This is a genomic window from Myxococcales bacterium, assembly GCA_022563535.1.
Taxonomy (GTDB): Bacteria; Myxococcota_A; UBA9160; order UBA9160; family UBA4427; genus DUBZ01.
Map to the genome: position 1 here is coordinate 57,672 of JADFNE010000004.1, position 57,671 is coordinate 115,342.

The 57,671-nt window shown below is 60.4% G+C and carries 45 protein-coding genes (2 of these 45 cut by a window edge); 19 read left to right on the forward strand and 26 right to left on the reverse strand.

The window, feature by feature from the left end:
* Nucleotides 1–185: the 5' end (the start) of an SDR family NAD(P)-dependent oxidoreductase gene (locus IH881_02430; GenBank protein ID MCH7866524.1), read on the reverse strand. It extends 5,932 nt beyond the left edge of the window; only the first 185 of its 6,117 coding nucleotides appear in the window; its start codon is at nt 183–185; its stop codon lies off the left edge, out of view.
* A gap of 67 nt (nt 186–252) precedes the next feature.
* A complete protein-coding gene (locus IH881_02435) occupies nt 253–1,887 on the reverse strand; it encodes a PfaD family polyunsaturated fatty acid/polyketide biosynthesis protein (protein MCH7866525.1) in 1,635 nt (544 codons plus the stop codon).
* A 343-nt stretch (nt 1,888–2,230) separates the two neighbouring features.
* Here IH881_02435 and fabR point away from each other — a divergent pair, with 343 nt between their 5' ends.
* Entirely contained in the window at nt 2,231–2,857 is a 627-nt protein-coding gene (gene fabR / locus IH881_02440) for an HTH-type transcriptional repressor FabR (protein MCH7866526.1), read from the forward strand.
* A gap of 3 nt (nt 2,858–2,860) precedes the next feature.
* Here fabR and IH881_02445 read toward each other — a convergent pair whose 3' ends face one another.
* The 3 genes from IH881_02445 to IH881_02455 all read right to left on the reverse strand — a co-directional run bounded on the left by IH881_02445 (nt 2,861) and on the right by IH881_02455 (nt 7,189).
* The gene (locus IH881_02445; GenBank protein ID MCH7866527.1) at nt 2,861–3,661 is read right to left on the reverse strand and encodes a class I SAM-dependent methyltransferase; all 801 of its coding nucleotides are present in this window, start codon (nt 3,659–3,661) and stop codon (nt 2,861–2,863) included.
* Nucleotides 3,662–3,839: 178 nt separating this feature from the next.
* Nucleotides 3,840–5,594 carry a hypothetical protein gene (locus IH881_02450; protein ID MCH7866528.1) on the reverse strand — a complete coding sequence of 585 codons (1,755 nt, stop codon included), beginning with the start codon at nt 5,592–5,594 and terminating at the stop codon, nt 3,840–3,842.
* A 266-nt stretch (nt 5,595–5,860) separates the two neighbouring features.
* Nucleotides 5,861–7,189: a DEAD/DEAH box helicase gene (locus tag IH881_02455; GenBank protein MCH7866529.1), complete on the reverse strand. Its 1,329-nt coding sequence runs from the start codon at nt 7,187–7,189 to the stop codon at nt 5,861–5,863.
* A gap of 419 nt (nt 7,190–7,608) precedes the next feature.
* On the opposite strand from IH881_02455, the gene IH881_02460 reads away from it, so the two are divergent.
* Both IH881_02460 and IH881_02465 read left to right on the forward strand, forming a co-directional pair.
* Entirely contained in the window at nt 7,609–8,328 is a 720-nt protein-coding gene (locus IH881_02460; protein MCH7866530.1) for a glycosyltransferase, read from the forward strand.
* A gap of 18 nt (nt 8,329–8,346) precedes the next feature.
* The gene (locus IH881_02465) at nt 8,347–9,078 is read left to right on the forward strand and encodes an SIMPL domain-containing protein (protein MCH7866531.1); all 732 of its coding nucleotides are present in this window, start codon (nt 8,347–8,349) and stop codon (nt 9,076–9,078) included.
* Here the strand turns inward: IH881_02465 and IH881_02470 are convergent.
* Nucleotides 9,031–9,489: a hypothetical protein gene (locus IH881_02470; protein MCH7866532.1), complete on the reverse strand. Its 459-nt coding sequence runs from the start codon at nt 9,487–9,489 to the stop codon at nt 9,031–9,033. The two genes, IH881_02465 and IH881_02470, sit on opposite strands and share 48 nt — an antisense overlap.
* A 337-nt stretch (nt 9,490–9,826) precedes the next feature.
* Here IH881_02470 and IH881_02475 point away from each other — a divergent pair, with 337 nt between their 5' ends.
* Together IH881_02475 and IH881_02480 are read left to right on the forward strand one after the other, a co-directional pair.
* Complete coding sequence (locus IH881_02475; GenBank protein MCH7866533.1) at nt 9,827–10,624, forward strand: methyltransferase domain-containing protein; 798 nt, start codon at nt 9,827–9,829, stop codon at nt 10,622–10,624.
* Nucleotides 10,621–10,785, forward strand: a complete 165-nt coding sequence (locus IH881_02480) for a hypothetical protein (protein MCH7866534.1) — start codon at nt 10,621–10,623, stop codon at nt 10,783–10,785. The genes IH881_02475 and IH881_02480 overlap by 4 nt, the downstream gene beginning before the upstream one ends.
* A gap of 29 nt (nt 10,786–10,814) precedes the next feature.
* On the opposite strand, the gene IH881_02485 is transcribed toward IH881_02480, so the two are convergent.
* Entirely contained in the window at nt 10,815–11,693 is an 879-nt protein-coding gene (locus tag IH881_02485; protein MCH7866535.1) for a methyltransferase domain-containing protein, read from the reverse strand.
* Between the two features lie 261 nt (nt 11,694–11,954).
* Here IH881_02485 and IH881_02490 point away from each other — a divergent pair, with 261 nt between their 5' ends.
* A complete protein-coding gene (locus IH881_02490; GenBank protein MCH7866536.1) occupies nt 11,955–13,745 on the forward strand; it encodes a hypothetical protein in 1,791 nt (596 codons plus the stop codon).
* Between the two features lie 9 nt (nt 13,746–13,754).
* Here the strand turns inward: IH881_02490 and IH881_02495 are convergent, their stop codons facing one another.
* Nucleotides 13,755–14,978, reverse strand: coding sequence for a hypothetical protein (locus tag IH881_02495; GenBank protein ID MCH7866537.1), 1,224 nt, complete (start codon nt 14,976–14,978; stop codon nt 13,755–13,757).
* A gap of 72 nt (nt 14,979–15,050) precedes the next feature.
* Nucleotides 15,051–15,650 (reverse strand): TetR/AcrR family transcriptional regulator, encoded by a 600-nt coding sequence (locus IH881_02500; protein MCH7866538.1) that lies wholly within the window; start codon nt 15,648–15,650, stop codon nt 15,051–15,053.
* A 222-nt stretch (nt 15,651–15,872) separates the two neighbouring features.
* On the opposite strand from IH881_02500, the gene IH881_02505 reads away from it, so the two are divergent.
* Nucleotides 15,873–17,132: a sulfotransferase gene (locus IH881_02505; protein ID MCH7866539.1), complete on the forward strand. Its 1,260-nt coding sequence runs from the start codon at nt 15,873–15,875 to the stop codon at nt 17,130–17,132.
* A gap of 39 nt (nt 17,133–17,171) precedes the next feature.
* Here the strand turns inward: IH881_02505 and IH881_02510 are convergent, their stop codons facing one another.
* Nucleotides 17,172–18,047, reverse strand: a complete 876-nt coding sequence (locus IH881_02510) for an SDR family oxidoreductase (GenBank protein MCH7866540.1) — start codon at nt 18,045–18,047, stop codon at nt 17,172–17,174.
* A 334-nt stretch (nt 18,048–18,381) separates the two neighbouring features.
* Here IH881_02510 and IH881_02515 point away from each other — a divergent pair, with 334 nt between their 5' ends.
* Genes IH881_02515 through IH881_02525 form a run of 3 tightly spaced genes read left to right on the forward strand, consistent with a single transcriptional unit; the run spans nt 18,382 to nt 26,074 of the window.
* A complete protein-coding gene (locus IH881_02515) occupies nt 18,382–18,819 on the forward strand; it encodes a lipocalin-like domain-containing protein (GenBank protein ID MCH7866541.1) in 438 nt (145 codons plus the stop codon).
* On the forward strand, nt 18,816–25,232 hold the full coding sequence (locus IH881_02520; protein MCH7866542.1) for an acyltransferase domain-containing protein: 6,417 nt from the start codon (nt 18,816–18,818) through the stop codon (nt 25,230–25,232). The genes IH881_02515 and IH881_02520 overlap by 4 nt, the downstream gene beginning before the upstream one ends.
* Before the next feature lie 8 nt (nt 25,233–25,240).
* Nucleotides 25,241–26,074, forward strand: a complete 834-nt coding sequence (locus tag IH881_02525) for an alpha/beta hydrolase (GenBank protein ID MCH7866543.1) — start codon at nt 25,241–25,243, stop codon at nt 26,072–26,074.
* A gap of 32 nt (nt 26,075–26,106) precedes the next feature.
* Here the strand turns inward: IH881_02525 and IH881_02530 are convergent, their stop codons facing one another.
* Nucleotides 26,107–27,363 carry a dipeptidase gene (locus tag IH881_02530; protein ID MCH7866544.1) on the reverse strand — a complete coding sequence of 419 codons (1,257 nt, stop codon included), beginning with the start codon at nt 27,361–27,363 and terminating at the stop codon, nt 26,107–26,109.
* A 183-nt stretch (nt 27,364–27,546) separates the two neighbouring features.
* On the opposite strand from IH881_02530, the gene IH881_02535 reads away from it, so the two are divergent.
* The 3 genes from IH881_02535 (at nt 27,547) to IH881_02545 (ending at nt 32,204) form a co-directional block, all read left to right on the forward strand.
* Entirely contained in the window at nt 27,547–28,749 is a 1,203-nt protein-coding gene (locus IH881_02535) for an inorganic phosphate transporter (GenBank protein ID MCH7866545.1), read from the forward strand.
* 12 nt (nt 28,750–28,761) lie between these two features.
* Nucleotides 28,762–29,430: a TIGR00153 family protein gene (locus IH881_02540; GenBank protein ID MCH7866546.1), complete on the forward strand. Its 669-nt coding sequence runs from the start codon at nt 28,762–28,764 to the stop codon at nt 29,428–29,430.
* A 239-nt stretch (nt 29,431–29,669) separates the two neighbouring features.
* Complete coding sequence (locus IH881_02545) at nt 29,670–32,204, forward strand: response regulator (protein ID MCH7866547.1); 2,535 nt, start codon at nt 29,670–29,672, stop codon at nt 32,202–32,204.
* 26 nt (nt 32,205–32,230) lie between these two features.
* Here the strand turns inward: IH881_02545 and IH881_02550 are convergent, their stop codons facing one another.
* Together IH881_02550 and IH881_02555 are read right to left on the reverse strand one after the other, a co-directional pair.
* The gene (locus IH881_02550) at nt 32,231–32,605 is read right to left on the reverse strand and encodes a response regulator (protein ID MCH7866548.1); all 375 of its coding nucleotides are present in this window, start codon (nt 32,603–32,605) and stop codon (nt 32,231–32,233) included.
* A 133-nt stretch (nt 32,606–32,738) separates the two neighbouring features.
* Nucleotides 32,739–34,364, reverse strand: a complete 1,626-nt coding sequence (locus tag IH881_02555; GenBank protein MCH7866549.1) for an AMP-binding protein — start codon at nt 34,362–34,364, stop codon at nt 32,739–32,741.
* 142 nt (nt 34,365–34,506) lie between these two features.
* Here IH881_02555 and IH881_02560 point away from each other — a divergent pair, with 142 nt between their 5' ends.
* On the forward strand, nt 34,507–35,358 hold the full coding sequence (locus IH881_02560) for an SDR family NAD(P)-dependent oxidoreductase (protein ID MCH7866550.1): 852 nt from the start codon (nt 34,507–34,509) through the stop codon (nt 35,356–35,358).
* On the opposite strand, the gene IH881_02565 is transcribed toward IH881_02560, so the two are convergent.
* The 4 genes from IH881_02565 to IH881_02580 all read right to left on the reverse strand — a co-directional run bounded on the left by IH881_02565 (nt 35,359) and on the right by IH881_02580 (nt 38,587).
* On the reverse strand, nt 35,359–35,775 hold the full coding sequence (locus IH881_02565) for a hypothetical protein (GenBank protein MCH7866551.1): 417 nt from the start codon (nt 35,773–35,775) through the stop codon (nt 35,359–35,361).
* Between the two features lie 60 nt (nt 35,776–35,835).
* Nucleotides 35,836–36,327 carry a MaoC family dehydratase N-terminal domain-containing protein gene (locus tag IH881_02570; GenBank protein ID MCH7866552.1) on the reverse strand — a complete coding sequence of 164 codons (492 nt, stop codon included), beginning with the start codon at nt 36,325–36,327 and terminating at the stop codon, nt 35,836–35,838.
* A gap of 77 nt (nt 36,328–36,404) precedes the next feature.
* Nucleotides 36,405–38,336 carry a ferrous iron transporter B gene (locus tag IH881_02575; protein MCH7866553.1) on the reverse strand — a complete coding sequence of 644 codons (1,932 nt, stop codon included), beginning with the start codon at nt 38,334–38,336 and terminating at the stop codon, nt 36,405–36,407.
* Complete coding sequence (locus tag IH881_02580) at nt 38,336–38,587, reverse strand: ferrous iron transport protein A (protein MCH7866554.1); 252 nt, start codon at nt 38,585–38,587, stop codon at nt 38,336–38,338. The genes IH881_02575 and IH881_02580 overlap by 1 nt, the downstream gene beginning before the upstream one ends.
* 227 nt (nt 38,588–38,814) lie before the next feature.
* Here IH881_02580 and IH881_02585 point away from each other — a divergent pair, with 227 nt between their 5' ends.
* Both IH881_02585 and IH881_02590 read left to right on the forward strand, forming a co-directional pair.
* The gene (locus tag IH881_02585) at nt 38,815–39,675 is read left to right on the forward strand and encodes an SDR family oxidoreductase (protein ID MCH7866555.1); all 861 of its coding nucleotides are present in this window, start codon (nt 38,815–38,817) and stop codon (nt 39,673–39,675) included.
* 46 nt (nt 39,676–39,721) lie between these two features.
* Nucleotides 39,722–40,795 (forward strand): zinc-binding dehydrogenase, encoded by a 1,074-nt coding sequence (locus IH881_02590; GenBank protein ID MCH7866556.1) that lies wholly within the window; start codon nt 39,722–39,724, stop codon nt 40,793–40,795.
* Here IH881_02590 and IH881_02595 read toward each other — a convergent pair whose 3' ends face one another.
* The 4 genes from IH881_02595 to IH881_02610 all read right to left on the reverse strand — a co-directional run bounded on the left by IH881_02595 (nt 40,796) and on the right by IH881_02610 (nt 46,442).
* Nucleotides 40,796–42,223, reverse strand: coding sequence for an NAD(P)/FAD-dependent oxidoreductase (locus tag IH881_02595; protein ID MCH7866557.1), 1,428 nt, complete (start codon nt 42,221–42,223; stop codon nt 40,796–40,798).
* 135 nt (nt 42,224–42,358) lie between these two features.
* On the reverse strand, nt 42,359–43,981 hold the full coding sequence (locus IH881_02600) for an NAD(P)/FAD-dependent oxidoreductase (protein MCH7866558.1): 1,623 nt from the start codon (nt 43,979–43,981) through the stop codon (nt 42,359–42,361).
* Nucleotides 43,982–44,068: 87 nt separating this feature from the next.
* The gene (locus IH881_02605) at nt 44,069–44,746 is read right to left on the reverse strand and encodes a hypothetical protein (protein MCH7866559.1); all 678 of its coding nucleotides are present in this window, start codon (nt 44,744–44,746) and stop codon (nt 44,069–44,071) included.
* Between the two features lie 244 nt (nt 44,747–44,990).
* Entirely contained in the window at nt 44,991–46,442 is a 1,452-nt protein-coding gene (locus IH881_02610; GenBank protein MCH7866560.1) for an amidase, read from the reverse strand.
* Between the two features lie 232 nt (nt 46,443–46,674).
* On the opposite strand from IH881_02610, the gene IH881_02615 reads away from it, so the two are divergent.
* A complete protein-coding gene (locus tag IH881_02615; GenBank protein ID MCH7866561.1) occupies nt 46,675–47,376 on the forward strand; it encodes a crotonase/enoyl-CoA hydratase family protein in 702 nt (233 codons plus the stop codon).
* Nucleotides 47,377–47,419: 43 nt separating this feature from the next.
* On the opposite strand, the gene IH881_02620 is transcribed toward IH881_02615, so the two are convergent.
* From IH881_02620 to IH881_02630, 3 genes are all read right to left on the reverse strand, one after another.
* Nucleotides 47,420–49,204, reverse strand: coding sequence for a rhomboid family intramembrane serine protease (locus IH881_02620; GenBank protein MCH7866562.1), 1,785 nt, complete (start codon nt 49,202–49,204; stop codon nt 47,420–47,422).
* Nucleotides 49,205–49,219: 15 nt separating this feature from the next.
* On the reverse strand, nt 49,220–52,900 hold the full coding sequence (locus tag IH881_02625) for a hypothetical protein (GenBank protein ID MCH7866563.1): 3,681 nt from the start codon (nt 52,898–52,900) through the stop codon (nt 49,220–49,222).
* 299 nt (nt 52,901–53,199) lie between these two features.
* Nucleotides 53,200–54,318 carry a hypothetical protein gene (locus IH881_02630; GenBank protein ID MCH7866564.1) on the reverse strand — a complete coding sequence of 373 codons (1,119 nt, stop codon included), beginning with the start codon at nt 54,316–54,318 and terminating at the stop codon, nt 53,200–53,202.
* 197 nt (nt 54,319–54,515) lie between these two features.
* Between IH881_02630 and IH881_02635 the strand changes: the two genes are divergently transcribed.
* Nucleotides 54,516–55,406, forward strand: coding sequence for a PaaX family transcriptional regulator (locus IH881_02635; GenBank protein MCH7866565.1), 891 nt, complete (start codon nt 54,516–54,518; stop codon nt 55,404–55,406).
* Between the two features lie 29 nt (nt 55,407–55,435).
* The gene (locus IH881_02640; protein ID MCH7866566.1) at nt 55,436–56,392 is read left to right on the forward strand and encodes a fatty acid desaturase family protein; all 957 of its coding nucleotides are present in this window, start codon (nt 55,436–55,438) and stop codon (nt 56,390–56,392) included.
* A gap of 9 nt (nt 56,393–56,401) precedes the next feature.
* Here IH881_02640 and IH881_02645 read toward each other — a convergent pair whose 3' ends face one another.
* Nucleotides 56,402–57,076, reverse strand: coding sequence for a DUF4336 domain-containing protein (locus IH881_02645; GenBank protein MCH7866567.1), 675 nt, complete (start codon nt 57,074–57,076; stop codon nt 56,402–56,404).
* Between the two features lie 89 nt (nt 57,077–57,165).
* Nucleotides 57,166–57,671: the 3' portion of an LLM class flavin-dependent oxidoreductase gene (locus tag IH881_02650; protein MCH7866568.1), read on the reverse strand. The gene runs 364 nt beyond the window's last position; 506 of the gene's 870 nt are visible here — the last part of the coding sequence; its start codon lies off the right edge, out of view — the gene reads right to left on this strand; its stop codon occupies nt 57,166–57,168.

Here is a 57,671-nt window from a genome sequence, read left to right on the forward strand (position 1 = left end):
GGCACCGAGGGGTCGGGGTCGTAGTAGTCGTCGATCAACCAATGGGATGGCGGGACATCGGTGATCAGATCGCTTCCCTCGAGAATATCCTTCCAGAAGCCGGTGGCGTCGAGCGAACCCGGAAACAGGGCACTGACGCCAACCACGGCGATGGGCAGACGGGACGATTGATTCGATTTGGACATCTCTTGTTTTACCCCTTGGTTCGAACGATTCGAAAATCGAATTGGATCCAGCTTCGATGATTTCAATTCAACTGAGCGGACGAGGCCTGAAGTCAAACGCCGCCGGTGGGACGGGAACGCCAAAGCTGCGCAGCTGTTGAGCACGCGTCAGTACTGCCGCGCCTTCGAGCAGGTTGCGCGCAACCTGAACGACGTTGCGGTTCTCCGGCTCGGCGAGAAAGCTCCCGGCGCTCCACGCATTGAACGCGCCCATCGCCGGGCCGCACCAGATCTGATAGTCCGGGCGGCGATCGCGAATTCCTGCGATGGCCCAGCGGCTCGACTGGCCGAGATAAGAGCGAAACACGAGGGCCATTTTGTGTTTTGGGTCGGCTTCCGCTTTGTCGATTTCGCGGGGATCTCGCTCTTGCCAAAATTTCCGGGTATCGCGCCACGCGTCCGCGAGAGAAGTGCGCAGAATGTCCTTTTCGAGCTTCGCCGTCTCATCCGCCGGTAGCGCATCGAGGGATTCGAAACCGCGATACAACTCCAAGAGCTTCCTGGCGCGCACGCCGAAGAACGTGCCCCGCTTGAGCACCTGAACTTCAACGCCCAACTCGAACATGTCCGCAGCCGGGGCCATCATGATGTCGGCGAGGCCCGCCTGGGCGAGCATCTGCTTGCCGTCCGCATCGAGTCCACTCTCGACGCAGGCCTGGTTGACCGAGCCGGTCAAGACGTACGATGCACCCAGGGCAAACGCCGCCGCGACGGCACCCGGCGTCCCGATCCCGCCGGCAGCACCCACCCGAATTGGACGCCGATAACCCCGCGCGCTGGCGATTTCGTTGCGCAGACCGAGAATCGTCGGAAGCAGTGCACTCAGCGGTCGGTTGTCGGTGTGACCTCCCGAGTCAGACTCCACAGTGAAGTCCTCCGCAACCGGAAGCTGGCGCGCAAGCTGGCCTTCCTCAGCCGTGAGCTTGCCAGCTGCAACGAGCGCATCGACCATCTCTGCAGGCGCGGTCTCGAGGAAGTGGCGCGCGACCTCGGGTCGAGAAATCTTGGCAAACACATAGTTGCGACGCGTGATGCGACCGGCGGAATCTGTGCCCAGCCCCGTGTATGCGTAGCGAACGACGTGCGGAGTCAGTCCCATGTAGGCAGCGGCGGAAACCCGGCGCACACCGCGACGGATGTAGAGGTCTGCGATCCGCTCTTCGATCGCGGGTTCGTTGGGGGAATGGATGAGGTTTGCCCCCCAGCTGAGTCCACCGTTGTCCGTCGTGCCAAGCGCTTGTTCGAGTTCGTCGAGGGCCTGCTCGACCGTTGCGGGCCCGAGGCCGGCCGCGCCAAAGAAACCGAGAAACCCTGCCCGGGACATCGCGATGACCAGGCGCGTAGTCGCGATGCCATTGGCCATCGCCCCCGAGACATAGGGAAAGCGAACCCCGTGGATCTCGCAGAAAGATCGATCGCCCAACCATTCGGGGTATATAGAAGGAAGCATCCCCAGCACTGGCCAGCTGGGCGTCCCAGCCGGCAGTTGAGTGCCAGCGGGGGAGAACTGTCCGCCCTGGGCGATCCCCAGGGCGCCGGTCGTTGGATCCTGCACGACGTATGCCGCGCTGCGAACTTGGGCTGCAAGCGCCAGTAACTCTGCCTGTTTGAACGCCGGGGTCGCTCCATTGCCCCCACCCGTCCAGACCCCGATCGCTTCCATGTCACTCCCTTGCACAAATATCTGCGCAGCGTCTTGTGCTGTGTCTTCACGCAATTCAACCGTCGTGCTCAATCACGACAGCAAGTGTCAATTCGTACTGTGGGGAATGGGGGGGCGGCGATTCCCAGATCCATGCAGATTTTAAGCGTACAACTGTTACTCGAATGAACTCAAGCTGGACTATCGTTCGGTTGAGCTCTCGGGTCAACTCAGTCGCACCGAGTATCAGGGCGAGATTGGTTACGATTTTGTAAATTTTGAGCGAATCGATTTGAGCGCACATATGTTCGCTATATTTTTTCGGGAAATCCCCTAGAAAACGGGAAGCCCGGGTCCAACATTCATGCCCAGCCGCGCCGAACAGAAACAAGCCACCCGTCGCTCAATCATCGAAGCCTCGCTCGCGCTGAGCGCCGACCGCGGCTTTTCGAGCTTGAGCTTGCGCGGCGTCGCGAAAGAAGCGGGGATCGCGCCGACTTCCTTCTACCGACACTTCGCGAACATGGACGAACTCGGACTCGCCCTGGTTGACGAGGTGGGGATGTCGCTGCGTCAACTCGTCCGCGAGGCGCGCCGCAAAGTCGACCACAGTGGCAAGGGCAGCGTGATCCGGGCCTCGATTCAGACCTTTCTGAGCTTTGTCGAGAAGAACGAGAATCTGTTTCGGATGTTGCTCGGCGAAGGCTCGGGGTCTCCGCCGCACTTTCGTCGGGCGATCGCGAAAGAGATCGAACGCTTCACCCAGGACCTGGCGGAAGATTTGATTCGTGAAGCCGACGCGACCGGGCGGCCGATCGCCTACGTCCATCATGCGGCAGAAGCGATGGTCACCGTTGCGTTCAACCTCGGGGCCAGCTCGATCGATCTTCCCCGCGATCAACGGCTCGCTGTGATTGAACGGATCATTATCGAAGTGCGAATCATCATGCGGGGCGCCCAGGCAGAGGCAGGATCCCTCAATCGGAACTAGAGCCTAGGCGTCGTAGAAGGTCATGGGAGCGGGATCGGCGGAAAGGCGTCGGTGCATTGAGGTTCGCGTCTTGATGCCGTCATAGATGCCGCTGATCCAGCCGCGTTCGGTCATTGGCACGTCTCGAAACGAGCGCTGAGATGTCGATGCGTCGGTCCCGTCGGTTTTCTCCAGGACGATCACGAGATTTTGCACCGGATCGTGGGGGTCCTGTGAGCACTCGCGAATGAGATAGCCCTGATCTCGCAGGGCGGCGTCGAGTTTGTCGGCGGTAATTTTTGCGCCGAATTGTTCGCGGCCGATCGCTTCGCTGCGATTGGCTTCGAATTGAAACAGGAAGAGACCGCCTGGCACCAGCACACGCAAGGCCTCGCGCAGATAGCGCTCGATCACTTCGATGTGGGTGATATGTTGGAACACCCCAGCGCACAGGCAGTACTCGACAGACGCATCCGGCTGATCTGCCAAGGACGTGCCGTCATTGAGTTGGAAGCGAACGTTGTCGAGAGCGGCGCAGCGGGCAGTGGCTTGCGCGATCATCTCGGCTGAAATGTCAAATCCCAATACGTTTTTGAATCGACTCGCGAGGGGACGGCAGTAGCGCCCTACCCCGCAGCCAATCTCGAGAATGCTCGATTGCCCTGGCGGGAACACACCGTAGTCGTCGTATCGATCCATCATCCGCTCGACGAACCGCTCGCCCACGATGGCAAATTCTTCTTCGTTCCACTCGGTACCGGATTGGAGATGGGAGATGAAGCCGAGACGACTGTTCTTGCTCAGACCATTCCAGAGCTTCTTCATGTCTCTGACATGAGCGGACGCACTGTTGCGAAACAGGCGTCGTTTGAGGTCGGACAGGAGCTAGCGCGGTGTCTTCATCACCCGGGACGTATCGGATCGGACCAGACCTTACTTGCGCACAGATTGCCGGTTGGTCCGATTGGATGCGAAAAGAGGCGCGGGAGCTCGAGCGCCGCGCTCAAGGCGAGAGCTTGAATACGCGAACGCGCGAGTCCTCGTGCGATGGGGGACCGAGTTGAAGTTCGAATTGTTTCGAAATCCGGTCGAGGACCTCTCGGGGCATGCTGCTCATCGGTTCGTATTGACGGCGCTGATAGAAGTCCGCCGACGATGGAAGTTGCGCACGTGCGGCCGCCAGTGCCTGGCGGGTGCGATCCTTGTGCAACACCACATGGCTGAAGCCGAGGGTGCGAAGATGATTCACATCGATTTGGCCGGTTGCCCGCGGCGCGAACCCCGCCAATTCCCGGAGTACGGCGTCGTTTTCCAATGCAGCGATTCCTCGGGGTGGGACTGATATGTAGCCGCCTGCAATCGGTCGCCGGTGCCGGGTCTGGTACGCGAGATTGAGCGCGGCGGTATTGTGATCCGATAATGGGATATCGAGAATGGCACCTTGGGCCTCGTCGGCCAATTGATCGAGGATCGGCGAGAAAGCGACCTGTTGCACCGGGTAGGGCAACCAGAGAAATTCAAAACCGATCAACGTGAGGAAGACGGCGGCGGCATGACGCCGCTTGTGAATGCCCGCGGCGAAGCCGATCGAGGCCAGGACTGCCAATGCGAGCATGGAGATGACGACGAAACGATTTGCGACGCGCAAACTCTCGAGAACTGGAATGTGCTCGAAGAGCGCGTGGGGCAGCGTGATGCCGAGGGGCTGACCGCCGAAGCTTGGATGAGCGCCGAGCGCGAGAACCATCGAACTGAACAAGATGAGCGTCCAGGCAACCACGGAGCGATCCATTCGCGCCCGAACCAGTGCCAGACCTGCAAGGAAAAGCGCCGCGAAACCAAAGTACGCCTGGGACCCGAGTGTGCGGTATGTGCGAGAGCCGCTGTAGTACGCCTCGGTCAATGCCCCGAACAACGGGTGATGATCGCTCGGCACCAGGAAGAACGTGAGATCGATTCCCCTGTCGATGGGCGGCTTGGTGTAAAGCGCAACGTCCGACGCCTGCGACAACATCGACAAGACGACCGGGGCCACCGTGACACCGAACACGGCTGCTGAAATCAGGAGTTGGGGAGCTGCCCGCTGAACACTGCGGATGGGGTCTTCTGCGCGAATCCACTCGACGGCCCAGATCCAGGGCAAGATGAACAAGGTAAAGACCGCGTAGTGGAGACAACTCAACGCGTTCAGGGCGAATACCAGGCCGAACATGACGGCGTCGCGTCGCGATCCCTCGCGCACGATGCGAAGCCCATAAAGGGCTACCCAGGGAAGGAACTGAAGGCTCGACAAGTTCAGATGCTCGAGACTCTGCTCGAAGTGATGAGGGAAGAAGGCAAAGATCAGACCGGCCATGTACGCCCCAGCTCTATTTTTGCTGATCTCGAATGCAAGCTGGTGCGCGGCGATGCCTGAAAGAAAAAATCCGAGCAACGTTGCGAAGTTCAGGGCGGCGATCGGCCCCAGCAGCAAATTGATCGGGAACGCAACGATCTGGTTGAAGGTCGAGTGCGTGTGGAGCACGAGGGAAACGCCGTGGGGGTGGAACAAGTACTCGGTCGCGAAGGGATTGGTGCCGAGTTCGACCAGCGCCTCGCGCCACCACCAGAAGTTCCAGAGATTCTGCCAGATATCGTTCGAACCGTGGGGCAGGTGCGTAGTGAGATGGCGAACCAATGGCCAGGTAAAGAGGAGCGTGAGCGTCCCGTAGAAGCTCACGACACCCCACGTCGATTCGGAAAAAGAACGCCGAGTCATGGCTTGGTTCCAGGTCGACGGGGGGTGGCGGTGAAGACTGCTGCGATCAGCAAAATCGTGCTGCTCGCAATGGCATCGCCAAGTTAGACCGTTTCCGAACGCGAGACCAAGTCGACAAGCTCACGCTTGAAGATCCCCGTGCAATCGAGAACCCGACTAGGCGAAACATCAGAAGATTCGCATAGTTGAACTTGATCTTCCGTCCGAGGTCAAAGCTTTGCGCAACCTCGCGGCGCCGTCTAGCGACGGCCTCCGCGCGATCCCTGCTAACCCCGCGACCCCCGCGACCCACGCGACCCACGCGTAGACGAACCCGCCGGTCGGGCTTGCCTGCGGCGTCTCGAGGGCGCTTGATCTCCGGATCGCTTTTGCCCGCTGTAGCCACCACCGTTACCACCGCGCCGACCCGTTGGGCGTGCGGATTTTCCGCGTCTACCCATATCGAGGACTTCGCCTTCAAAGCCCGTCACCGTGCGGCGCGGAATCTTTTCTCCGAGTTTGCGCTCGGTGTCGCGAAGCCAGGAAACGTCGTCCCGGGTTACAAAAGTCACGGCCTGACCCTCGAGTTCGGCACGACCGGTGCGGCCAATGCGGTGGGTGTAGGCCTCGGGCGTATTGGGCACATCGTAGTTGATGACGTGGGACACACCCTTGACGTCGATTCCGCGCGCCGCAATGTCCGTCGCGACCAGAATGTCGAAACGACGCTTGCGAAAGCCTTCCATGGCCCGGTCGCGCTGGGATTGGGACATGTTGCCCTGCAAGGCCACGGCATTGTACTTGGCCCTGCCCAATTGTTCTGCCAGGCGCTTGGCCCGATGCTTGGTGCGCGTGAAGACGATGGCCGACGTGCAACCTTCCTGCTCGAGAATGTATTCGAGAAGATCGCGCTTACGCGTTTCGCCTACCGCCACCAGAACGTGTTCAATGGTCTCGGCCGGTCCAGTTCGATTCAGCTCGGCGACATGCGGATTTCGCAGCAGTGAGTCGGCAAACGTTCGAATCTCGCTGGGCATGGTTGCCGAAAAGAGCAGGTTCTGTCGATCCGACGGCAGCTCTTTGAGAATTCGTTTCAGATCGGGCAAGAACCCCATGTCAAACATGTGGTCCGCTTCGTCGAGCACGAGGGTCTCGATCCCATTCAGGCGAAGCACTCCGCGACCCATCAGGTCGAGAATACGTCCGGGACAACCAACGACAATTTCCGGATTGTGGCGCAGGGCCCGAATCTGCTTGCTAATCGGAACGCCGCCGTAGATGGTGGCGACTTTGATTTTGGTGAAACGCGCAAGCAGCCGGATCTCGGCATCAATCTGCGTTGCGAGTTCCCGCGTGGGTGCGAGCACCAGTGCCCGCGGTCCGCGCTTGCGCCCGCGGGCGAAGCGGTCCAGCAACGGAAGCGCAAATGCCGCCGTCTTGCCGGTTCCGGTCTGGGCCAGGCCGAGCACGTCGCGACCTTCGAGGGCCGCGGGAATCGTTTCGGCCTGAACGGGCCGAGGATTGGTGAAGCCAGCAGCGTTTACGCCGCGAGCGATAGAGGGATGGAAGCCGAACAGGTCAAAACCAGTCGGTGTTTCAGTTACAGGTGCAGCCATGGTATTTAGATGGATCTCCACCGCGCCGTCGGCGCACGAATAGAGTGCGCACTACGCGGTCGTAGCGTTCGAACCCGCACAACAGATAAGGGTAAGATCAAGTGATTGGCGGCGAGACCTCGGAGGGGAGTACTGCTGAGGTCCTGTTGTCGCCGCTATGGTACCGCTAAAGGTGGCGTCGTTTTGGACGCCGTATCGGGGTCCTGGACCCCGGATTGCGGCACTGATTAGCGCGTCGGCACCGGAAGCGCAAATCTGGACTTATTTTGGCTAGATTTGCCGAATCATGCTCTCTTGGGGGAATCAGGCTACGGAGTCTCCAGTGACACGGTAAGGGCGCCCGACGCCGACCCCGCCACGGTGTCAGCTGGGCCGCTGGCTTGGGGTAGGCTTGAGTCGCTTTCGTCATGAGGCTCGCCGTGAAACTGTCGATCGTCATTCCTTTCTACAACGAAGAGCCAAACGTCGGGCCCGTACTCGACGAGATCAAGCGCTTCTATCCCGAAGCCCAGCTGATCGCCGTGGACGACTGCAGCAGCGACGGCACCTACCGAGCCCTGGCCGTGCAACCGGGAGTGCAGGTGGATCGACTCCCGCAGCATCTGGGGCAAAGCGCGGCGATCTATCGCGGCTTGCTTCAAGTGACTGGCGATGTGTGCGTACTGATGGATGGCGACGGCCAGAGCGATCCTGCGGACATCAAGCAAATATTGGAACACTTTCCCCGGTACGATTTCGTGAATGGCTGTCGCGTCAACCGGAGCGACAAGTTCAATCGCATCGTGGCTTCGAAAATCGCCAACGGCGTGCGTAACTTCTTTACCGGCGACGGAATGCGCGATACGAGCGGTACACCGAAAGCCATGAAGCGCGAATGCATTCCGCACCTGGTTCCCTTCGACGGGTTTCACCGCTACATCCCCGCGTTGCTGCAGAGCGCCGGATTTCGCCTGCTCGAGGTTCCCGTATCTCACCGAAAGCGCATGCACGGTCGCACCAAGTACACCAACCTGGGACGCGCTCTTCGCGGGATCCGGGATCTGCTGGGCGTTTGTTGGTTGCTTCGCCGCCAGATCAACGTGCGTGAACTGGCAAGCGAAGTCCGGGGTCCGGATCGTATCCCGGCACCCAAAAAGTAAACGAAACGGAGGCAACCGATGGTTCGTCAATTCACTTGGATCGCAATCTTCACCCTGGCCGCGGCCTTGACCGCTGTAGCCCACAATGAAGCCCTGGCTCGCGATCTAGCCATCGACCACGGGGATGCAGACCCGCGCAATCGCGCATCGTTCTACGTCGAGGTGATGCGGGAGGTGAGCAATGATTGGGCGGTCGCGCGGCTTTCGATCGTCGAAGAAGGCAAGGACCCCGCACGCCTGGCCGACGCCGTCAATCGCCGGATGACGACAGCAGTCGCCGCGGCCAAAGCGGTAGCCGAGGTCGAGGTCCAGACCGGCGCTTACACGACACGTCCGATCCATCGCGACGGGCGGATCGTTCGCTGGCACGCTCAGCAGGAACTCCGCATCGAATCCCGAAACGTGGATCAGCTTTCCGAGTTGATCGGTGAACTCCAAAGCGATTCGGTGCTGCTATCGGGAATTTCCTTTTCGGTGAGCAGCAAAACCCGCAAATCGCTGGAAGACGAACTCATCGAAGAAGCGCTCGGCGCTTTTCGCTCCCGCGCTGCGCTGGTCGCCAAAGGTCTGGGGGCCGGGGATTGGTCGCTCGTCGGACTTTCGATCAACGGCGATGGTCATGCCCCGGAGAGATTTCCCAGGCGGGCCAGAGCCGAAATGGCCATGATGACAGCCGGCGCGCCTCCAGCCCTCGAAGCCGGTTCAAGTGAAATCCGAATCCGGATCGACGGCACCATCGAACTCGACTGATCCGGCGTTCGCGTTGCGCAGCATTCCAACCATGATCCACAACAGGACACCTGCCGGCAGATATACACCGGCAAGGTCGAGTCCCCAGTGGTTGCTGGGCAAGTTGCCAACGCTGGTGTCGTAGACGTGAAGCAGCGCATGGGATCCCAGAAAGACCGTCGACATTGCAACCAGGGGCAGGCGGTAGCGGTTGGATCGCGCCGCCCAGATGAGACCGGCGCCAGCGGTGAGAAACGCACAACCAATATCGCGAACGAAGTGTGGATTGAACGGTCCGGTATCGGGGACCCCGGCTGGCAGTTCGTTGTACCAGTGCATTGGCCCCACGAACATCCAGAGTGCGTTTGCGATCATTCCTGCGCCCAGGATCATGAAGATCCACCCGTGCAGATCGAGCTTGGTATTGCTCATCGCTTGTCCCCTCTAGCCCGCGAACTGGGCATGGGTCGGTTGCTGGCGGATGCGGCCCGGCTAAAAAGCGCCATCGAGCATGTGGTCACGGTATAGGAGCCCATCAGGTTTACAAGGAGCCGGCTCGAGCCCCGAGCGAGGACGATCTCAAGAAGCACGAGAAGGCGGTCGATACTCAGCAGAACGCAGGTCGTCGCCCCAGACCGCCGTGATCATTGAGATCGCGCGTCCGGCGCCATGCTGCAGGGAGCGCCAGACCCGACCGATGTCTATTTCAAAGTCGTCAGAGTCAAAGTCAGAGTCAAAGCGGAACTCCATTCGAGGTTGGGTCGACAGTTTGTTCTATTCAATGTTGTACCCCGTTCCATCGCATATTCGCGCTCGCTTCCTCGAGATTGACGACGCGGCGAAATCGCGAATCGAGCGGGCACTGCGACGCGACTTTTACAGCCCGGGATCCGACGCCTATCTCGCAGACGCAGAGGGCAGTCGCCACCTCGCAGGCCATGTGATGGGACGCCTCGAACAAGATCGTTCCCGGGTGATTCCCTGGCTCGACTCGGCCCGTTCGCTCGCCGGCGCCCGGGTTCTCGAGATCGGCTGCGGAACCGGTTCGTCGACCCTTGCCCTGGCGGAACAGGGGGCAGAAGTCGTCGCGCTCGACATGAACCGACGCCATATCGCGGTCGCCAAAGAGCGCTGCCACACGCTGGGCTTGAAGCCGCACTTCGTGGTGGCCAACGCGGTCGAAGCCGCCGCCCTGTTGCCGGACAATCATTTTGACTTCGTGATCTTTTTTGCGGCGCTCGAACACATGACCTTCGAAGAGCGCGAAATCGCGATGCGAAATACCTGGAGCATGCTGCGCCCGGGAGGACTCTGGGTCGTGATCGAAACGCCCAATCGCCTTCACTATTTTGACGATCACTCAGCCCGGCTGCCCTTCTATCACTGGCTGCCGGACGAAGTCGCGTGGGAATACGGAAGCCGCAGCCCGCGGGCGGTGTTCAGCAACCTGTTGCAGAGCCAGCCGCGCGGCCCCGATACCCCGCCCTGCTTCAGCGCTTTGGCAGAGGCATCAGCTACCACGACTTTGAACTCGCCCTCGGCCCCATGGGCGAGCTGGAAATTGTGAGCAGCCTCGGTCGCTACACACAGGGGTTGCGATGGCTGCGACGCGCCCAGCGTTTCACCACGCTAAAAGGCCGTCATCAGGCGCTGCTGTCCCGAGTCGTCCCACAACTCGACCCTGCATTTCTCGAGCCTTGGTTGAACTTCATCATCAGGAAGCCCTGAGGGCTAGAGACGGTTTGGCGGGGGATGGCTCAGCGCTTGGTCTTCAAGATGCCGACGGACTGATACGTGGGATCCCAGCGGCCCCAGGGCATGCCGTTGTCCCCGCTAGCAAAATAGAACGCCGGCAAGTCTTCCTTCAAGAAGTCGCAACCGATCAGTTCTTCGAGAATCTCGTCGTAGCGCTCAAAGTTTGTCTGATAGGCGTCGAGCTCGAAGTATTCGGCAAGGGTCTTCTCGGTAAAGCACCAGCCGCTAGAAGGTTCGTGGAACCAATCTTCGTCTCGAGCGCCACCCACGGTGATGGCCATGCGACCACCGGGCTTGAGCACGCGCTCGATCTCAGCAATGACACCGCGCAGGTTCTCGAGGTCGTTGTGTTCGAGTGCCGAGATCGAAACGATTGCATCCATCGAATCGGATTCGATCTCTGCGAGGTTCGAAAGATCGTGATCCCAATAGACAACCGACCCCTGGTAACGAGGGCGCTTCGGGAAGAGCCGACTCGTGGTGTTCAAGATTTTTTCGTACCAGTCTTCGGCAGACCAGATGCGCTTGGGGGGCAGGAAACTGCGATAGCTGAGCGCGCCATAACCTTTGTCTTCGCCCCGCTTGCTGTGTTCGCACCAGGCCATACAACGACGACCGGGATGTGGGCGATCTTGGAGATCGACACTCAGCACGTCGGCGCCTTGGCTGGCGAGCCACCACTGCATGACGCCATTGCCCGCTCCAGCGTCGAGCACCTTCATGCCCGGCGTCGGCGAAATCGCGCGCGCCACCCAGCACAGATCCATGTAGTAATGCCAGCCGCGGGGAACCCGGAGCTCCCGCACGACGGCTTGCATCTCGCCGAGCAGTTCGGGCATGTCGTCCATCAGGTTGGGAGCGAGAACTTCGATGGCGTCCAAGAGCGACCTCTCCGCCGTAAACCTGCGGAATGCGATTGCCCGTCGAGGCACGGGCCCGTCGAGCGTAAGCACTACCATCGGCAGCTTGTAAGCGGATCTCAAGCGCCTCGAGCCCTGTGAGCAATCTCCCCGTGAAGCAAAAACACATTATTAAAGCAGTACTTAGACGATTTTCTGCGTGTTCACGCCAATCCCGGAAAGTTGCCTCCCGGCGCGGGGTTCCATCAAGCACACCGCACATTGGACCGATCTAGAGCGACAGTGTCCGATTCTCGTTCAGCAACCGGCGCCCGATCCGGCTGGCTCTTCGGCCCCATTTCCGATCTCGGAATCGGCTGTGGGTTGTTGTTCTGGGCGTTCTTTGCGTGGATGGCCTTCGCGGGAGACAGCACCCGGGCGCTGCTCCCCATGGCGCTGGCACCCGTGATCGGGATTTTGATCGGCCAGCCCCACTACGGCGCGACACTCTTGCGCGTCTACGAACACCGGGAAGATCGTCGCAGCTACGCACTTTTTGCGGTCTTTGGCAGTGCCCTCATCTGGGCTGCCTTTGCAGTCGGGGTGCACAACGATATTGCGGGGTCGCTGCTCCTCACCTTCTATCTCACGATCGCTCCCTGGCACTACGCCGGCCAGAACTATGGCATTGCCATGATGCTGATGCGTCGCAAGGGAGCCGAGATCTCCTATCTCGCCCAGCGCGCATTTCACGCTTCATTCGTACTCTCTACCCTGCTCACCATTCTTTCATTGCACGGCCCAGCCAGGCCGAACGCCGAATACGCTTTTGTGGCCTACCAGGGAAGTGCGTACAACTTCATGTCCCTGGGAATGTCCGCAGCATCCAAGGACATCGCCGTCCTGTTGCTGGCGGGAGCCTATTTGGCGAGTCTCATCGCCGCCGGTTTCCTGCTCAAGCGCAAGGCGACGCTGCAACAGTTGCTCCCGGCCGCTGCGATCTCCGCGACCCAGGCACTCTGGTTCGGCATTCCTGTCGTGACGCGGCACTTTGGACTCTTTGGCCAGATCGAGCCCCTGTCGGCTCAACACGCTGCGTATACGATATTCTGGGTCAGCGTCGGTCATTCGATTCAATATCTCTGGGTCACGACTTACTTTTCCGGTCGCGCTAAACACCCGAGCCGGGGTCTCCCCTTCTACACCAAGGCCGTGCTCGCAGGGACCGCCACCTTCGCGATTCCCACCCTGCTCTTCGCACCGGGTTTCCTCGGCAGAGTCTCGATCGACGCGGGACTCCTGGTCATGATTTCGGCGGCGGTGAATCTCCATCATTACCTGCTCGACGCGGTGATCTGGAAATTGCGGCACAGCCGCATTGCGAAGGTATTGATCCTCGACGAAGACCCCGATCAGAGTGAACCGGAACCCTCCGCATCTTGGGTGCGCCCGGCGCTCGTGTCTCTCGGTGTGTTGTCCGTCACCTTGATGAGCATCGACGCCGCGTCCACTCACCTTGCGACGCGCGCCATCGAGCGCCAGGACCCATCGGGCCTCAGCAGCGCAATTCGAGCTCTGTCCTGGATTCGACGCGACAGCGCGACGCTCTACTTCGAGCTTTCTACCCTGCATCAGGAGCGGGGCGAGATCGGTGCAGCGATCGAGAATGCAGCTCGCGCTGAAGAACTTCACGATCGCTACGCCTACGACATCCGTCTTTGCGCCCTCTACTCCCAGGCTCAACGCAACGAGGAGGGGGTCAAGGCCTGTCGACATGTCCTGGCTTCCCGTCCGCGAGATCCCATCGCAGCGATGAACCTCGCGCTGCTGCTGGCGCGAAACGCCGACCGCTCTCCCGCCGAGTTGAACGAAGCCATTGGCCTCGCCGAGCTCGCGAGCGAGGAACGACACCAGCAAGACCCCTACTTCCTGAAGAATCTCGCGCTGATCTATCGCGCCGCAGAACGCAGGGATGACATGCAGCGCAGCGCCATACGCGCGCTAGAAATCGCTTCGGCTCAGCACAACTCGGCCCTCGAGGCACAGTTGCGAATCATGATCACGAAGCTCGGGGCCGAACTCGCGGCCCACTGAGGTCTTGCGCTAGCGCCGCTCGATCTCCGAGAGCTTCACCACACTGAATTCTGCCTTCATCGGCACGTCGGCGAGCAGGGTGCGAAAAACGATGTGGCCGCTGGTATAACCGTGAGTGCTGATCCAGTTCGGAACGCCGGGATTCTCGGCGCTGGCGTAAATTTCGAAGAAGTCGTCCATCCCCTTCTGAACCTGGCGGTTGTTGATACCTACCGGCGCATAGCGAAAATCCGCTGACTCCAGATAGCGGGTCATGATCTGGCATGACCAGTAGCGACACGGCACGTCAGTGCCCGAGATCCGGATGGCTTCGTCGGGCGCAAGTTGAAACCACGCGCCGAGATAGTCAATGCCCGGCCCCGGCAGGTTGTTGGCGACGAGCTTGGGGTCGATCATGCGCGCCAGATCCTCGGGGCTGTGCTCGCCATCACCCGCGTCGTCATAGATCAGCACGCCGTTGTCGATGCGCGTCATGGCGGATCGCCTGGCGCCCTTGGCGCTCTCGTGGGCAATCAGGTTCAAGCCGGCAAAGACCGACAACCCGATCGACACGTCGGTTGCGTCCTCTACGAAATCGAGCACGCGCTGCAGGCCTGCCTCGAGATCTTCCTCGCTGTAATCAGAGGATAGTTCCACGTCGGAGGTACATGCGATGTTCATGATGGCCGGGCGATAGCGCCCCGCGTCGACCTCGAGCACGGACTCTGGAAAATATTCCCGCACGAACAAGATCGGCCGGGCATCCTCTAGCCGCAGCCAGTTGAGTGCACCCTCTGGCCGCTCGGCGGAAAGATGGATCTTGGCGATCCTCTCTCCAAAGACTTCTTCGAAGACGATGTCGTGATCGAACAGGCCGTCGACAATCTTGTAGGAACCCTGCTCGTCGAATGCATAGACCGTGAAGGAGAGAAAGATGTCGTCGCCTCGCCGAAGCGTCACCTCGTAGTTGAGGGTCTCGTCGAGCTTCGCCTCGTGGTACAGCGTGTCGGGACCATCGCCTTTGAACTTTCGGATCGGCGTCATCATGCGCGCCAGGGTCGGAAGCTTGCGGTCGATATCCATTTCGAGTTGATGCGCGGCTGAGAGCAGGCGTACGAGATAGCGATAACCCTCGGCACGCTCGCGGGGACTGCGGGCACCGGTCGGCCCGACAATTTTCTCGCCAATGCGAGCCAGCTCGACGGTAAAGCGATTCCAGGCGGACTGGGACAGGGAAGGATCGGAGGGGTTCATTTCATATCCTCTTCAGGGCTGATGCTCGACACTGTAACTCGCCTGGAGAAAAAACGATTGGCCGGGCCGGGATCAGCCGCGCGCCGCATCGCGATTGATCATCGCGATGAGTTCATGCACTGCGGCGCTGCGCTCTTCGTGCATGCGCGATCGGTTGTCGAAAAAACCGAGCAGCAGCATGGCGTCGAAGGACAGCATCAGGCTGTGGGCGACCAGCTTGGGATCGCGATGGTTGGGGAGCAGCTGCGCGACAGTCTCGGTCAATGCCCCGGCAAATCGGTGATTCAGGTCGAGCGCCGCATCAACGACGATCCCGCGCAGCTGGGGCGATTCGAGCGCCCAACGAACGAAAGCCGCAATTTCTACGCCGTGCTCGGCGGCGAAGTGCTCGGACATGGCGATCTGTTCTTCGAGGCGTTTCGTGATGTTGACGTCGTCCCACCGCCGGCTCAGGGATTCGCGAAATGGCGCAAGAATGCGATTGAAGGACTCGCGAAAGACGCTGGCCTTGTCTCTGAAGTGCCAGAAGACCGTCGCCCGGCTCACCCCCGCGAGTTCGGCGATATCGCTTACGGTGGTTCGCTCGTAGCCTCGAGCGATGAAGAGTTCGGTGGCAGCGCTGAGAATGCGCTTTTGTGTGTCGGCCTTGTCGCGACCATTGTTGACGCCCATCCCGCCTCCGTTGCTCTCCAAGTCTGATCGGGTCGCTAGCGATGGTGCCAAAAGCCAGCTTCCCTCCCGTATCATTCACTAGACCCGATCGCGATTCGAGTCTGGTTAACAGCTGCGCGCTGCATAGGACCCCCCTAGCCTGCCGGGTTGGAAGCTCGGCGACCCTCGGCGTGCGGAACATGAAAACGGCACATCCCAGGCAAGTGATTGGAGCGGAATAGATTGAGCAACCTGCAGTCCCACACGATCCCAGCGCGCCCCGCGTCCCTGCGGGCGATCGATGCCGTCGGCCGCGGCCTGGGCCGGCTCGGCTGGCGCGGCATTCGCTTCGACGTAGAGAGCCTGCTCGCCCAGGCGCGCCGGACTGCGGGTCTGGAAGACTTCGGAGACCCGGCCTTCCTGCCCGGCTTGCAGCGGCTTGTCGAGTCACTGGAAGCGGACGCGCGACTCTCGCCGTTTGGTCGCTACGTCGCCAAGCTACAGCTCCTCGAAGTGCTCGGGCACCGCCTGCAGTTGACCGACTACCGGCGCAGCCACCCCGAGGTGGCCGAACAATCAATCGTTCGTCCGCTGCTCGTCGTGGGCCTTCCGCGCACGGGTACGACGCTCCTGTACGAATTGCTCGCCCAGGACCCCGCACACCGGGCACCGCTGTCCTGGGAACTCGACGACCCTTGCCCGCCTACCGATTCGCCCCTAGCGGCCGACGACCCCCGGATCATCAAATGCGATCGACGCATGGCGGCACTGCGAGCTTTGGCACCGGGCTTCCAGGCGATTCATCCAATCGGCGCTCTGCTCCCCCAGGAGTGCCTGGTCGCAACGGCCTACGCGTTCCTGAGTGTGCGCTTTGAACTTTGCTTCGACGTCGCCAGCTATCAACGCTGGCTCACCGAACAGGACATGGGGTTCGCTTATCAAACCCATTTCGAGATCCTGCAGCTTTTGCAATCGCGCCGCGCGCCGAAGCGATGGGTTTTGAAATCTCCCGGTCATCTCGGCACCTTCGACACCATTCTCGACCGCTATCCAGACGCCATGATGGTGCAGACTCATCGCGACCCGCAGAAGGTCATCCCGTCCCTGGCGAGCCTGTATGCGAACATGCGTTCAATCGCGACCGAAGACCTGCAACTCGAGCAACTCGGGCCGCAATTGGTAGACACCTGGTCTGCCTACCTCGAGGAAGGAATCCGCAGACGCCAATCCCGGCCCCACGCCGCGGATCAAATCCTGGATGTGCACTATCGGGATCTCGTCGCCGATCCGATCGCGTGCGTGCAGCGAATCTATCGCCACTTCGAGTTGCCGCTGGAAGACTCGACCCTCGAACGCATGCGCGCCTACCTCGCATCGAATCCCCGCCATCGCTTTGGCGTGCACCGCTACGACCATGAAAGCTTTGGCCTGGTGCCCCAGGGCGTCGCAAGCGCCTTCAAGCGCTACTGCGATCACTTCAGCATCGAACCCGAGGTTGATTGATGATCGTTGATAGAAGTTCCGCCGGCAGAGCGAGGGCGGTCACTTCTCCGGCGAATCGCTCCAGGCGCCACCCGTGTACATGCGCAATAGCAGACGATCGCGCAGTCGGTCCGGGATCAAGCCGAGCATCCCCCGCTGCATGCGCCCCAGTCGCGGCGCGAAGTAACGCGCCCGGGGCCGGCGGGCGTTTGCAGCCCGTTCGATGACCTTCGCAACGTCGTCTGCCCTGAGTGCGGAGCGCAGCTGAGTATTCGCAAACTTTTCGAGATCGAACATCAGCGGGCGGTAAGGGTTTGCGAGATCCTCGCGCAGTGCGCGACCCTGGATTCGCGCGCTTTCGAACGCCTCGGTCGCGACGAAGCCGGGGATGATCAGAGACACGGCAATGTTCCACGGCAGAAGTTCCAGGCGCAGACACTGAGAGGCCGCCTCGATTCCGGCCTTGGAAGCCGAATATGCAACGGCCAGCGGCGCGGCGACGCTACCTGCCATCGAGCCGATATTGATGATGCGACCGCCACCCTGCTCCCGCATCAGCGGAGTAATCTCCGAAATCAGTTGCAACTGCGAGATCAGGTTGACTTCGAAGGTATGACGTAGTTCTCCGCGAGAGAGTTGCTCGACTGCCGATGCGGGGCTGTAGCCTGCGTTGTTGACGAGAACGTCGATGCGCCCCCAGGTTTTCTGGGTGCGTGCGACCAGTTCGTGGGTCTCCTCCTCACTGGCGAGATCGACCGCCAGCGGCAGAACCTCGGCACCAACGACCGCGAGTTCCTTGGCCATCGCCTCGAGTCGATCGATGCGCCTCGCTGCGGCCGCCACGCGAAACCCGGCGCGGGCCAATCTCCGCGCGGTGGCTTCACCTATGCCTGAAGAAGCACCCGTCACGATGACGACGCGCGGGGAAGTAGACACTGCATTCATGATCGCGGAGCATTGCGAGGGCAATACGAGTCGTCCATACGCCAGCCTGTTGATTGTCAGACTGAACCCAGGATTGAGTCGGATGCATCCGGGACACGCTACTGCCTCGGCGGCTTGTCACGACTCTCCTCGGGTGGACGCGGCGAGTCTTACGATCGTTGGACTCTCATCCAAAAGCGGTACTACAACTGCGGTTGCCTGGGCAGCGTCGAGTTGCAACTGTTCCGCGCAACTGTTTTCTGAATCCTGCGGCCTACTCGAAGTGTCGTCAGCTCGCTGCGCTCCCGCGCACCGAGAGCGCAACGAGAAATTGGGAGTTTGACACATGCATGCGTCTTCGCTGGTCGGAACCTGGGCGTTGCGTCGCTTCGAACTGTGCTTTCCCGACGGTCGAATTACGCATCCCTATGGTGAGGACGTAACCGGGCTGCTCTTCTACGACGACACCGGCCATATGTCCGCAGCCTTCGGCAGCGCAAAGCGCGAGGCGGGCGCTTCCCTCGATCTCGAAGAAGTTGGCACCAAGCCAGCCTACGACGCCTTCATGGCCTACTGCGGCAGCTATGAAGTCGAGCAAGATCGCATCGTCCATCGAGTCGAGGTCAGCTCGCTCGCGGCCTGGGCCGGCACTGTCCAGGAGCGCAGATTCAAGATCGAAGACGGAAGGCTGACCCTCGTCACCATGCCGCTCGTAATCGGGGCAGACGCGCCTACGGGGCGCCTCGTCTGGGACCGCGTCGGAGCGGACAAGCAGACCCGGTGAGCGGACCCGAGAAAGAATCGCAAAGCCCACTTTCGTCCGACCCCGTGACTCCCATCGCGATCATCGGGATCGGCTGCCGTTTCCCGGGCGCACGTGGCCCCGAAGCGCTTTGGCGAATCATCATCGAAAACCGCTGTACCGTCAGCGAAGTCCCGGAGCACCGCATCGAGTTGGGCTACTCGGTCGACCGCTATTACGATCCGCGTCCACGCATCCCGGGGCGCATTTCCAGCTGCAAAGCGGGTTTCATCGATCACCCCGAGCGATTCGACCCCTTGCCCTTCGGCCTGACCCCAAGAGACGCTGCGGCACTGGAGCCCCAGGCACGCATGATGCTCGAAGCGGTCTGGGATGCGATCGAAGACGCGGGCATCCCCTTCGAGGACTTGCGCGGCGAGCGTGTCGGTGTTCTCGTCGGACATACCTACGAAGATTTTTCACGCGAACGCATCGCGGTTCTCGGCGAAGACGCGGCGATGCGCAGCTTGGATGTACGCACGGCAGTGGGCTACGCGCGGTCCGCGATCTCCGGACGCATCTCACATCAGCTCGATCTGCGCGGCCCGAGCCTCACCATCGACACCGCTTGTTCGTCTTCTCTTTACGCGACTCACCTCGCCTGCCAGAGCCTCTGGCGGGGCGAGTCGACGTTGGCCTTTGCCGGGGGCGTGAGCTTGTTCTTGACGCCCGAGGGCAGCCTCGCTCTCTCGCGCAGCGGCATGATGGCAAACGATGGGCGCTGCAAGGCTTTCGACGCCAAGGCCGATGGCTTTGTGCGGGCCGAAGGCGCGGGTGTCGTTTTACTGCGGCCACTCGCGGATGCAGTAGCGAACGGCGACCCGATCTACGCAGTGATTCGTGGCACCGGAGTGAGTGCGGACGGCCGGGACGGCGGACACATGATGGCGCCGGGCCGCAGTGGACAAGTCCAGGCCATGCGCGACGCCTATCGAACGGCGGGGTTGGCCGCTTCGGAAATCGACTTCGTGGAGGCTCACGGCACCGGCACCTGGATTGGGGATCCGGTCGAGATCGCAGCCCTGGGCGACGTGATGTGCGAAGGACGCGCTGCGGACCGTCCACTGCTGATTTCCTCGATCAAGGGAAACATCGGCCACGCCGAATCTGCCTCGGGTGCCGCCGGCTTGATCCGGGCCGCGCTCGCGATCGAACGCAGAGTCGTGCCTGCGCAGCTCCACTTCGAAACACCCAACCCACAGATCGCATGGGATGAGGTCCCGATCGTTGTACAGCGAGAGGCCACGCCCTGGCCAGAGCGCGACGTTGCCAGAGCGGCCGTAAACTCGTTCGGTATTTCCGGTACCAACGCGCACGTCGTGCTCGAGAGCGCACCCGCCCTGGACGAATGCGTCGAATCTTCATTCGACGGACCTCTGTTGTTACCCATCACAGCGCACGATTCGAATGCATTGAGCGAGCTCGCTTCGCTGCATCTCGAACAATTGCGCGAGACCGCGTGGGTCGATGACGAAGAAACAAAACCCCAGGCGAAAGCGATCCGCGGCCCCATCGCATTGACGGATCTCGGTTACACGCTCGCGCGTCGCCGCAGCCATCACAGCGAGCGCCTCTCGATCGTCGCGGATTCCCCAGCTGCACTCGCCCTCGAACTCGAGGCCTACCTCGCCGGTACTCCGAGCCCCGCGTGCCAGAGCGGACGAGCGCGGGCCGGCGGGCCGGGCCCGCTCGTCTTCGTGTTTCCCGGCCAGGGAGGGCAATGGGCAGGCATGGGAGCCGACTTGCTCGACCGGTCGTCGGCCTTCCGCACTTCGATCGAGGCATCGGATGCGGCCTACCGAAAACACGTAGACTGGTCCCTGGTCGATGTGTTGCGGGACTCGCTGCGTGATGGCGGTCCCTTCGAACGCCTTTCTGTGTTACAGCCGGTGCTCGTCGCCGTTCAAATTGCCCTCGCCGACATGCTCGCCGACTGTGGGATCGTGCCCGACGCGGTGATGGGTCAAAGCGTAGGTGAGATCGCCGCGGCGGCGGTGGCGGGGGTATTTCCCCGGGAAGAAATCGCGCGCCTGGTTTGCCTGCGCGGCGCAGCGGTTGAGCACGCGGCCGGCAAGGGCGCCATGGGGCTCATCGCACTTTCAGAAGATGAGACCCGCGAGGCCATTGCAAGCGCGGGGGACCGCCTCGAGGTCGCCGGTCAAAACGGACCCGCATCTACCCTGATCGCGGGCGATCGAGATCCTCTGATTTCCATGATCAAACGCCTCGAAGCCCGCGGCGTCTTCGCCCGCACCCTCGATGTCGACTTCGCCTCCCATTGTTTTCACATGGATCCGTTGCTCGAAGCTTTCTCCGCTGAACTCGGTGCACTTGCACCGAACGAGGCCAGCTGTTCGATCTACTCCACGGTCGAGGGCGACGTCATTTCCGGCCCGGCGCTGGGTACCGACTACTGGCTGCGCAACCTCCGCCAGCGGGTGCGCTTTTCCGATGCGATGATGCGGGCACTCGAACCCGCCGAATCGACCTTTGTCGAACTCTCCCCCCACCCGACCCTCGGCACGCCCATTGGCGAGATCGCCGCCGTGCTGGGCAAGACTGCGCGCACATTCGCAACGCTGCGGCGCGGCCAACCCGGGCAGGAGAGCATGCTGCGCCTGCTGGGCAGCCTCTTCACGACGGGCCACCCCGTGGACATGAAGCGCTTGTATCCCCAGGGCCGCAACGTTCGTCTTCCCCTTTACCCCTATCAGAAACGAACTCTTTGGTTCGGATCGCGCCGCCGCCCACGACAAAGCGCGCCCATTCATCCACTACTGGGCAAACGCAGCCACGATGCCGCAGCTCCCCGACACCAACGCTGGGAGACGCTCATCGATCTCGACACTACCCAGGCCTTCGGTCTCGCCGAGCGCGATGATCTCACCGCATTGCCGGCGGGCTTCTGTATTGAGGTTGCGCTCGCCGCCGCCGCGGATGTCTGGCCGGATTGCGGTGCACGAGTCACGCGAATGCGCCTGCCTACCGATCCCCCGCTTCGCGGGGCCGACGGCACTGCGGAATCGCGATTCGTCCTGCAGGTCAACTTTGTGGCAGGCGCCGAGGGCAGCGGACGCCTGAACCTGTATACGCGCAACCTCGAAGATTCAGGGGCGGCGTGGCGACACGCCGCCGCCGCAGAGGTTTCGACCCTCGCAGACGACAACCAAGACGATGCTTTCGGCGAGCAGCGCGAAGACCTGGCGCAGATTCGCAAGCGCATCGCGACCGAGGTCGCGCCCGAATGGTCGAAAGCGGTATTGGCCCGTGCCGGCGCCGGGTTTGCGCGACGCGTAGACGGACTGCGAACACTTCATCTTGGCAAAGACGAGTTGCTCGCACGCATCGAGATCCCGACCGCCTGCCAAAACGACATTGGCCACTATCACCTGCACCCCGTGTTGATCGAGACCGGCATCGCGCTGGCAGGCTGCGTGCTTGAACCTCCCGAAGGAGGACCGTTTGCAAGGGGCTTGTCGAGTCTCACATGCTTTGCTCGCTGTGAAGAAAGCAACTGGTGTCACGCCAAGCTCGCTGCAGACGGTCGTTCAATCGATCTCAGCTTCTATTCGGAGTCGGGGAAACGACTCGCGGAAATCGAGGGACTCCGGACTCGACCGGGTGCGTCACCAGGCCGCGCATCGGCCGAACGTTTCATCCATCAAATCGCCTGGTCACCGGTGAAAGACACCGTCGAGCCCGGGCGCAACGGCGGGAACGACGCCGTTTTCCCGAACAGAAGTGAACGCTGGATTGTTGCCGCGGCGGATGCAACGGAGGCTCGGCTCCAGGCACGAGCCCTCGGCAGCCGCTGCCTGGCCATCGCCAACCTGGAGGCTGGCCACATCAAAAGGCTCGCCGAGACTGGCGACGCCCCCGGTTTGCTGCTGCTCGCCTATGACTTCGCCAACGACTTCTTCTGGAGCCCCGCCGAAGTGGGCGTGGGCACGACCCCGTTCGCTCGTCTGCTGGATTGCCTAGCCGCCGAAGATACAACGCTGGGTGAAGTCGTCGTCGTGACCCGCGGCGTGCACCGGGACGACAAACCCTCCGCTCTGACCGAACAAGCTTCGGCGATCGCCTGGGGAATCGCGACGACCGAGGGACAGCGCGCCGACGCAAAGGGTCCGCGCTACAGCGCCATTGATCTACCGAGTGATCCAAGTGTAAACGACGCAACGACGGTCGCGAGATTTCTTGCAGAACGAGGCGACGGTCCGGCGTATGCCTTTGTTGTGGACCGCTGGCTCGAACCGAAACTGGTGCAGTCTGCGCTCTCGGATAACCGACAGGTCGCAGCCGGTAGCGACGCATGCTTCGCAGCCCAGCTCGAACCCCAGGCGTATGGAGAATCCTGTGTGGTGCTGCGCGCACGCGAAGTCGCGCAACCAAAACCGTTTGAAGTCACAGTGCGTGTACACGCCGCCGGGCTCAGCCAACTCGACACTCGCGCAGCACTCGGCCTGGGTGAAGACCTGCAAGCCTTGGATTCGACGCGCGCCGCAGCGACGAAGTTGGGCCTCGGGCGGGAGTGCGCGGGCAACATCGTGGCCGTGGGAAATTGCGTGACCGAGTTTCGGGTCGGAGATGCGGTTGTCGGCCTCGCACAGGGGGCCGTGGCGAGTCATGTGACCACCCCCGCTGCCTGGTTGAGCCCACTTCCCGACGGCTTCACCTTTGCCGCTGGCGCCGCACTTCCTTTGGCCCATGTCGTGGCCGAACGCGCATTGCTCGACCTCGCTCGTGTAACGCCCGGGGAACGGGTGCTGGTTCTTGCAGGCGCGGGCGGTGTAGGCCTGGCGATCACCCAAGTGGCACGCCGGCTGGGCGCTCACGTGCTGGCAGCCTCGTCGACCGAGCGTCGCCGCAGCGCGCTAAAAGCGAGTGGCGCCGAGCTGACATGCGACGTGTCGGGCTCCGCAATCGTTTCAGCGGCGCGAGCGTGGGTGGAGGACGGCGGCGTGGATGTCGTGCTCTGCGCGTTCGATGATTCGCGCATCGAGCAAGCCAGCGAAACCCTGGCAGCCAGCGGCCGTTTCATCGATCTGCGTCCAGCCGGGGCCCGAACCTGTTCTTCCCCCATGCTTCGGGGCAATCAGACGCTATTCAGTTTCGACTTCGACCGCTGGCTTGCGGAGACTCCTGAAACGGTTGGCGCGGCGCTGCGGCGCGCCATCAAGAACATTGACCACGCTGTTCGAAACGGTGCTCAACCCGCGCCGCACAACACCTTTTCGATCGCTGAACTCGCGCGGGCACTTCGCTTCGCCGAGCAGGACCGCCAGATCGGGCGCATCACGATCGATCTGACAAGCGAAGAACCGTTATCGATACAGGTCGGGCCGAGCAGCCAGCTGCTTTCGGATGAGCTTCGTCACTGGATCAGCGGAGCGCGCGCACAAGACATCGAAATGCAAGCGAAGTGGTTGATGGAGCGCGGCGCACGAGCGCTGCTGGTCTGCCCGACTCGTCCCCTCGGCGAGCACGAGGCTCCGTTGCTCGAACGACTCGAAGCGTTGGGATTGCGGGTCGAACTGGTGAGCGGAAACAAAGCGGGCGCATCTCTCGAACTCAGTCGCGACGTACACCCACTCGGCAGTGTGATTCACGTGGTAGACGATACGATTTCGAGCGCGACGGCGATTGACGCCGAAATCGAACTCATGCGAGTCCTCGATACCGCCACCCGAGACCAGCCGCCGAAAGTTTTTCTGCTCGTGCACGCGGCCCGTGATGTTTTTGGACGCGGCCATGAAGACAAAAGCCCCGGGGCCGAAGGAGAGCACTCCCAGGGTAGAATCGATGCCGGTCGCGGCATGCGGACATTCGCGGACGCGCTGTGTCGAGAGCGGCGTCGACGCGGTCAGCCTGCCGCCAGCATCGGGATCGCATACACGGGGGAAGGCGCACCGAGCAGCGAGCGTCGCATTGGACAGGCGATGGGTTTGCTCGTCTTTTGCGAGCGGGGCGGACAGGGCGGACTGGGAGATGACGGCGTCGTCATCCCGGCCGACCCCGAGGATTGGCCCACCCAGGGTGCGCGATCGCTGCTTCATGAGACTTCGCTTTCAGCAGGATCGACCAGCGCCATCTACTCTCCGATCGATCTCGCGGGGCTCCCTCCCGAGCAGAGAACGGCACGGCTCGCAGCGGTCGTAGAGGAACGAATTGCGAACGTGCTGGCACTCTCGGGCGAAGCGCGTGCGCGACTGGACCCGAACGCTTCGTTGGTCGACCTGGGTCTCGACTCGCTCCTCGCCAGAGAGCTCGCGTTGTTGATCGAAAAGGATGCCGGGATCGCGCTGCCTCCTGCGACCTGGGTCGACCGCCCGAGTTTGCACGTGCTGCTCGAAAGCCTCGAAAAAGCCGTCGCGCTTAAGGCCACAATCCATTGAGTGAAGCATTGAGTGATCTATCGAGTAAAGACATCGTAACCCTGGCTAGCGAATCGTTTTGCGAGCAAGGCCGCCCGCTGGTCATGCTTCACGGCTTTTCGCAGAATCGACACGTCTGGCGCTCGATCGCAGAAACCATCTCTCGTCGCTTGCTGCGCCCCATCTCGATCGATCTGCGCGGACATGGAGACTCGGGTTGGTCCCCCGAACGTCGCTACCAGCTCGACGACTACGCGCGTGATTTGCCCACTGCACTCGATGCGATCGGCCTGGATCGCGTCATCCTCGTAGCTCATTCCCTCGGCGGGCACGCCGCGACGCTGTTTGCCGCCCAACATCCCGAGCGCGTCGAGGGTCTGGTGTTGGTCGATACGGGGCCAAACCTTTCGATCGCCGCCCTGACCCAGATCGCCAATGACACCGAGAGCGCTCTCGACAGTTTCGAAAGTGTCGAGGGCTACCGCCGGTGGCTCGGCGCACAACTTCCCTGGGCAGATCCCGATGCGCTCGCAGATTTTGCCCCGCGATGCATCGTCCGCCGGCTCGACGGGCGCTTCGAACTCAAACTCGATCCCGGCATATTGAATCCAAGCGCGGGCGCCGGCGACTGGCAAGCGATGGAACAGCAACTCGAAGACGCACTTCGCCAGATCCGCTGTCCGACACTGCTCGTGCGCGGAGGACTCTCTGCAGTACTTCCTGAACCGGTCGCCAAGCACATCTGCGAAACGCTCTTGCGCAACGGGCAGCTCCACACCCTCGAACGGGCGGGCCATGCGGTCATGCTCGAAGACGGTCCGCAACTCTGTCGGGTGATCGAGAGTTTCGCGGAAACGCTCTGAGCCGGAGCTACCTGCGGGTCTTGCGGGTCTTGCTATCGACGACCGCGCAGACCTTCGGCGCGCATCTCGCGCGCCACATCTTCCGCGGCCCCGAGCACGCGCAGCAGGTTTTCGCCCAGGACCTTCCGGATCGTTTCGCGCGAGTGGCCCCGCGCGAGGAGACCCTCGGTGAGCGAAGGCAAGTCGCTGATTTCTTCCATGCCCACGGGCATGCTGGGTACGCCGTCCCAGTCCGCACCAATTCCGACGTGGTCTGGCCCAGCCAGCGTGATCGCGTGATCAAAATGGTCGAGCAGCACGTCCAGCGAGGTCTGGGGCACGGGATACCTGGCGTAGTATTCGCGCATCAGTTTGCGTTGCAGCGACGGGTCGCCTTCGGCCCGTTCCCAGAGCGCGTCGAGGGTGGCTTCGTGCTCTTCGAAGTAGCCGCGCGCTACCGCCTGGGTCTGCTCGTCAATATAAACCGGATAGAAGTTGATCATTACGACACCCCCGTTTTTCGCGAGGGCGCGCAACATTTCGTCGCTCATATTGCGGGGATGATCGGCGACCGCGCGGGCCGAAGAATGCGACGCGATGACCGGCGCCCGCGATACTTCGAGGGTGTCGAAGAAGGTCTTGTCGGAGACATGGGAAATATCGACCAGCATGCCGATCCGGTTCATTTCGGTGACGACCTGCTCGCCAAATTCGGTGAGGCCATTGTGGACGGGTTCTGGAGTCTCATCGGTTCCCGAAGAGTCCGCCCACGGCGTGTGGAACGAATGGGTCAGGGTCATGTAACGAACGCCGAGTCGATAAAAATTGCGCAGCGCGGGCAGACTCTCTTCGATGATGTGGCCGCCCTCGATCCCCATCAAGCTGACGAATTTTCCAGCGGCGACCGCGTCGCGAATTTCGCGGACACTCGCGGCGACGACAACGTCTTCGGGGTGCCGCGCGGCCATCGCGTGAACTGCGTCGATGCGCTCGAGCGCTTCGCGGATCGCGCTGCCCGGGATGTCGCGTTTGCCCATGTAGATCGACCAGAACTGAACGTCGAGTCCGCCCTCTCGAATTCGCGGTAAATCCATATGGCCAAAGGCTTTTGGGTGACGATCCGCAAAATTCCAAGACGGATCTTCGAAGCGTGGCGTCGTGTCCGAATGTCCGTCGATTACGATCGCGTCGAAGTGGAGCTGGCGGGCGGATTCGCCCTGTGTTGCGCATCCACACAGCAGGCCTGTGACTCCGGCTGCTAGAAACAGCCGGAGGCCGAAGACGCTGCAAAGCTGAATGGCATTCTCCACCACTCAAAGGCTACTTTAATTGGGCGGATGCGCCTTGCGCCTCAGGCCTAAATCGAGTTGACTACGCGCCCGTGGCCGCACCGCCATCGATTTGGGCTCACAAAAGGCGGGAATTGGGTGGTAGACGCAAGCTGGCTCGGGTTCTCTCCAGTCCTCTGGATCGCAGGTAGCCTCGCCCTGTACATGGCCTGGGCGATCGGGGCCAATGATGTCGCCAACGCCATGGGAACCAGCGTCGGCTCGGGTTCCCTGACCATCCGCAACGCGGTGATCATCGCCGGACTGCTGGAGTTCTGTGGGGCGTATTTCGTGGGCGGCCACGTCACGGACACGGTGCGCAAAGGCATCCTCGATACCACCGCGTTTGCCGCAGATCCAGACATTTTGAAGTTCGGCATGCTGGGGGCACTCGCCGCAGCGGCAACGCTTCTGGTCGGTGCGACGCGCTTTGGCCTGCCTGTTTCCACCACCCACGCCATCGTCGGCGCAATCGTGGGGTTCGGCGTCGTCGGAATTGGACCCGAGGCCGTGGCCTGGGACAAGGTAGGGGAGATCATGGTTTCCTGGGTCACCTCGCCGCTCATCGGTGGGATACTCGGGTACGGGATTTTTCAGCTGATTCGAGTATTGATTCTCGATCGGGAAGATCCACTGCTGGAAGCCAAACGCTACGCCCCGGCGTTCTTCTTTGTGGTGTTTTTCACCATTGGACTCGTCACCCTCTTCAAGGGTCTGAAGAACATGAACCTCGACTACGACCTTCCCGAGGCGTTGTTGCGGGCGGCGCTAGTGGGGGTCGTCGGTGCCGCGTTGGGCGCCGTGATGACGCGTCGCATGAAAACCATGGAACCTTCAGAGGAGCACCGTTTTCTCCAAACCGAGCAGGTGTTCGTGGTGCTGGTGGTCCTGACCGCATGCGCGGTCGCATTCGCACACGGTTCCAACGATGTCGCCAACGCGATTGGCCCGCTGGCGTCGGTCATCAATATCGAACAAGGAATCGAGGTCGCGGGCCAAGCCGCCGTGGCGCCTTGGATGCTGGTCGTCGGCGGAATCGGAATCGTGGTCGGGTTGGCGACCTGGGGCTACAAGGTGATGGAGACCGTCGGAAAGAAGATTACCGAGCTCACGCCCAGCCGAGCGTTCTCAGCCGAACTCGCCGCGGCGCTAACCATCGTGGTGGCCTCTCGCATGGGAATTCCCGTCTCCACAACCCATATCCTGGTAGGATCGGTGTTGGGTGTAGGACTGGCGCGTGGAATCGGCGCACTCGACCTGCGGGTAGTGGCAAAAATTGCGAGCTCGTGGGTTTTGACGCTGCCCATCGCCGGGCTCCTGTCGATCTTCTTCTTTTATTTTTTCAAGGGCCTGCTCACCCCGCAATAGGAGGGATACGCCGTGTCGTTAATGGGAGATCTCTTCGGCAAGTCTCCGATTCGCCCCATGCAAGAACACATGGCGGCGGCGCTATCCTGCGCACGCGAGTTGCTGCCGCTATTTGAATGCATGGCGGCGGGCAAGACGGAAGAACTCGCCGGCCATCGCGAGACGATCGATCGCCTCGAGCACGATGCGGACCGCATCAAGAACGAAATTCGCAGCCACCTGCCCAAGCGTTTGATGCTGGCGGTCGAGCGGCGGGACATGCTCGAAATTCTCGATTATCAGGATTCGATCGCCGACCGGGCGCAAGACATCGCCGAACTGGTCGAGATCCGAACGATGATGTTTCCGGAAACTCTGGTTGAACCCATGATCGATCTGGTTCGTCGCGTGATCGCGGCCTGCGAGGCTGCAGACCGCATCATCAGTGAGCTCGACGAACTGGTCGAAACCGGTTTTCGGGGGCGCGGGGTGGTCCGGGTCGAAGAGATGATCGACGAGCTCTCGCGCATTGAGACCGACACAGACAAACTCGCCGAACGCGCGCAACGAAAGCTGTTCGCCCTCGAGTCGGAGCTCGGGGTGGGCGTAGTTTTCTGGAATCAGATCATTGGCTGGGTCGCGAATCTCGCAGACAACGCCGAGCGCGTCGGCAACCGGCTGCGCCTGCTCATCGCCAATTGAAGCCAATTGAGGCCAATTGAGGCCAATTGAGTTTCTGCGCGTAGGCCCTGGGCAAAGCCACCCCGAATCTCGAAGCGCAAAACATTAAATGACGTATCGGTAGCGAGAAGAATCCATCCTCGACTGATGCGATCAAGCCCTGGAATAGACCTTCCGATTATCCGGTCGAGGTCTCGCGAACAGCCAGGTGTGTCCAGGCCTCTTTGCCCCGCCTTCGAGTCATCCAAGGTTGAAATCATTTGTCCGCAGCAACCATCACCAATGTCTCCGAAACTCTCGAGACCTCCAACATTTCTTTTTCGCCGTGGAACTGGGCAGCGGGAGTCACGCTGATTTGTGTCTTGCCACTTCTGCTCATGGGGATGGGTGTAGATTTTTCGACTGAGATCAAACCTCTCCTGATCGCCGACACCGGCGCCATGACGCAGTCCAGCCTGGGCGAAGCAGTCCACGCGGCCGCACGTGGGAACTACACCCATACATTGCTCGAATGGAGCGCTACCGCGTCTGCGGTCTTCCTGTTCGCTCTCGCGATGATGCAATTTCGACTGACGCGAGAAAGCTCGCTCATGATCATCGGCATTGCCCTGTTGTGCGCTGGAGCAATGGACGCCTTCCACACCTTGGCGGCAGATCGCCTCATCTCCGCCCAGGCAGATAACAAAGACCTCATCCCATTCACCTGGGCAATCTGCCGGATGTTCAATGCCGTCATTCAGCTCGTCGGCGTAACGATCGTGGTCCTGAGTTTCCGGCGAGGAGGGGGGCAGATCAGTCCGGCTGGAATGGTGGCGATCAGCGGCGTATTTGTTTTGACCGCATATTTGATCATCGACTACTGCGCGAACACCGCGACGCTTCCGCAAACCATGTTTCCGGACAACACCATCAAACGCCCGTTCGACATCTATCCGATCATTCCGTACGCGATCAACGCCCTGGTCGTCTTCCCCATGTATCTGCGACTGCACCGCAACGTTTTTTCGTACATGCTCCTGATCGCGCTGATTCCCGATATTGCTACCGAGCTCTACATGGCCTTTGGCTCGACCAGTCTGCACGATTCGGCATTCAATGTGGCACACGCGACGAAAGCGTTCAGCTACATGATCCCCGTAATCGGGCTGTTCATCGACTACGTTCAGACTTACGCGCGCCAGGCCCAGCTGTCTGAAGAGCGCCAGGTACTGATTTCACATCTCGAGAACGCGGTCGAAGAAGCGGAACGAGCCAGTCGCGTGAAGAGCGATTTTCTCGCGAACATGTCCCACGAACTTCGGACACCCATGAATTCGATCATGGGATTTACAAAGCGACTGATCAAGCGGTTGCCCGAACAAATCGGCGAGCGAGACATGGACGCTCTGCGGACGGTCGACCGCAACGCCGAACATCTGCCCATTCTCATCAACGACATCCTCGATCTTTCGAAGATCGAGGCCGGTCGAGTGGAGCTCGACTACACAGCTTTTGATTTGAGTGAAGTCGTGCAGCATGCCACGCAGGAACTGACACCGACTGCGGAGGCCAAAGGGCTCCGGGTTGAACTCGACCTCTCAGAAGATACGGCGCTAAACGTCCAGGCCGACAGCGTCAAATGTAGACAGATGATCAACAATTTGATCTCAAATGCGATCAAGTACACCGACCAAGGGCACATCACGGTGAGTTTGCGCAAGGTGGTGGATCCAGAGCTGGGAGATGCCGCTCAAATACGGGTGGTCGATAGCGGAGTTGGGATTCGCGAAGAAGATCGAGATCGACTCTTCCTTCGGTTCATGCAAGTAGACCAGAACTCGGACAGGCGAGTCGGTGGTACGGGCCTCGTCATCGTCAAACACTACGCGGAACTACACGGGGGCCGGCTCGAGTTTACCAGCGAATACGGAGTGGGGAGCGACTTCTGGATTACCATCCCGTTAGTGGCGTCGCTCGCCAGACAGGTCGTCAACCCGAGCGGTGGGAATGATCAGTCGTCTGACCAATCACTCTCCCCGGATGCCTCAACCCAGGAATCTGATGAGCCGGCTACAGGGCTCACGGTTCTCTGTGTCGACGATGAGCCCGACATTCTCAAGTACCTCAGCCTCACCTTCCTGGATGCTGGATACGCCGTCCAAACCGCACTGAACCTCGAGCAGGCGATTTCACAAGCGCAGACTACTTCGCCGGACATCATCTGCCTCGACCTCGAACTCCCGGGACAGGACGGTTACGAAATTCTGCGAAAACTCAAAAGGATTCCCGCGATTGCGGACGTCCCAGTGGTCATCGTCTCCGCCACCGCCGAAGACGCACGAGAACTCGACATCGACGCATGCGCGTTCTTGTCAAAACCCGTCGACGCAGAGGTGCTGGTAGAAACAGTCCATCAGGTGCTCGTGGATGAGATTCATAGCGCCCTGATCGTTGACGACGATCCGGACAGTTGTCAACTGATCGCCACCACGCTGATCGACAGCCAGATTGATGCCACGGTCGCCAACAATGGCGGCGAGGCGCTCGAATCTCTGGTCAACTTCCAGCCGGATGTAATTTTCCTGGATCTCATGATGCCCGAAATGGACGGGTTCGAGTTTCTCAGGAACGTCAAATCTGATCCGACCTGGTCAAAAATCCCCATCATTGTCATGAGCGGCAAGGAACTCCACCGCAAGGACTATGACCGTCTCGGCGGGAAGGTCGAGGTCATCCTTTCCAAGGGCCAGAGCGAGGCGGCGCAACTCGTGCGGTCGATTCTCGCGGCGAAGGCACGCAAATCCCGCGAATCTTGAGCGTTGCCAACTGGGCGTTGATTTTTTTAGGAGTCCGAACCAATCCAGGTCGCGATCGCTTCGAGTAGCTCCTCTTCGAGGATCGGCTTGGTGATCAGGCCGTTGACGCCGGAATTCAAAATATCCTCGGCCTCTCCCGAGACGGCGTGGGCCGTCACCGCAAGGATCGGGAGATCTTTGAATCGCAAGTTCGCTCGCAGACGCCGTGTCGTTTCCTTGCCGTCGATTCCCGGCAATGAAATGTCCATCAAGACGAGCCCGAAGGAGCGTTGCTCGAGCACCGCCAGGGCTTCCTCGCCAGTCTCTACCGCTTCGAAGCTGTAGCCAGCATCCTCGAGACACCAGCAGACGAGCTTGCGATTGTCCGGGTGATCCTCGACGACCAGGATTGAGCGCGACATTTCCGTCTCTCCATGTCCCTTCGAACTCAATGGCCGTTCAGGACGAATGACATTCCAGCAATCGGTAAATTCACCACACCTCTGAAGGAACAACCCGGAATACGAGCAATCTGGATAAAACACCCGTGTCTGGCTACGGAGTATTATCGAGCAAGTCCCGCTTGAGGACCTTGCCCGTCGTGTTTCGCGGCAGGGTGTCGAGGAAGACGATCTCGCGGGGCACTTTGTACCGGGCAAGGTTGGCCCTTACGTAGTCCTTCAGCCCAGCCTCATCTTCGCTCGCACCCTCGTGCAGCACGACGAACGCCTTGAGACGCTGCCCAAATTCCTCGTCGGCAACACCAACCACCGCAGCTTCCAACACCTGATCGTGATTCGAAAGCAGGTCTTCGATTTCTCGTGGAAAGACGTTTTCTCCCCCCGAGATGATCATGTCGTCGTCGCGGCCGTCCACGAAGAGGCGACCTTCTGAATCGAAGTGGCCGACATCGCCGCTGGACATCAGACCGTCGATCATCTCCTTGTTGCCCCCGCCCGTGTAGCCGTCGAACTGGACATCGTTGCCGACAAAAATGCGTCCGGTCGTGCCGGAGGGCAATTCGTGACCCTGGTCGTCGAGGATACGCACGGTTACGCCGCGGGGCGGGCGACCGGCAGTACCGGGCGCAGCCCGCAATTCATCGGGCATGGCGATCGTAGCCTGGGCGACCTCGGTAGAACCGTAGAGGTTGTAGACGTTGTCGCCGAAGGTATCCATCCACTCGATCGCGAGGCCGCCCGGAAGTGTCGAACCGCTCACGCAGACCGCTTCGAGGGTCGAGGTGTCGTAGCGACCGATGATCTCGGGACCCAGATCGAGGATGCGCTGCATCATGACCGGGACGACCGCCATGATTTGAACCCCCAACTCCTGGATGGCCGCCAGGGTGCCTTCCGGATCGAACCGGCGTCTCAGGCAAACGGTACAACCGAGTTGGGCCGCGACCAGCAGATGCAGCCCGCCCCACGAATGAAAGGTCGGCGCGACGACGAGATTGCGCATCCCGGTGCGAAGGGGCATGCGCCCAAACAGGCCGATCAATGTATCGATGCCCTGGCGCTTCATCTTGCGCTGCGCACCTTTCGGAGAGCCCGTAGTGCCGGAGGTCAGAATCGTGTAGCGACCGGGCTGGGATGGGGCGTCGAGCTCTGCATCGTCGTAATTTTCCGCCAACTGCTCGAGGGTTGTTTCGGCAGCGCCGTTTTCGGCCGAGGTCACGACCCGGGTGAGTCTGCTCACAGTTCCCATTTCGACAATGTCGCGGAACTCTTCGTCGTAGATGATCAACTGGCTGCCTTCACGCGCACACACTTCTTCGAGCTGCGGCGCTGCGAAGCCGGTGTTGAGCATCAAGGTGTTGGTGCCGAGTTTGTCCAGGGCGACCTGCGCCCGAACGAAGCCAACGTGGTTGCGCGCGAACAACGCGACACTGTCGCCGGCCTTCACTCCGGCTTCAGCCAGGCCTCGTGCGATGGCATTGGTCGAGCGATCCATTTCAGCGAAGGTCAGCGAACTGGTGTCGTCTACAACCGCCGTGCGATCGGGATCGCGCTGGGCGGCGGCGTAAAAGCCAGCGGCGGTCGTCGACCCGTACTTCGAGACCGCCCGCTTCATGCTCCTCAGGTAACGCGGGCTCAAGAAACCCGCCCCGCCCAGGACCTGAAACAGCTCGCGGGTGCGACTCAGCACCCCGCCCTGCCCGGTTCCACGTAGACTCATGCGTGAGGAATACTCCAGCCCTTCGCCGCAGTCGACCCACAGTCCCCAACATCCTCGGAACTACGCAAGCGCGGCGGCTGTTTCATGGTAGCTTGCTTCCTGTCGTCCAGACGTCTCCAGGCGCTCCAGAGGAGAATTGAAAATGGGTCAATGTGACGGGAAAGTAGCGTTCGTTACGGGTGCGAGTCGCGGCATCGGGCTCGCCATTGCAACCCGACTGGCCAGCGAGGGCGCATCGGTTGTGCTCTGTGCGTCGCGTATGGGGGCCCATGACGATTTGGTGGGAACCCTCGAGCAATCGGTTTCTCTCGTGCAGGCGAACGGCGGCAAGGCCTCGGCCGTCGCATGCGACTTGTCGGACGCTTCGGCCCGGGCAGATCTGATCGAGCGGGCGAGCGAGGCCTTTGGCCCAATCGATATTTTGGTGAACAATGCCGCCGGATCGAGCATGAAGCTTCCGAGTGAGTGCACAACCCTTGAACGCAGCAATATGTTCGACATGAACGTGAACGGCCCGATCGACCTCGCACAGCAGGCCATTCCCAGCATGAAGGCCCGGGGCGGCGGCTGGATCTTGAACATCTCCAGCGCGACCTCGAAGCAACCCGAGCTTCCCTACCGCGACTCCAAGATTGCCGCCCTGGTCATCGGCCCCTACGGAGCCAGCAAGGCCGCACTCGAGCGCTACACCACGGCCCTGGCCCACGAAGTCGCGGAACACGACATCTTCGTAAACGCCATGGCGCCGACATCGATCGTGCTGACCCACGGTGCAAGCTACGTGCGCGACATCGCCCGCAGAAACCCCGACATGGCCGAACCCGTCGAGATGATGGCCGAGGGCGCCCTCGAACTCTGCACCGGTCGCCATGTGGGGCGGGTCGTTTTCAGCCGCGACATCGTCCACGCCGTGGGCCGCAAGGTCCACAGTCTCGACGGAAAGACGGTGCTCGGCGATGCGTTCTTGTTGGCGGACGTCGAGGCGACTGTCTGATCAGTTGAAACGAACCACTGCCGTGCCCGGGGTCGTGTTCTTGCCCTTGGCGTTGTTCACGTAGAGTTCGAGTTCGGCGAGCTTCTCGCCGCCCTCTTCCCATTTGCGCTTGACTATGCCACCCAGGGTCATCTCCTGATTGGGCAAGTCCATGCCGCGATACTGGCAGGCAAGGTTCTTGATGCGGCCGCCGTGGTCGAGCCAGTTGGAAACTAGTTCCCCGAGCGCGGCATACTTGAAGCGTCCATGAATGATGATCGAACCAATGGCCTTCGATTGCGGAAACTCAAAGTCGTGGTGAAGCGGATTGAAATCGCCGCCGCCCGCGGCGTACTTGACGAGCTGGGTTACGTCCGGGTTCTTGATGAGTTCGGGGAGAGCGTCCCCCTCTTTGAATGAGTCCCAGGTTCTCGGCATCTCGAATTCTCCTGTCTCTTTGCTTGCCTATTCGCGTACGTAGATCTTCTTTCGAGCGGCTCAGAAAAAGAGGGCCTGGCCGCGCTGGGTCGCCACGAGTTCACCGTCCTGGTTTACGACCTTGGTCTCGTTCGTCATGATCAGCATCTCGCCGGTCGTCCTTCCCTTGCGCACCGAGAGATCCGAAATACACGAGATCACAGTGAGGATGTCTCCAGCACAGATGTCCGCGTAGTATTCGGTTTCGGTTCCGCCGTCCAGCAAATTTGGCAGGCCAGGATCGATCGAAGGTCCGGTATTTCTTAGACCACTGAACGTATCGCTACACACACCGGGAATGAAGATTGGCGTGCCCAGATAGGTCGGGGGACACGGAAGACTTCGGTACCCCGCCGCCTTGGCCTTGGCTTCGTCGAAGTACACGAGATCCGTGTACCCCACCCCGCGCGCAAACGCGCGGACGCTCGTGGTGGTGACTTCGTGGGTCCACGGCGCTGATTCGACGCCGATCACTTTGCGCCATTCATCCGTAATTTCAATACTGTCCGCCATCTTGCCTCCTGTCTTTTGCCGCTAGATCCGCTCGTCTGTAATCGCCGACCCCATACTGCGTTTTCGCAGGACCGCGATTAGAGCAGCAAGCTCGAGATTCGGAATGTCACAAACGCTCCGCACCACGCCAATACCATCATATAAGTCAGCGCAAACATAGGCCAACGCCACCCCCCGGTTTCCCGCGCCATCACGGCGATGGTGGAAGTGCATTGAAGCGCAAACACAAAGAACACCAGCAACGAAAGCGCGACCGGAAGACTGAACACGCGCTCTCCGGTTCTCGGATCTACGTCCGCCTGGAGCGCTCCGCGCAACCCTTCGAAATCGTCGGCATCTCCTACGGCGTAGATCTGCGCAAGCGTCGAGACAATGATCTCGCGTGCGGCAAAGCTCGCGATCAAGCCGGCGCCAATTTTCCAGTCGTAACCGAGGGGTGCGATGGCGGGTTCGATTGCCTTGCCGATCCGAGCGCCAAAGCTCGCTTCGAGATCCATCTGCGCCTGGGCCGCGGGGGTCGCACCGGGGATCACTTCTGCCTTTGGATAGTTGAGCAGCGCCCATACGATCAACGAGGCGACGAACACGATCGTGCCCGCACGCTTCAAGAAGGCCTTCGCGCTGCGCCAGACCTGGGACGCCAAAAGTCTCGGCGTGGGGAAGCGATACGGCGGAAGCTCCATATAGAACGTCGAAACATGACCGCGAATCACGGTCGCCTTGAGGAGCGCCGCGGAAACCATGGCGGTGACCGCCCCCAACAGATAGAGCCCCAGCATCACGAGCCCCTGGAGTCCAATCCCCAATCCGACTGAGACTGCGGGAACGAAAGCCGCGATCAGAAGTGTATAGATGGGGAGCCGGGCCGAGCAGGTCATGAATGGTGCAACGAGAATGGTGGCGAGACGGTCTCTCGGGTTCGGAATTGTGCGCGCGGCCATGATCCCCGGCACCGCGCACGCATAGCAGGAGAGCAGCACGATGAACGAGCGGCCCTGGAGTCCGAACCAACCCATCACGCGATCGACCACAAACGCCGCCCGGGCCATGTAGCCGATGTCTTCGAGAAAATGGATCAGCGTAAAGAGAATGACGATCTGGGGAAGGAAGATCATCACAGAGCCGACTCCGGCCAATATTCCATCGATCCACAAATCTGTGAACCAACCTTCGGGCATCGCTGTTCGCGACATTCTCCCCAACTCAGAGAAGAATGAGTCGATGCCGTCCATCGCTGGAAGGGCGAAGGTGAAGATGCTCTGAAAGACAAAGATCATCACACCCGCAAAGATCAGCCCGCCCCATACCGGGTGAAGTAGAACCCGATCAATTCGGTCGGTGTGTTCATCTCGATTCAAAGGGCGCTGTTTGATCTCTGCCCACAACGCATCGACTTGTTCGAAGCGCGCTTCGGTGGACTCGACCGGCTCCATGCCCTCGCCGCGGCGCCACTGGGTGGGGGCTTCGAGCGCGCGCAACAACAGGTCCAGTCCCACGCCGCGGTTGCCCACGATGGGAAATACTGCGATCCCGAGACGGCGCCCGAGCTTGTCGAAGTTCACCAGCCCACCCCGTGCGCGAAGCTCGTCGATCATGGTGACCACGAGCGCCACCGGCGAATCGGGATGAGAGGAGAGAACCTGCAGCACGAGGGCCAGGCCGCGTTCGAGGGTGGTTGCATCCGCGACGACGAGAATTGCATCTGGGGCACTCTCGCCGGGGATTCGACCCGAGAGCATGTCCTCGACCACTCGCTCATCGAGAGTCTCTGGAATCAGACTATAGGTACCGGGAAGATCGATCAGTTGAACCGAATTGTTCAGCTTCTGGATCTTGCCTTCGCGCCGTTCGACCGTGACCCCCGGATAGTTGCCAACCTTGGCCCGCGATCCCGTCAGCGCATTGAACAGCGTCGTCTTGCCGGTATTGGGTGCACCGACCAGCGCAACCACGTCACTGGTGTTGCTTGTCGCCATGTCTTCCAGGGTCAGTGGGTTGCCGGACGCCATCAGTTTTCGATCCTCATCACACTCATGCCGCTGAGATCTCGCCGCCGCAAACACATGCGAAAACCTCGAAGCTCGAGTTCGATGGGATCACCCAGCGCACCGCGGCGAACCAGCGTCACTCGGGTACCCGGAACGAATCCGAGTTCGCGCAAGCGCTTTGGAACACCCTCTTCGGAGTCCCTCACGAGCTCGCCGCTTTGCCCAACTTCGAGATCAACGAGCGGCAACGAATTCTGTTCTGAACTGTGCATCTGAATTTTGTCTTGGCTGGCACGCGGCGCGCGAACCTTTCGGCTCGTCGAGGTTTAAAATCGTACCAAACTCCCGCAGAAGCGCGAACCTGAACGGGATACGCGATCGAGGTATGCTCGCAGACCATAGCGTATCGAGTTGATGCCCCCCTGGCAGGGTCGCCTCATACCGGCCTGTCAGAGAACGCATACCCCCGCAGCGCGCGGAAAAACTCAGGAGAGACACGATGGCAAAGGGAACCATTCCGAGTGGCGGCCTCGAAGGCATGGCAATTCTCGTTACCGGTGGCGGAACCGGCATTGGTGCGGCCTGTGCGGCGCGTTGTGCGGCGGACGGGGCGGCGGTCACGATCTGCGGCCGGACCGAAGACAGGCTCGCCGTCGCCAGCAAGAAAATTGAATCTCACCTGGGGCACGGCGGGAGCATTCAGTTTGTGGTTGGCGACGTGACGAAGGAGGACGACGTCAAGCGCATCGTCGCATTCTCAGCGGAACCGACGGGTGGGCTGGACGGTTGCGTGGCCAATGCGGGGGGCGGCGGCGGCATGGGGCCGTACCACCTTCAGGACGCGGATGAGTTTGTTCGCGTGCTTCACCTCAACGTGCTCGGCACGATGCTCTGCGTAAAGCACACGACTCCCTACATGATCGAGGCGGGGGGTGGGTCTTTCATCGGTATGTCATCGATCGCGGGACACGTGACCCATCCGTATTTCGGAGCCTATTGCGTGGGCAAGGCCGGGATTGAAGAGATGATGAAAAACGCCGCAGACGAATATGGCGCGCGCAACGTCCGCTTCAACTCCATTCGGCCGGGCTTCATCTCGACCGAGATCATGCAAGGAATTCCGCGCGACAGTGAGGTCTTTGCATCCTACATTGAGAACACACCCATGAACGATGTGGGGGATCCGGAAGACGTCGGAAATCTCGCACGCTTTCTGATCGGCCCCGAAGCGCGCTGGATAACCGGCGTCGCGATCAATGTAGACGGGGGGCACGCCCTGCGGCGCGGTCCCAATTTCACGCAATTTGTAGAACCCGCCTTTGGCATGGACGTGCTTTCGGGAGACCGGCCAAAGGACTGAGCGGTCAAAGTTCGTCAATGTACAAAGTCAGCGAGGAGATCGACCCATGAGCAACGACGGCAATCTGCCCAAAACCATGCGCGCCTGGCGGACCCATGAGTACGGTGAAGAACCGACCCAGGTTCTGAAGCTCGACGAGATCTCACTTCCGGAACCGCAACCCGGTGAGTTGTTGGTGCACGTTGCGGCCATCGCGCTCAACCTCAACGACCTCGAGCGCGTGACCGGTCGCAATATGATGGTGCGGCCGGAGCTGCCGTGCACACCCGGAATGGAGGTCATGGGCACGGTTGCCGCCTGTGGTCCCGGCACGGAAGACTGGGCCAACCGGCGGGTCGTGGCGATGGCGAAGCAAGCCACCGGCGGCTTTGCCGAGTACGCGATCTGTCCCCTCGTAAGTGCTTTCGACATGCCCGAAGAGATCCCACTCCCGGATGCGGCTGCTCTCTATTTCCCCTTCCATCTCGCCTGGCTGGGCTTGCTCGATCGCGCCGAACTCCAGGCGGGGGAAAGTGTCTTGATCCACGCTGCGGCGGGTGGGGCCGGATCCGCGGCCATTCAGCTGGCAAAGAACGCCGGCGCGACGGTGTTTGCCACGGTGGGATCGGCAGAGAAGCTGAAACTCTGCAGCGATCTCGGGGCCGACACGGTGATCAACTACAACGAACAGGACTTTTGCGAAGTGATCATGGAAGCCACGCAAAACCGCGGCGTCGATGTGATCTTCGACAATGTTGGCGAGGCTGTGATGGAGAAGTCGATGAACTGCATCGCGTACAACGGCCGCTACCTGATGATGGGCTTCGCTTCGGACAAGTCCTTTGCCGACAAACAGTTCATCGTGCCCCGACGCATTTCTGTGGGAAACCTGAAACTTTGCGGCGTGCTTCTCGCCTATGCGGACGCCGTAATTGCACCGTTGATGAAGAAGGGCATGGGTTGGAATTTCGTGCCGGATCATTTAGGAACGCGCATCACCAAAGAGATCGTCGAAGGCGTGCTCGCAAAGGAGCTTCGCCCTGTGGTGGGTCAGGTCGTCGAATTCGAGGCATTGCCTGCTGCCCTCGAGTCGCTGCGAGATCGCAAGACCGTCGGCCGGACCATCGTCAGACTCGACTGATCAGGTTCTGAGATCTGCTGAACTCAAAAACTCCGACCGCTTGATTCGCTTCAGTTCTGCCACGAAGCGTACCGCCGAGTACGGCCACAGCGTGAAGTTGTAATCGTTGGCATCGGTATACCAGGCGTTACAACCACCGCTGAATACCATTCCCTTCATGTCTCGCTGTAGGCGGCGATTGTACTGGCGAACGACCTCCGGGTCGGGATCCAGGTGTTTCACACCTTCTCGTTCCATCAGCCTGAGGCAACGCAAGATGTATTGCACCTGGGACTCGATCATGATCAAGGCCGAGGTGTGGCCGGTCCCACTGTTGGGCCCGAGCAGCAAGAAGAAGTTGGGGAAACCCGGAATCATCATCGTGCGGAACGTCTCGATCCTCTCGCCCCAGACATCGCGCAGCCTGCGGCCGTCCCGGCCCTCGATATTGACGTAGTCGCTGATGTCGAAAGGCCTGAACCCCGTGGCTTCGATGATCGTATCGACCTCGTGCAGCTTTCCCGAGGCATCTCGAATCCCGCCGGCTTCGACACTGGCAATCGTATCTACGACCAGGTGAACGTTGTCGCGATTGAAAGTGATCCAATAGTCGTCCGCGATACAGCGACGCTTGCAGCCGGGGTTGTAGTCCGGTGTGAGCTTCTGTCTCAATACCGGATCCTTGACCGCCGCCTCGAGATGCGCGAGCCCGATGCGCCTCACCTTGGCGGCCATCCAGCTGCCCCTGCGCAGGGAGAGGAAGCCGAATACATCCATGAACATCCACAAGCACCAGCGGTAGAGCCTAAGCAACAGCGGGGCGCGGCGGAACCGAGCGCGCCAGTCTTCGGGAATTTCCCGGGCCAACCGCGGAAAAACCCAGGCCGCTGAACGCTGGAAGATCGAAACCTCCGCGACCTGTTCGGCGATCGCCGGAAGCACCTGCACTGCGCTGGCTCCGGTGCCGATGATCGCGACGCGACGCCCGGTGAGGTCGTGGTCGTGATTCCATTCTGCGGTGTGAAAGCTGGTGCCGGCGAACGAATCCATGCCCGGAAGAGCGGCGCGATTGGGTACGTGCAGCCCCCCCATTCCGCTGACCACGATTTCTGCGTCGACCGTCGCGCCGTCCTTCACTTCGATCTGCCAACGGCTGCCATCGAATCGCACGTTCGAGATTTCGGCACCAAACCGGATATGCGGCTTCAGGTCGTGCTTTTGGACAACCGCTTCACAGTAGTCCCAGATATCACGACCCGTCGAATATGAATGACTCCAATTGGGGTTCAGCTCAAAGGAGTACGAATACAAATGCGAGGGGACATCGCAGGCCACACCCGGGTAGGTGTTTTCGCGCCAGGTCCCACCGACCGCTTCGGCCTTTTCGAGAATGACAAAATCATGGATACCGCGCTTCTTCAGCTGGACAGCCATACAGATGCCAGACATGCCCGCTCCGAGGACTGCGATGCGAACGCGTTGCTTCAATTTGATCACCTACATGATTGAGAAATAAAAGGGGCGAAATTCCGTTCGACCAGTTTAGCGGATCGCCGACGCTCTTCCGCAGGAGAAACCCGAAGGTCAGCGAAGCGAAAAACCTTCGTAGTTCTTGGCCACGACTTCTTCGCACTTGTCGACGTAGGTCGGAAATCCGATATAGGGCATGAAGACCCGGGGCTTGCCCGCGATGTTCGCCCCGAGATACCAGGAATTGCAGCTGGGAAACAGCGTCATGTCTGCGATCTCGTTTACGTGCTCGACCCAGGCATCTTCCGCATCGATCGTGGCTTCAATCTCGCGAAGACCAGCGATGCGCAGATATTCGATGCAGTCAGCGATCCAATTCACGTGTTGCTCGATCGCGGGCACCATGTTGGCCAACACCGAAGGACTGCCGGGTCCCGTAATCGTGAACAGATTCGGAAAGCCAGCGGTTCCCAACCCGAGATAGGTGCGCGGCCCCTCCCGCCACTTGTCGCGCAGGGTCTGACCATTGCGACCTCGGATGTCTACCCCGAGCAGCGCACCGGTCATTGCGTCGAAACCCGTGGCAAACACGATGACGTCGAGTGGGTATTCGGCATCAGATGTTCGCAGACCCTTCGGCGTGATCTCTTGAATTGGAGCTTTCTTGATGTCGACGAGATCGACGTTTGGACGGTTGAACGTTTCGAAGTATCCGCTGTCTACGCACAGGCGCTTGCAGCCAAAAATCTGATCGGGAATCAGGATGCTGGCCACAGCGGGATCGTCGACGGCGTCCATGATCTTTTGTCGTACGTACTTCACCGCGGTTGCGTTGGCGTTTTCATCGAAAAGCAGATCGCCGTAGGACGCCAGGAACGTCAGTCCGCCAATCTTCCACCAATGGTCGTAGTGTTGCTCGAGTTCCGTCTCACTGGCGGCCAGCGCGGTTTCTTCCCGACCTTCGACATCCGCGAACGCTCCAAAGGGCATCCGGCTGTTCCGTGCTCGGAAGCCCCGGTAATCCGCCTTTACCCTGGCTTTTAGATCCGGGTCAATGGGTGCGTTGTGTGCGGGAATCGAATAGTTTGGCGTGCGCTGAAACACGGTGAGATGCTGCGCCTCGACGGCGATCAACGGAATCGACTGAATGGCGGATGAACCGGTCCCGATCACGCCTACGCGCTTGCCGCTGAGGTCCACTCCCTCATGAGGCCAACGGCCAGTGTGGTACCAGTCGCCTTTGTATTCATCGAGTCCCGGAAAATCAGGTGTGTTGGTCGAGGACAGACATCCCGTGGCCATGATGTAGAACTGGGCCGAGATCGATTTGTCGCCGTCCGATTCCGTGTGCAGGCCGATGTTCCAGCGGCGGGTGGATTCATCGAAGTAGGCCCTTGTGACCCGCGTTTCGAATTGAATGTCGCGACGCAGGTCGAAGCGGTCCGCTACATGATTGAGATAGGCGAGGATCTCGGGCTGGGACGCATAGCGCTGGCTCCAATCCCATTCCTGCTGCAGATCCTCGGAGAACTGGTAGGAGTACTCCATGCTCTCGATATCACAGCGTGCACCGGGATAGCGGTTCCAGTACCAGGTGCCCCCCACTCCCGCACCAATCTCGAACACTCGAACCGCAAGACCCATGCTGCGCAGCCGATGGAGCATGTAACAGCCGGCGAAGCCCGCTCCGACGACGACGACGTCGAAGTGCGTACGATCCTGGTTCGTAGAGCTCATGGGCATTCCTCCGTCGTCGGCAGACCATAGCGTCCGATCGCCATGCACCACGAGCCCATTCGTACAGGTTGGGAAGCTGTCAGAGAATCAGTCGGTCGAGGCGGTCAATGCGACTGGGACCGTGAGGGACTCGAAAACGTGCAGGACCCGTTCACTTTCGGGGGCCGACGACTCCGACAGCGGGTTTGGCTCGGGGACGGAAGCGGGAAGTGCAGCGGACACCCCGAAGACCGGCGATGGCCCAATTGGCCCCATTCGCCAGCGCTCTTTCAGGTAATCGCCAAATCTGGAATCCCACGCCAACTGGGCGCCGATGCGAGTGGAATGCGTCGCGTTGATGGCCTGCCAACTCGCCTTGGAGCCCCCGGATTTCTCCCAATATTCGGCATCTCCGCTGGGACTCCACGCGTAACCAAACACGTTGATGGCGTGGAACGCCGCCGCTCCCCACGCCAGATTGCTCTTTCGGTGTGCTCCGGTGTCGACGATCACCTCGGCGGCGATCCCAGTGCACACGTTGCCGATAATCGAGACTGTTTGATGTTCGTTTTGGGACAGATCACCGAACTCGAGGTAGAGAGAGCTACCGCGAAAGCTCGCGTCGACGTCCGCGCCGAACGCCGCGCCCACAGCGAGATGGCAAGCCTCGTGGAGAACGAATGAACCGAGCGCTCCAGCGCCCCGCATGCTCCAACGCGTTACGAACGAATCCGAAGTGTCCAGGCTCGCGCAGCCGGTCAGCCCACAGACCCACCCGATTGCCACGATCGCCAATACAGTCCGAACTACAGTTCGAACCCCCCCACGACACGCTGTTGCACCCCGCAACTCTTCCGCTATTGCCATAACTTTCTTGGCGTCGAACATGCAAAAAACTTGAGAGATGAGAATTCCGGGCCGACCACGCCGGAGGTGCGCACTTAACGATGTTGGTTGCTAGTGGCTGAGGCAACTGCGATGGGCGACGAACCCGAGTGTGGCAATTGTCTGATTCGCCACAAACTAGCGGCTAATGATATCCATCGGGCGCAGCGAAACCGCCAGTGTGCGCCGACAGCAGTCGGGCAAACTCGATTGTCGTGTAATCGTGATACTCAGCGCCGATAGCTTGCAACCCGATCGGAAGGCCGGTGCTGGAAAGACCGGTTGGGAAAACCGTACTCGGAAGATAGGAAGTGGTGACCACGCCAGCCCAAAAAAGTTGATCGAAGTAGGCTTGATCTCTGCCGTTCACCTGAATCGTTCGCTCGGAGAACGGTCGATGATCGTGGGGAAATGCTGGGGTCGGCGTTTGCGGGCAGATCAAGATGTCCCAATCGGTGAAGAAATCGCGCCATACATAGCGAAGACGCTCGCGCTCATTATTGTGCGACAGCCACTCTCGATGACTCGACACGATCGAACGCGTGACCACAGCCCGATTCGATTTGTCGGCCGGATCGTTGGCTTCGGCCGCGGCCTGGGCGGCTGCCCATTGATCGGGACTCAAGCTCGACCCCATGATCGAGTTGAGCAGGCTGAGGTAGGTAACATGGCCCCTCGCGAAGTCGAACTGCGGACGCGATGAGTTGGATACCCGCGCACCAAACTTGCGAAGGCTGTCGCCCAACGCAATGGCACGGTCGGCGATCTCCGTATCGACCTCACACATCTCGTCGGTCGGCCAGATCGCGACTCGGAAATCCTCCAAGCTGTTGTGTATGGACTTGCGGAGAGTCAACTGCCAACCCAGTTCGTTCAACGGCTCGGGGCCCGCAACCACGCTCATCGCCAGGGCGAGATCTTCTGCGCTGCGAGCTATTGGACCGCACACCGCGATGTCGGGTGACGCGATCATTCCGGGTATCGCGTGCCCTTGCTGCGGAACCACGCCCCAGGTCGGTTTGTGGCCGAAGACGCCGTTGAAATGTGCGGGGGTGCGGATCGACCCGCCGATATCCGAACCCGTCTCGAGACCCGTCAAACCTGCCGCCAGAGCAGCTGCACCGCCTCCGGACGATCCACCTGGCGTGCGGGTGAGGTCCCATGGGTTGCTGGTGGTTCCGTACACCGGGTTGTAACTCTGCAGATCGCCCAAAGCGACCGGGACGTTTGTCTTGCCCAGGAAGATCGCGCCAGCGTCCTTATAGCGTTCGACCACCAATGAATCAGAGCTCGCAATATTGTCCTTGAACTCCAGGTAGCCCCAGGTGGTGGGCAGTCCCGCGATGTCATAGGACTCCTTGATCGTCATCGGAACGCCATGGAGCGGGCCCCTGAAATTGCCCACCGCAAGTTCGGTATCGGCGATGCGCGCTTCGTCCCGCGCACGTTCAAAATCGCGAACCACGACTGCGTTGATGTCTCCATCGTATTTTTCGATCCGCGCGATGAAGTAGTCCGTGAGTTCGAGCGAGCTGACCTCCCCCGATCTCAGCGCTTGTGCGAGCCCGCACGCGCTGCGGAATGCAAACTCAGTCATGGATTCACTCCTTTCCAGGGAATCACGCTGATGTGTCGGCACCAAGATCCATGCGGGCTCGCCTCGGTGCAGGTGGGTCGAAGGTGGCAACACCAGCGGCGCTTGCTCTCGGAAAACCCGCGGCTCGAGCGCTCACGAATGTAGCCCAGCCGGAACGGCTCAACTCCGCCAATTTCCGCGATCCCGTGTTAGAATGACTCCGCATCCGCGCTCAGAATTTTGGGGAGCCAACATGTCAGACGCCGTTACCTATGAAACTTCCGGAGATGTGGCGATCATTCGCCTCGACGATGGCAAGGCCAACGCCCTTTCTCCCAGCTTGCTCGCAGCGCTCAACACCGCGTTGGATCAGGCCGAGGAGGCCGAGCTTGCAGTGTTGCTCACCGGTCGGCCGGGTCGCTTCTGTGCGGGCTTCGACCTCGGTGTGATGCGCGAGGGAGGCCCGGGCGCCGCGAGAGCCATGGTGACCAGTGGCGCTGAACTCGCTCTGCGGATCGCTCGATTTCCCGCACCCGTCGTGATCGCTTCGACCGGACACGCGTTGGCCATGGGGGCCGTATTGTTGATGGCGGCAGATTCTCGCATTGGCGCCGAAGGCGAGTTCAAAATCGGTTTCAACGAAGTCGCGATCGGGATGACGACGCCCATCTTCCTGGTCGAATTTGCGCGAGGCCGCATGCCCAACACGGAATTCATCGGGGCTACGGTGCAAGCGAAAATCTATACGCCTGAAGGGGCGGTAAGCGCGGGCTTCTACGACCAGACGGCGACGAGCGAGCAACTCGCAGATCGCGCACTTGCAGAAGCAGAGCGCTTGGCAAAACTTCCGCGCCGCGCCTACGTGGGCACCCGAGCAATCGTCAGGGGAGCGGCGATCGAACTCATCGAGAAGACTCTCGCAGCCGACCTGGCAACCGGATTCCCCGACCCATAGCAGCCCGTTCACAACTCCACTCGCGCCCGGGCTGAGGGAATCGTCAGGGGAGATGCTTGAACTCTGGAAGCATCCTCTGGAGTCGACAGATCGTGGCGTCCCCCAGCGCACCCGGCTCAATCCGGCCCAGCCAGACCGCGCGAACAATCGTCTCGCTGTGTTGTCGACTCTCCCGTTTCGTCTCCGGAAACAAGCACTGGCGAATGACCATGTCAGTCTCGAGCATGATTTCAATGAGACCGTCGAGTTCTCCGTCTCGATACATGAGCCCGTGAACGACTACGGGTTCGGAAATGCTGTGCGGTAAAATCGTCTCGAACTGAAGTCCTCCTCCGTACTCGGGTGCGGATAATTCGATGCGCGTCTCTGCAATTGCTTCGGGTTCAAAGTCGGGATCTCCAGCTACATGTTCCTCTGCATCGATGGCTGATTGGTAAAACCGCGTCAGCTGAGATCCGAGCCTCGGAGTTGGTGCGGTTCGCCATAGAGCTCTCGTGATGCTGACCGCTCGCTGCGGGATGCCGACGCGATAGTAGAGCGTGGCGAGCGTCTCCTGAAGCGGAAAGCCGGGGTCGCCGGCGAGCAGATCCTCCATTTTGTCCAACGCGAGCTGCAACGATCGCTTTGGCGCAGAGGCCGAGGTGGCGAGTACCCAGGAGTAGTAGTGGCGCGCTTCATCGGAAATGTTGGGCAAAGCGAGACGATCGTGGATCAAGATGATGTAGGGCCTGGTCCCAGACAACCCGTTGTTCCTGATCGCCAAGCCGGCCGCAAGCATCGCAATCCCAGCCACGATCACTACCGCGGGGGTGAGTTTCGAGTTTTTCGGTAGCGGGACCCGACGACTTCCCCGCGCAGCTCCGATCAAGAAAATCAACCCCGTCAGCCCGCCGACCAGGTGTGCCATCACAACTTGGTCGCTCAAGAGTCCCTGTGCGTAGACCTGCGATACGAGGAGTATCCAAAAGGGCCACGGACTGCGGAACCCGACGGGGAAATCGTTTCTTCTTCGCAGCGAGAGAAACGCGTAGGCCCCGCCCAGCCCCCAAACCGCGGCAGAACTCCCCATTGAGATGAAGACTTGCGATTCCTCGCAGGAAAGATTCAGTAGAAGAACCGCTGAGTAGCCCGCGACTCCGGAGAGAAACAGCATCAGCGCCAGCCGTCTGGGGCCAATTGAGGCTTCGACGATCCAACCCAAAACGAGGCAAACCATCGAGTTCTGCAGCAGGTGCGACAGATCGATGTGCAAGAAATTTGCGGCCACCAATCTAAACACTTCGCCCGACGCGACGAGCCCAGCGACGAAGGCGCCGTACCGCAATTGGCCTTCAAGACCATGAGAATCAACCCGGTTGCTGACGAACCAGTGAATGAGTCCGAACAACGCCACCAGGCCGACACTGAACCATGGGAATTTGAGCAGGCGTTCGAAAAAGAGCGATCGCCGATCAATCCGATGGAGCATCGATGCGCCACCGGGCTGCTTCGAGACATATCGCAGCAATTCCGCGGAGAGAAGTTCGAGCGCTGCGGGGTTGGTCAGGTCGCCGCTTCGAATGCATACCGGAGTGGACCGCATCGATCCAACGATCAGAACTTCGAAAAAGCGGCGCCTCAAAAATACCAGCGAGTGGATCTGCGAGAGCGAAACTGACGTGGACCGTTGGAAATTGAATCGCATCGGCAATTCGAGACGGTCTTCGTAGATCTCCACATACACCTTGCATGCTTTGGATACATCATCGAAGAAGAAATTCTGCGACGCGATCTGCTGTCTCAGGACAGGCACTCCTGACTCCACCGGGGGCAACAGCGATGTAGTCATCAATTGCCTCTCCCGTCAGCTCCCACGTGACGCAGTCTTCGAACGACGTGCCGGCGACCGGCGAGTTCGGAGCCAAAACGCGAGCGCTAGCAGCGGCGCGATTTCAAATCCCAACCCGCACGACCAATCCACAGCAGGGCCGCTTCCCGTGGAAGCCCCGGTCGAAACACCCGTGTTCTTGGTCCCGCTGGAGCAATTCATCTTGCACGTCCCATTTCCAGGCCGTTTGCCTCGGGAACCACTCCTCGAGCCGTTGAGCGCGGGTGAGGTCTGCGTGCTGGGAATCTTTGTCATCGTCTCTCTCGTAACCTCGTAGTGGAACTCAGCGTGAGCGACGAATATGTTGACCCCGAATCCGCCGCCCGTTGTCGTGGTCTTTAATTCATATCCAATCGGGGGCGAGCTCGTCTGTTCAGCCCCACCTGGATCCCAGAACCGCACCGGATTCCCCAGCGTGTAGCTGTACTGATTGATGATCTGAGAAATCGGGTCTCGCGACAGAAACCGCCGCGCGACTGGATCGTAAATGCGCTTTCCGATGACGACCAATTCATCGACGTGGGCTCCCGCCGCGAAGCCCCTGCTACTTTCATCGCTGCCAGTCGTAGTGACGCGTTCGTAACCCGAGTAGTGATGATGCGCCTTCACAGCGCCTTCGTCATCGAGCATCAACTTGCTGTTGCCTCGGAAGTCGAAGAGCCGGTACTCGTGAGTAGAATCGTCGATCCGACTTACGGCCCAGCCGAGGTCGAGCCTTTGATTGCTTCCGAATTCGTCTTCAACCAACTCGCCGCCGTACTTCCAATGGGCCTCCGCTCCTGCGACCGTCGCTGAAATTTTTCTTCCGAACGAGTCCCATTGCATTTCGACGTCGCTTCCCAGCGCCGTCATTCGCCCCATTCCGTTCCAGTGGATCGGCACACCGTTGCGCGCGGTGACATAACCCGCTTCATCGTACTCGTACGCGAGGACCAGCGAACTGTCGGCTTCCATGCTGGCCTTTTCAATTCCGAACTTCTCGATTCCGACTTTTGCGAGTCCGAACTTCTCGATGCGAAGTAGACGGTTGCGCTCGGGGTTGTAGATGAAGTCTCCGGCTGACGACGCTTCCAGATTGCTGAGTTCGTCATAGTCGTAGAACTCATCGACCACGAGCCAGATGCCGCGCGAGTCAGCGATCAGTCGCTCGGAACTCCGATCTTCGAGTTGATACTCCGTGTAGGAGGTTGCGAGGACTCCGATCAGACTTTCGGTCCGCTCGATCTTGCAGCGACTGGCGGGCAGCACGATGTCGCAGGTCGCAGTCGAGACGTCCATCGAGGCGACGAGTTGCTGCGCTTCGTTGGTCGCCGTGAACCCGGTGAGATCGCCGGTCGCTGGGTCGAAATGGTTCACGACCGCAACGCCATTGCCGAAGAGGATTTCGTCTACGCTGCCTGCCGCGAATGTCAAATTGAGGATCGCAACACCGTCCTCGCGAACCGCGATCTGCCGATTGGCAAGATCGTAGTCACGCTCAAAGCTCCGCAGAAGCGTTCCGTCGGCCCGCCAGTATTGTTTCAGATCGACTCGCCCCCGCAGATCGCGACTCACGCTGACGGCTTCGCCGTCGGGATAGTGAATTTCGTCGACAAATCCCGCGGCGTCGTAGGAGTACGTTTCGGGGACCATCGCGTGTGCCGTGTCGCGAATCGCGACGAGCCGTGCGTTTTCGTATTCCAACACCGCCATCGAATCGACTTCGCCAGCATCGGTCCAGTCCAGCTCGTAGCGCACGGAAACAACTTCGCCTGGGCTGCGATACGTGAGGCGTGTCGCCATCCCGTTGGGCTTCAAGATCGCAACAATCCGACCGTTGGCGTCGTATTGAACCATGGTACTGGTCCACGAACCGTCGACCCGGCTTCTTTCTTCGACTCTGCGACCCAGGGTGTCGTAGTGAAACTCGGTATCTCCGCCATAGGGGCGCTCGATCAGGGTACTTTGGTGGTCCGCCCGCCATTCGATCCGCAGCTCGCTTTGCAGTCCCGGCGCCGACGCCCCGCCGGCTTCGAGCACAAGCGCCGCGATGTTGCGATCTGCATCATACGAGCGCTCGACAATTCCCCCCTGGCCTATCGAGAGCGAGCCAAGGTGCGGGTCCCGATCGAGCAAACCGTCGGCTTCGAGGAGGTTGCCCAGGACATCGTAGGTGTAGTTCACCGTGGTGGTCCCGCGCGTCACGCTGCGAAAATGGCCGTGATCTCCACGGTCCGAATACACGGTCACGACGCCGGCTGGATCGGTCAGCGTCAAATCTCCGGCCGCGTCATAGGCCAGGGTCGTGAGATCTCCGGTTCCTGTCGCGACCGACTCGAGAACGCCTTCACTCGAGTAGCTTCGGCTCTCGATCAAGCCGAGGTCTTCTTCGATTCTCGCGATTGCACGCCTGTACCGGTTCTCGCGATTCTCCGCCGGCGAAGGCGCAAAGGTGCGAATGATGATGTTTCCGGAGGGCTGCGTCTCGGTGGCGACGTCACTGCCCACCACATCGAAAAGACGCTCGACACCCGAGGGCGAAAGCTCGGAGATGCGATCGTAGCTATCTCCCCGCCACTGCCACCTCCAGAACTCGCCAGCGGAATTTTGCTTGCTCCACATGCGCAGATTCAGATCGAACGAGTAGACGGAAGTGCCGCCCATGGGATCGGTCACATTGGTTTTCGCGATTCCGATCGAATCCATCCCGCCGTAAACAAACCGCCAGAACGGGTCGCCTTCCCCGATCTGCACGACCTTCATGATTGCGTTGGTCGTTCCGTAGTAGTGGTATTCGATCCGCTCGTCGTGGGAGTTTGTGATGGCGACAAGGCGGCCGGCCTCGTCGTATTCATAGCGAGTTCCCCCCCAACCGTTGGCGAGGTCCAGGGCATCGCGTGCCGAAGCAATGCGCTCCGTATCTGCGTCATAGGTATAGAGAGCCGAGCGCCCCGCGAGGTCATCGACCGCCGACAAGCGCCCCCTCGCGTCGTAGGTCAATGAATAGAGGGTCGAGCAATCTGTATCGCTCGTGCACTGGTCGATTCTTGCGAGTCGGCTTTCCGCTTCAGGGCTCGATCTCACAAAACGAAGTGCCGGGAACGCAGCACTGATCCAATTCACGGAGGCCAACTTCCCCGCCTCGTCGAACTCGTGCACGAGCCCCCCACTTGTCCGAACGGCATCGTGACTGTGCCAGACCCAATGGGATCCGGGCACGGGTTGGCCTATTCCGCTGCCGATTTTGAAATTGAACCGATAGCCGGTGTCATCCGTAAAGATGGGATCCATTGTCGGCTGATCTCTGAGCAGGCTGGAGTCGAAGTTCCAGTGCCACGCCCCTGCGGCCGAGTTCCACACGGCCTCAACCTGCCAATCGCCAATGCGGGTATCGACCGCTAGATCACCGCGCACAACGAACAAGTTTCCGCCATAGGCATTCACGTGCCCACCGGGTACCGGGAGCATGAGGTCTTCGAAGACCCGAGCCACACCGGAGCGCGGTTGCGGAATGCGCAATCCGGTTTCCCAGGCGGAGCAACCCAAGCACCCCATATAGAGCGCAGCTGCGGCCACCAGCACGAGCACCCGCGCAAACCCATTGAGCCGACGCGTGTTGTACTCAAAAGTAATTGAACGCAAAACTGAACTGCATGCGAGAACGACACCGCGCGCCATCCCACCCCCTGTCGCTGACACAGACTCGCGGCGCGCGTCCTTGCATTCACTGTTACCACTGCAGAACGTTCAAAACGTGCAGATGGATTTCGAATGCGAGCGGGGTGTTGACACTATGGCCAGTTCATACCGAGCGAATTTCTAGCCGGAACCTCAATTGTGAATTGCGCCAGATCGGATTGGCTTCGTTGGCCTCGTCTGACATTTTTTCGAGTAGCACAGCGCCGGGATGGCCACGAGCAATCGGCTGAGGATTGCTCGAAATGGTTCTGATTGGTCGGACCCCAAACCACCGGTCCTCATCCAGGACCGAGCATGTCCTTGAACCCATAACGAGCGTGCGGGCCGATGTGAACTTGCTCGAGCACACCAATTCCCTTTTGATCCCCGCTCGTGGCCATCACGATCTGTTGGATGTGAACGTTTTCGAATGCGTTCTCATCCAGTTCGTCGCAGCGCCATTTTTCTCCGCCAATTGCAAGTTCGCCCTTCCAACGCCCGTGGCCCCATTCCGGATGCTGATAACCAATGCCCTTCATGCGAAAACACAGCACCGGGTCGAGTTGAATTTCTTCGCGCTTTCCGTCGAGGGTAAGCAGGGTGATCTCTGCGGCGCTGGCCCGGCGCGTTCCCGGAACAAAGCTCAGTTTGTGCTCTCCTCCGGCCAGGAACTCGGTCGCTGGATCTTCGGTTCCGGGAATGTCGTCTGGGTTGTCGTAAGCCGGGCAGATCATCCCATCGAAGTGCCACTGCACACCGTGCTTGTTCTCGAACACGCCCATGTGCGTGCAACGGTCTTTCCAGTGCAGCGGCGCCCACAAGAAAAAAATGCCATCAAACTGACCAGGCGGCGCACCGGGCGGCGCGGGATCGCCCACCGGACGAATTCCCCAGCTGCGATCCTTGGTGCCCAGCACCCGGGCCGGGTCGATGGTCAGCGACTTGCCCTCGTAGCGGATCTCTCCCTCCCAGTGACCAAATTGATTGAAACGCGTGGCTTCCATGCGTCCAACTCTGCTGCGCATGAGTTGATGCCCTTCTTCGATACTGGCGGTCCGCGGAATCCACTGCAGCTCCCCCGCAATTCCGGTCTCGTTGTCGTCCAAGGTGACCCGGAGGCGTTTCATCGGTTCCTGGATCTCGAGTTTGAACGGCCCCACGGAAATTTCGCTGGGTTCGGTCGGCGCCCGACGCGAAGCGTGAAACGAGTGTTGTTCGCCGTCGATCACCAGCGAGAGTCCGCAGTCCATGATTTGCAGATTGGGGTACAGCGCCGCGCCGATCCCGAAGTAGAAGCTGCCATCATCCGGATAGCCGTTGAACCAATAGCGGTCGTAGACGTTGCGATCGCTCGACGCCGGATGAGCGAGTGGCTCCGAGGTCTGGTGGACGGGATAGTCGTCGAGTTTCGAAAGCATGATCTCTCCAGGGGTGACGGGGTCACGGTAGGACACGCCCATCCCGGCCGCCGGGGCGCTGCGAGGTCTGCGAGGGGCCGGGCGGCATCGAAAAAAGTCTTTTCAATTCAATGACTTGCGGACGACCCTCGTTAAAATCTCGATATTTCATTTATTGTCACTATGATCCGAATACTGTAATAACTGATGGGACCACGATGAGCAGAGCAAAGCTTCAACGTTTCGGCGGCAAGGTCTCGGCCAAGAGCCTCGTGATCGATCTGCTGTCGACCATGCCGTCCCATCATCCAGTTGCAGTGGCGGCATTGCTGCGAGCCGCTGGGTTGTTTGGCATCGGCGAGAACAGCATGCGGGTGACACTTGCGCGACTCCGATCGCGCGGGTTGGTGGAGTCGGATCAGCGGGGACTCTATCGCCTGAGTAGCAACGCCCTTCCAGTCAACCGAGAGGTTCGAGCGTGGTCGACGGTCGAAACTTTCGTGGGCGCCTGGGACGGAAGCTTCATCGGTATCGAAACCAGCGGTCTGTCGCGCCGGGAGGATCGCCGCGGATCGCGAGTGCGAGAGCGAGCACTGGGTTTTCTGGGATTCAAATCACTCACACCGACCCTGCGAATCCGCCCCAACAACCTCGTCGGCGGAGTCGCGTCTTGTCGACAACGGCTGATCGCGCTGGGCTTCGCTCCGAAGCCCATTGTATTTCAACTGACCGAATTCGATGAAAGCATGGACCGACGTGCTCGCGGGCTTTGGGACATCGCAAAGCTCGAGGCCGACTATGTCGCGACCTGCGAGCGGCTTGCGCAGAGCGTCGAAAGGCTGCCGGGTCTCGGGACGAAAGCCGCCATGGCGGAATCATTTCAACTGGGAGGCGAAGCCGTGCGCCAAATCGTCCTCGACCCGCTGCTTCCCGCAGAGATCGTCGACGTTGAGGCGCGCAGCGCGATGTTCGACGCAATGCGACGCTACGATGCAATTGGGCGCAACCACTGGAAGCAATGGACCGGCGCATCGATCGACCTCGAACAGAGTCCAGTCGATATCGGAACCTTCGGCTCGGCAACAGAAACTCCGAGCATCAACAGATAGAGGGGCGAGAAGTGCTGGAAAGAGAGAGCGTGTTGACCACGGATGATGTCGAGCGGGCAGACCTCAATCGCAAATTCAGGATCACCGACATTGCCGCGCCCGATGAATTGGTTCGCTTTAGCGAGCGGAGCAACGCCCGTGCGACGAGCTATGTCGTCTTCAACTGGGCCATGGTGGCGCTGATATTCACCACAGTTGCGCTGTGGACCCACCCCCTGACGATCCTGCTGGGCGTCGCACTGTTGGGCGGACGACATCTGGGCTTCGCGGCGCTGATGCACGACTGCGGACACCGCGCGCTGTTCGCGAGCGACCGCACCAATGCCTGGGTGGGCCAGTGGTTGTGCGCGTATCCGATCTTGTCGGACCTCCCCCGCTACGCCGCCGGACACCGCAAGCACCACGCCTTTGCGGGCACGCACGACGACCCCGACCTCCCGAACTACCAGAGTTATCCCGTATCCAAGGCGAGCTTTCGCCGGAAGATCGTGCGCGACTTGACGGGGCAGACGGGGCTGCGGAGTTTGCGTGCAACCTGGCGCCGGGGTAAGGCGGACATCACGCGCGCACCTTGGAACGGGAACACACTGGCGGGACACGCGCTGATCTACGGCGCCATTTTCGCCCCACTCTACGCGGCCGGCGCCGGATGGTTGTTTCTAATGTGGCCCGCTGCGTATATGACGTCCTACATGTTGATTGCACGCTTGCGCCAGGTCGCCGAGCACGGCGCGGTGCCCAATCTCTTTGATCCCGATCCGCGCAGGCATACCCGCACGACGCTCGTGCGCTGGTTCGAGCGGCCCTTCCTGGCGCCGTTCAATCTCAACTACCACCTCGAACACCACCTTCACGCAAGCATCCCCTGTTATCAGCTACCGGCCTTCCATCGGTATCTGGTTTCTCGGGGCGTGTTTGATGAAACGCATTTTCCCAGCGGATATGGGGAACTGTTTTCGAAGACCGTACAGCCGGACACTGTGTAGTGATCGCGACTAGAGCCAGGCGAAGGCCTGCTCGAGCTTCGCACGGCCGCCGGTTTCGAGCACCTGGCCGTGGGTCACCGTCACCCGGTCGAAGTCCCATTCGAGTATGCGGTCGATGACTCGCCGGATGGCCTGTTTGTCTCTCATGAAGGTCCTTGCCAAATAGCTCGGTCCGAAGTGCCCATAGCCCCCCATGACTCGCATCAACACCCGGGTGATGAGCGACTCTGAATTCAACATGTTGAAGCACAAGTCGGTCAACAGGAGCGTGCGGGTCGCGCGGTGGAAGAAGACGGTTTCGTTGATCTGAGGTGCACCTTGAACGAAGACCTGATCGATATCCGCCGACCACGCCGCCGGCACATCATCGCTCAATGTCTCGTAGGACAGGCCGGGTACTTTTGTGTCAAAAGAGGCAGGAGCGTGACAAGTCGCGCCGTCGTAGCGCGACATCCAGTCCGCAACATTCATGTTGTGGAATAAATTGGAGGCGACGATCTGGGTGACATTGCCGAGCTTGTCGATCTCGATGTGGTCGCCGTCGTCTGTCGGCCCGGGAGCGTGGGCAAAGATGTTCCCGTCCGAGAGACGGATCAACGTCGTTCGGGTTCCGATCCGGATGCCGCCGGTAATCGTCAATGCGTGATCGATGACCCACAGGTCTTTGTCGAGCTTTCGCAGCATTCGACTCTCCTTTTGAGCTTGGACCAATCGAGCTGGAAAGCTCTCTTGCGAGGTAGCCGTTCGCGTCCGAACCGCACGAGGACCAGAGTCTAGAGCTTCGTCAGGACTTCGTCGGCGAATTTCTTGATGCAGTCGAGACGTTCTGGCAATGCGAGTTCCTGGGTGTCGTAGACCCCCCAGGCGGAAATCGTAATATCGGTGAGGCCGATGTCTTCCGCCTCGCGGTAGCCGTCGGGATCAAACACTTCGATATCGCTCAACATTCCCTGCACGATGTAGTCTTCTCGGTTGTCGGTGCCGAACTCCTTGCGGTAGCCATCGAGCAGCGTTTTCAACCCGCGCATCTGTTCGCGGGTCACGTTCGCCGCGACCCAGCCATCGCCGAGCCTCGCTGCACGTCTCAATGCCGGCTTTGAATGACCCCCCACGGTGATCTTGATCGGCTGATCGGGAACTGGGCACATCTTGAGTCGAGGAAAATCGAAATGCTCGCCGTGGTACTCGAAGTACTCGCCACTTTGTACCCCGCGCAGCACTTCGATCATTTCGTCGAGTCGCTTGCCCCGGCCTTCCCAGGCGACGTTGCAGTGCTCGA

Bases quoted from the DNA above. Each gene is read 5' to 3' on its own strand.
- IH881_02435 (MCH7866525.1), bottom strand. From the start codon at position 1,887: ATGGAAGCGATCGGGGTCTGGACGGGTGGGGGCAATGGAGCGACCCCG.
- fabR (MCH7866526.1), top strand. From the start codon at position 2,231: ATGCCCAGCCGCGCCGAACAGAAACAAGCCACCCGTCGCTCAATCATC.
- IH881_02445 (MCH7866527.1), bottom strand. From the start codon at position 3,661: ATGAAGAAGCTCTGGAATGGTCTGAGCAAGAACAGTCGTCTCGGCTTC.
- IH881_02450 (MCH7866528.1), bottom strand. From the start codon at position 5,594: ATGACTCGGCGTTCTTTTTCCGAATCGACGTGGGGTGTCGTGAGCTTC.
- IH881_02455 (MCH7866529.1), bottom strand. From the start codon at position 7,189: ATGGCTGCACCTGTAACTGAAACACCGACTGGTTTTGACCTGTTCGGC.
- IH881_02465 (MCH7866531.1), top strand. From the start codon at position 8,347: ATGGTTCGTCAATTCACTTGGATCGCAATCTTCACCCTGGCCGCGGCC.
- IH881_02470 (MCH7866532.1), bottom strand. From the start codon at position 9,489: ATGAGCAATACCAAGCTCGATCTGCACGGGTGGATCTTCATGATCCTG.
- IH881_02495 (MCH7866537.1), bottom strand. From the start codon at position 14,978: ATGAACCCCTCCGATCCTTCCCTGTCCCAGTCCGCCTGGAATCGCTTT.
- IH881_02500 (MCH7866538.1), bottom strand. From the start codon at position 15,650: ATGGGCGTCAACAATGGTCGCGACAAGGCCGACACACAAAAGCGCATT.
- IH881_02515 (MCH7866541.1), top strand. From the start codon at position 18,382: ATGCATGCGTCTTCGCTGGTCGGAACCTGGGCGTTGCGTCGCTTCGAA.
- IH881_02535 (MCH7866545.1), top strand. From the start codon at position 27,547: ATGGCCTGGGCGATCGGGGCCAATGATGTCGCCAACGCCATGGGAACC.
- IH881_02550 (MCH7866548.1), bottom strand. From the start codon at position 32,605: ATGTCGCGCTCAATCCTGGTCGTCGAGGATCACCCGGACAATCGCAAG.
- IH881_02555 (MCH7866549.1), bottom strand. From the start codon at position 34,364: ATGAGTCTACGTGGAACCGGGCAGGGCGGGGTGCTGAGTCGCACCCGC.
- IH881_02560 (MCH7866550.1), top strand. From the start codon at position 34,507: ATGGGTCAATGTGACGGGAAAGTAGCGTTCGTTACGGGTGCGAGTCGC.
- IH881_02565 (MCH7866551.1), bottom strand. From the start codon at position 35,775: ATGCCGAGAACCTGGGACTCATTCAAAGAGGGGGACGCTCTCCCCGAA.
- IH881_02570 (MCH7866552.1), bottom strand. From the start codon at position 36,327: ATGGCGGACAGTATTGAAATTACGGATGAATGGCGCAAAGTGATCGGC.
- IH881_02575 (MCH7866553.1), bottom strand. From the start codon at position 38,336: ATGGCGTCCGGCAACCCACTGACCCTGGAAGACATGGCGACAAGCAAC.
- IH881_02580 (MCH7866554.1), bottom strand. From the start codon at position 38,587: ATGCACAGTTCAGAACAGAATTCGTTGCCGCTCGTTGATCTCGAAGTT.
- IH881_02585 (MCH7866555.1), top strand. From the start codon at position 38,815: ATGGCAAAGGGAACCATTCCGAGTGGCGGCCTCGAAGGCATGGCAATT.
- IH881_02590 (MCH7866556.1), top strand. From the start codon at position 39,722: ATGAGCAACGACGGCAATCTGCCCAAAACCATGCGCGCCTGGCGGACC.
- IH881_02595 (MCH7866557.1), bottom strand. From the start codon at position 42,223: ATGTCTGGCATCTGTATGGCTGTCCAGCTGAAGAAGCGCGGTATCCAT.
- IH881_02600 (MCH7866558.1), bottom strand. From the start codon at position 43,981: ATGAGCTCTACGAACCAGGATCGTACGCACTTCGACGTCGTCGTCGTC.
- IH881_02610 (MCH7866560.1), bottom strand. From the start codon at position 46,442: ATGACTGAGTTTGCATTCCGCAGCGCGTGCGGGCTCGCACAAGCGCTG.
- IH881_02615 (MCH7866561.1), top strand. From the start codon at position 46,675: ATGTCAGACGCCGTTACCTATGAAACTTCCGGAGATGTGGCGATCATT.
- IH881_02620 (MCH7866562.1), bottom strand. From the start codon at position 49,204: ATGACTACATCGCTGTTGCCCCCGGTGGAGTCAGGAGTGCCTGTCCTG.
- IH881_02625 (MCH7866563.1), bottom strand. From the start codon at position 52,900: ATGGCGCGCGGTGTCGTTCTCGCATGCAGTTCAGTTTTGCGTTCAATT.
- IH881_02630 (MCH7866564.1), bottom strand. From the start codon at position 54,318: ATGCTTTCGAAACTCGACGACTATCCCGTCCACCAGACCTCGGAGCCA.
- IH881_02635 (MCH7866565.1), top strand. From the start codon at position 54,516: ATGAGCAGAGCAAAGCTTCAACGTTTCGGCGGCAAGGTCTCGGCCAAG.
- IH881_02645 (MCH7866567.1), bottom strand. From the start codon at position 57,076: ATGCTGCGAAAGCTCGACAAAGACCTGTGGGTCATCGATCACGCATTG.